Origin of the sequence: Stenotrophomonas sp. GD03958 (genome assembly GCF_029839005.1) — a bacterium.
Taxonomy (GTDB): domain Bacteria; phylum Pseudomonadota; class Gammaproteobacteria; order Xanthomonadales; family Xanthomonadaceae; genus Stenotrophomonas; species Stenotrophomonas hibiscicola.
The window spans coordinates 1-40,747 of record NZ_JAOBZT010000034.1 but is presented as its reverse complement, the minus strand read 5'-3'; the positions used below and the strand labels follow the sequence as shown (position 1 = coordinate 40,747).

Genomic DNA, 40,747 nt, shown 5'->3' with positions numbered 1-40,747 from the left:
GCGAACGCGAGCAGGTCGGCATTGAACTGGTCGGCGTGGGTGATGGTCAGGCCATGCGGCGCACCGGCGTACACCTTCAGCTCGGCATCCTTGATGATCTGCGAGGACAGCTTCGCCGAGGCATCGAACGGCACGATCTGGTCGTCATCGCCGTGTGCCACCAGCGCCGGCACGTCGATCTTCTTCAGGTCTTCGGTGTAGTCCACTTCCGAGAATTCGTGCACGCAGTCGTACTGGCCCTTGACGCCACCGAGCATGCCCTGCAGCCAGAACGCATCACGCATGCCCTGGGTGACGGTATTGCCATCGCGGTTGGCACCGAAGAACGGTGTGGTCAGGTCCTTGAAGAACTGCGAGCGGTCACCGCCCGTGCCCTTGCGGATGCCGTCGAACACCTCCAGCGGCGTGCCGGCCGGGTTGGCATCGGTCTTCAGCATCAGCGGTGGCACCGCGCCGACCAGGACCACCTTGGCCACGCGCTTGCTGCCGTGGCGGCCGACGTAGTGGGCCACTTCGCCGCCGCCGGTGGAATGGCCGACCAGGATCGCTTCCTTCAGGTCCAGCGTCTCGATCACTGCAGCCAGGTCATCGGCGTAGGTGTCCATGTTGTTGCCGTCCCAGGTCTGGCTGGAGCGGCCGTGGCTGCGACGGTCATGGGCGACCACGCGGAAGCCGTTCTGGCCCATGAACAGCATCTGCGGATCCCAGGCATCGGACGACAGCGGCCAGCCGTGGGCGAAGACGATCGGCTGGCCGGTACCCCAATCCTTGTAGAAGATGCGGGCGCCGTCGGCGACGGTGATGAAGTTGCTCATTGTGGTTTCCTTGGCGGAAGGGAGGGACGGCCGCGGCGTGGATGCCGGAGCCTCCGGCAGTACAGCGCAGCGCCAGAGCGGCGACTTGCACGGCTGTGCTGGATTGCCCCTGATGTGACGCATATCGCTCTAGCACGAAGCCGTTCCGGCATTGACGATGGCGGCTGCCCTGTCGAGGAGCCTGCAATGTCGAATGCGTTCTGGAGCCTGTGGGTGTGCCTGCTGCTGACCACGGCGGCGCACGCCCGGACCAACGTCTACAAATGCGTGGACGGGCCGCATCCTGTCTACCAGCAGACGCCGTGCCAAGGGCGTGCGGAATGGCGCTGGGAGGTGCCGCCGGAGCCGCCTTCGACAGGTGCGACCGTGGCCAAGCCAGCGAGCCCGGCCTCAAGCCGCCCGCGTGTGGTACGGCAGGCGCGTGCACGGGCTGCACTGATATCGATCAGCGCGGATCCTGCCGCCTGTGAGCGCGCGCGGCAGCAACGCGCAAAGGTGCTGGCCAATGGCAAGCGCATGGACTTCGTGCAGCGCCGGCAACTGGACGATGCCGTGCATGAGGCGTGTCGCTGAAACGAAATGGTGCTGGAAACGACAACGGCGCCCGCAGGCGCCGTTGGACAGGATGCGAGGTGCTGGACCTCAGCGACCGTCGCTGGCCGTCGCCGGTGCCGGCGAGGGCACGCTGTCCGGCTTGGGCAGGCTCAGCTCCGGGTTGCCCTGTTCGGCCTGCAGGATCTGGATGCGGCGCTGCAGGGCGTCCAGCTGGCTGTTCGTGCTCTGCACGTCGCTGCTCAGGCTGACTGCCTGCTGCTGGGCCTGCTGCAGGGCCGCGCTGACCTGGGCCGACTGCGCCTGCTGCTGTTCCATTTCCTGCTGCAGGGTGCGCAGGCGTTCCTCGTTGTAGGCCACCAGGCGCTCGGTATAGCGCTTGCCGGCTTCCAGGCGGGTGGTGTCGATGTAGACCTGGGCAAGCTGCTCGGACTGTTGCGCGAAGGTGCGGTAGACACGCTCGGCGTTGTCGACGGCGTCAGTCTTGATCACCCGCCAGAAATTCTTCTCCTGGAACAGGGCGACGTAGTAGGTCAGGGTATTGGCGTTGAACAGCAGGCTGGCGCCGTAATTGCCGTTGTAGGTGGTGCGCAGCTCGGTCAGCTGGCGGGCATCCATCAGCTGCTTGAGCTCGTCAACGGTATTGCGCACCATCGGTGCGCTACGCGCGGCCGGCTCTGCGGCAGCTTCGCGGTCGCCACGGGCAGCCATCGCCGCTGGTGCCACCAGCATCATGCTCACGGCCAGCAGTGCCGCGCCGTACGCGCGCCGGGCGAAGACCGCGCCCCCTGAAGTTTCTCGCATGTCTAGACCATCCACGGATGAGTGTGGGTTGAGATGAAAGTGGTTCCCCGCCGGGAGTCTAGCATGTGCGCGGGCGCCGCCAAGGGCGCCCGTCACGGGTCAGTAGACCAGCTGTGCGGCGCTGCACTGGATCGACTGCACGTTGACGTCGGTGCGACCCAGTTCCAGGCCCAGCACGCTGGCCAGCAGGTTGGTCAGCAAGGTGCCGACGCTGTTGAGGACCGGGCGCAAGGCGGACAGGATCGGCTTCAGCAGCGTGCACAGCAGGCCGCTGCAGCTGACCGTGCCATCGGGGTTGGTGACGCCGGCGCCGCCGGTGCCGTCAAGGAACCCGGCCGGCGCGGTCTGTATGTACGAGGCCAGGTTGTTGCGCACGCAGCCGTTGTAGTCGATCAGGTTGCCCAGCAGGCTGTCGCAGCGGTTGATCAGCAGGCCGCCCACCAGCGAGCCGAGCAGTCCATCGAGCACGCCCAGTCCTTGACCGGTGACCGTCACCTTGAACGCATCCCAGACCGGACCGTCCTTGTGGCAGGTGGACAGGTTCAGCAGGCCACAGGCGTAGGGCAGGCCTCCGGGTACGGTCCAGCTGTTGAGCGGGGCCAGTTGCCGGCTGGCGTCGCCATCGCGCAGCAGTGGAATCAACTTGTCCACCTCATACCGGGTGTTCGGCGGGAAGGTGGCCTGCAGGTAACGGTCGGCCAGGGCCTTGGCCGTGTCGTTGGCACTCATGCCCTGCTTGGGTGAACTGAGCATGCCCGACAGCACGCGCAGCAGCTCATTGACAAGGTCGGATACTGCGTTGCCGAGAGCAAGTGGATTGATGCGCGTCGAGCCGGTTTCGCCAGCGGCCAGGGTGAGGTTCTGCGAGCTGGTCAGGGCCGGCAGCGTGATCTTGTCGTTGATCAGGGGTTGTCCGAGCAGTTTCAGCAGCTGTTCGTTGTTCAGCGTCGCGTCGCAGACATTGTTCTTCGAGAAACGCTGCGATGGATCGACGTTGCCGACGCAGGCCCGCAGGACCGACGAATCCACCTGGATGGTGGCTCTGGGTGGATTGGCGCCACACTGGATTCCGGTCAGCGTTCCCATTCCGTTGGCGACATCGACATGCAGCGGCAGGTGCAGGCGCGTGCCCAGCAGGTTCAGAAGTGGCCCCAGTGCGAACAGGTTGTTGCTGTCCACGTCTGCCACCAGCCTTACCTGCGCGTTGTAGGCGCGGCTGCCGACACCGCCGATGGCGATCGATGGCGGCTCGACCACGCCGGCCTGGATCTTGATGCCCAGCAGGTCCAGCCCCTTGACCGCCACGCCGTTGCCATCGTTGGCGATGGAGATCGCAGTGTTGATCAGGTTGAGCACGTTGATCTGTGACTCCAGTGCACTGCCGACCGTGCCGTCGGGCGAGACGACTTCGGCGAACAGGCCGCCGCCGCCGGACTGGCTGCCCAGCACGATGTTGAGCTTGTTGATGTCCAGCTGGGTGGCAACCAGGTCGGACAGGGCGCGCAGCTGCACGCCCACCGTGGAGTCGCGGCCGACCACGGTGGCGGTGGCGTCGACCAGCTGCGCCAGCGAAACCTTGTTGACCGACAGCAGGCGGTTGAAGTCGGCCACGCTGAGGTTGGCGCTGACCGGGATGTTCAACGCCTTGAGCAGGCCCGATGGCGTGATGTTGGCCTGGGCGAGGCCGTCATAGGAGAGCACGGTGGCGTTGGTCACATCCAGGCCGACCAGGCGCAGGGTTGACAGCAGTACCGAGTCGCCATTGGTGCGCAGTAGCTGCGAACCGACCGCGAACACCGCAGTCGGTTCGGAACGTCGGGCCACGGCCTCCACGCTGACGGTGGGCAGGGTGGTGTTCTGCCCGAAGAACGGCAGCACGCTGCGCTGCGCGACGACCTGCACGGCGTTGCGCGGGTTGCTGGCATCGATGGTGGTGACGAAGCGGTTGGCGGTGGTGCGGTTGGCGCTCCAGTTGCCGCAGCGGATCTGCAGGCTCCCTTCGAACGTGTTCTGGGTGAGTGCGCTGTGCCGCGCAGCGCTGTTGTCGCTGTTGTCCGAGGTGCACAGCTCCAGTCGTTGCGCTCCGGCCAGTGCGGCCAGATCAGCAACTTTCTGCGCATCGCGCTTGGCCCAGAGCAGGTAGCCGATCTCGATCAGGCCCAGCATCGCCAGCAACGCCAGCATGACCAGCATCATGGTGATCGACATGCCGCCCCGTGCGCGGCTGAAACTGAACTGGCGTGGGCGTTTCATGGCCTACCTCAGCGTCCGGATGAGGATGATCCCTTGGACTTGGCGACATCGGTCTCAAAAAAGTCCGGGATCTCGTGTTCGAAGCTCTTCATGTAGCGTGCGTAGCTCAGCGTCGCCTGGTCGCCGAGGATCGGCAGGTGCTGCCCGGCCTGCTGTCCGGACGCCTGCAGGCGGAACAGGTTGCGCGCGGTATCACCGATCTGGCTGCGGCCGGGTCGCGCGGTTGCAGCGTTGCCGTCGGTGATGTCCACTGCAGCAGGCGCCGCCTGCGGCACTGGTGCGGGCCGGGCCGCCAGGTCCACGGCGGGCAATGACTCGGACTGCAGCGGCTGCGCAGCCGGCGCTGCCGGTGTGCTGCGGCCAAGCATCTGTCCGGTGAGCGGCTGTTGCTGCGCCTGCACTGCGGCGGCCGGCAGCAGGCAGATCAGAGCGGGCAGCAGGCGTCGGGCCAGGGGCGTCGCGGTCATGGTGTGTTTCCGTTCGGGTGGTCGTTGGCGCTGAAGCGTTCCAGCATCGAGGGCGGCAGGCGCTGTGGATCGCGTTCGTCGCGGCTGTCGCGGCGCGGTTCCGCCGCCAGTCGCGTGACGCCGCGCGGGTTGTTGGTGGCGTCGCTGTCGACAGCGCGCACAGGGGGCGGCACGACCGCCGCAGCAGCCGCTGCGGCCTGGCGCTGCTGCAGGCGGGCCCGGATCTGCGCCGCCTGCTGCTGGATGCTGAGCCGGGTGTCCTTGTTGAGGTTGGCCTGCTGGGCGAGGCGCTCGGCGGTGGCGGTGTCGCCACGCAGCACCGCCCACAGGGCGAGGTTGGCGGTGGCCTTGGCATTGCCTGGGGACAGTTCCAGGGCCTTGGCCAAGGGTTCGCGCGCGCGCTCGAACTGCCCGGCGCGCAGCCTCGCATAGCCCAGATCGCCGAGATAGCTGGTATTCAACGGTTGCAGTTGGGTTGCCCGTGCCAGCGCCTGCTCGCTGCCGGCGTCGTCGTCTCGGCGCGCGGCGATCAGGCCGAGCCCATGCGCGGCTGCGGCGGCCTGGGGGCCGCTGCAAAGCGCGCGGTACAGTGCGATCGCGGCATCGGCCTGGCCGGTCTCTCGCAGCGCATCGGCCTGCAGCAGCCGCAATGCCGGCGGGTCGCCGTAACGCTGGCGGAAGGCGTCGACGTGGGCGAGCGAGGCATACCACGCGCCTTGCTGCTGCATGCGCTCGATCAACTCCAGGTACGCATTGCGGCTGTCCTGCGGTGCCGGTTCGGGCGCAGCCAGGCTGGGCGCGCGCAGGTACTTCGGCGTGGTCGACCCACAACCACTGGTGATGGCGGCGAGGGCAAGCAGCAGGCAGGAGGTGCGCAGGGCAGGCATCAGGGCGATCCCATCTTGGACAGGGTGGTGGCCAGCGCGACCAGCGCCGGCCCGGCGAGCACCAGCATCAACGCTGGCAGCAGGGTCAGCATCATCACCACGGTCATCTTCACCGAGAGCTTGCCGACCTTTTCCTTCAACGTGTTGCGACGCTGCTCGCGCAGGCGGAGGCTGAACTGCCGCAGGGGCTCCTGCACCGCACCGCCATGGGCATGCACCTGCAGGATCAGCTGCATCAGGCTGGTCAGGTCATCGTCGGCATAGACCTCGCTCAGCCGCCGCAGGGACTGCGCGCGCGTGCGGCCATGGGTATAGGCGACATTGGCCTCCTGAAGTTCGCTGCCGAGTACCGGCAATGCATCGCGAAGCTTGTCGCCGAGCGTCTGCAGGCTCTGGTCCATGCTGAAGCCTACGCCCTGCAGCAGGCGCAGCAGGTCGATCAGCAGCGGCAGCTCGGTTTCGACTGCACGCCGGCGCCGCTTCACCCAGGAAGAGAGAACGAATTTGGGCAACAGCAGTCCAGCGGCCAAGGCACCGATGATCACCATGATCCTGGCCAGCCCGGTGACGCTGCTGAAAGTCAGCACCAGTGCCAGCACCAGCACGGCCAGCAGCAGGCGCAGGCCGAGGTAGATGGCCGTACCGCGACGGGTGTTCCACCCGGCCAGATCCAACAGCAGCCGATCTTCATTGGCCAGCAATGCCGTTTCCAGGCGGCCGCCGCTGAGGGCACGACCGAAGCGTTCGAGCCAGCCCAGCGAATCGTGCCGTGCAGGTTCGGTGTCACGGGACGTCTCGCGCGGCTGCAGGGCGGTCTTCAACGTGGCCGTTGTACGCTGCTCACGATGGCTGCGTATCCAGCCGCCGATACCCAGCAGGGCGATGCCGGCAGCCAGCACGAGCAGGGAGAGGGCGAACCAGGCGCTGGCGCTCATCGGTCGTCTCCGGCTGGGCGGGGGTTCATAGCGATTTGGCCAGGCGATACAGCAGGAAGCCGCCGACAAGCTCCATGCCCAGTGCAAGCAGCAGGATCTTGTGGCCAAGCGGATCGTGCAGCACCGGCTGGAAGAAGTCCGGGCTGGCGATCGCCATCAGCACCGCGCAGGCCGGTGGCAGCAGGCCCAGCACCCACGCAGACATGCGTGTCTCGGAGGTCGTCGCCGAAAGCTCCTGCTGCGCCTGTTCCAGGTCGCGCATGAAATCACCCATGCGCTGCAGGATCTGGTCGGAGCGCCCGCCGATGCGCACGCTGACACCGATCACCACCGACAACACCTTCAGCACCTCCATGCGATAGGGTTGCGCGGCCTGCGCGAGTGCACGGTCCAACTCCATGCCGCTGCGCGCAAAGCGCACCGTGGTGTCCAGCAGCCCGCGCAACGGCGTGCTGGTCTGCATCGACGCAACCTGGAACGCGGCCTGCAGGCTGTTGCCCAGTGCAGTCAGCCGCACCAGGTTGTCGAGGAAGTCCGGCAGCTGATGCAGCAGTTGCGCACGCAGCTTCGTGGTCCGCCGCATCACCCACAGCCAGCAGCCAAGCAGGTACAGCAGCAGGGTCAGCGGAAACATCCACGCGGTGCCCAGCCGCGCCATCGCTACCACCGACAGTACCAGCCCCGGTACCAGCAGCATGATGGGGATTTTCCAGCCGATCTGCAGCCCTGCGCGCTGCAGCAGGCCATCCAGCGGCAGCACGCGGCGCCCGGTGCTGGCGGGCCGCGCCGGATCGTTGGCAGCGGTGACGGACGGCCCGGCGGGTGCCCCGCCCGTGGCGCTTCCGCGCGAAAGTTGCTGCTCGGCGTGCCGCATTGAAACCTGGCGTTGTTCACGGCTGCTGGCCGTGCCCCACAGCCAGGCTGCCAGCGCCAGCAGCACCGCGATGATGCTCAACATGCCCAGCAGCGCGCCGGTTCCCATGCTCAGAAGTCTCCGTAGAGCGATTCGCGCAGCTGTTGGCGGAACGGCTCCAGCTTGTGCGAGTGTGGATGGAAGCCCAGCCCGACCCAGCGATCGATCTCTTTGCCGTTGCCGTCGATCTGCAGTTCGTGGCGGAACATTTCCTGGGTGGTGATCAGGTTGTCGCTGACACCGGTGATCTCGGTGATCGATACCAGCACGCGGCGGCCGCTGCCCAGGCGCGAGATCTGCACGATGAAGTCGATGGCACTGGCGATCTGCCGGCGCAGGCTGTCCTCGCTGCCCTGGAAGCCGGCAAATCCAGCAAGCATCTCGATCCGGTACAGGCAGTCGCGTGGTGAATTGGCGTGGATGGTGGCCATCGAACCGTCGTGGCCGGTGTTCATGGCCTGCAGCATTTCCAGCACCTCGGCGCCACGCACCTCGCCCACCACGATGCGATCAGGGCGCATACGCAGGCTGTTGCGGACCAGATCGCGGATGCTCACCGCGCCATGGCCTTCGGCGCCACCGATGCGGCTTTCCAGGCGGACCACATGCGGGTGGTTGAGCGAGAGTTCTGCGGTGTCCTCGACGGTGATCACGCGCTCGTTCGCGGGGACGTAGCTGGCCAGGGCGTTCAGCAGCGAGGTCTTGCCGGAGCTGGTGCCGCCGGATACCAGGATGTTGCAGCGGCCCAGCACCATCGCCTTCAGCAGGGCGTGCATCGGTTCGTCGAAGGTGCCCTTGGCCAGCAGTTCATCGGGAGTGAATGGATCCTTGCGGAACTTGCGGATGGACACCATCGGTCCGTCCACGGCCAGCGGCGAGATGATCGCGTTGAGACGGCCGCCGTTGGGCAAACGCGCATCGACCATCGGGTTGGAGTCATCCAGGCGGCGCCCGAGCGGGGCCAGGATACGTCGCAGGATGCGCAGCAGGTGCGTATCGTCGGTGAATCGCTGGGTGGCCCGCTTGAGCTGGCCACCCTGGGAAACATGCACATCCTTGAAACCGTTGATCAGGATGTCTTCGATGGACGGGTCGTGCAGCAGGTCGTCCAGCGGGCCAAAGCCGGTCAGCTCCTTGACCAGGCCGTCGGCGACCACCTGCATCTCTTCTTCGTTGATCGGGATGCGCCACTCCTGGATGAAGCTCACCGTCTGCACCTGCACCCAGCGGGCGATGGTGTCGGGCGCCCAGGAATCGATGTCGATGCGCTCGTCCTCGATGCTGTTGAGCAGGTGCTCATGCGCTGCCGACAGCACCTTCTGGTACTGCTCGGTCTGCGCGAACGGCTGATGGCCCGGCGTGCTTTCGGGCAGCACCGGCCGGGCAACGGCATGCGGGAAAGGGGTTACCTTGTCTTCCATTGCGATCCACCCAGGGCAAGGGAGAGTCTTTCCCGCAGGCCCTGCGCCTGCACCCGGCAAGCGGCCGGGTCCAGGCGCGAAACCAGTGGGGCGAGGGCACGCAGATAGGGGTCACGCGGCGCATCCTGCAGCAGCAGGTGGCCCTGGCTCGCTGACAGGCGCACGCGTGGGCGCTCGGGAAGCGTGGCCAGCAGGGGCACCTCGAAGCGGCGCGCAATCTGCTCCGGGCTCATTCCGCTGCTGTCATCGTGGCGGTTGATCACCAGCTGCAGCCGCTTCTCGCGTTCGCGTTGCCCGGCAAGGTGCTTCAGTGCCTGATCGAGCGACACCAGCGTGGCGATCGAGGCATCTGTGACCAGCCAGATCTCGTCGGCCTGGTCCAGCAGCAGCGGTGGCAGCTGGCGCACCGGGCAGCCGCCGGCATCACACAGCACGCTGGCGAACACGGTGCGCAGGCGCTGCAGCAGCGCAGCCGGATCGGACGGCGGCACTGCGTCGCTTCCGCTGGCGCGGTCCAGCAGCACCAGCCCGGAATCGTGCCGGGCCATGGCCGTGCGGGCGAGGGTGGCGTCGATGCGGCTGGCGTTGCGCAGCGCGTCTTCGTAATGGAAGCGGCTGTCCAGATTGAGGTACAGCGCAAGGTCACCCGAAGGCTGGGCCAGTTCCATCAGCAGGCCGTCCTGCTGCACTGCCTCGCCCTGTGCCAGCGCACGGGTCTGCTGTGCCAGCACCGAAAGGTGCGCGGCCATCGTACTGGTGCCAACCCCGGCGCGCACGCCCAGCAGGACGATCAGGCGCGCCTTGTGCGCGTGCTGCGCGGCGGCAGCTGGTCGTGGTGACAGGGCACGACGCAGTGCGGCCTCGACACCGGCGTTGTCGCTGTCCAGGTCCAGTACGTCACGCAGGCCCGCCCGCAGTGCGATGACGACACCCTCTACCTGTCCGGCACTGGTGGCACCGACGGCAACCAGTGCCAGGTCCGGTTCTGTCTGTTGCAGTTGCTGCGCCAGCACGCTGGAGGCGGCGGCATGCTCGGGGCGGAAGTCGAGCAGCACAAGGTTCTGCGGCCCGCGGTGCAGGTCCTGTGCGGAGGTCGGGGCGCTGCTGTCCTGCCAGTGCAGGGTGGTGGTCGGCGGCAGTTTGGCCGCCAGCCGGGGCAGCAGTTCGCGATCCATTCCGTACAGGACCAGGTTCATCGGCGGTCCTTGCGGATGCAGCGGCTGGGCAGTGGCGTAGGGCATGGGCGTGGTATCGCAGGCATCATGGAATCAGCGTGAGAAGCCGGGTACCGGGTCCTGGCTGATTGGACCCAGCAGCCAGGCGCCCCATTCGGGCATGTGCGGCTTGGCTTCGCGGTCGCCGGGCAGTGGCAGTTCGGTGTTGCGGGCCAGCGGCTTCACCAGGCGTGGCGTGACGATGATCACCAGCTCCTTGTCCTGGCGCTTGTAGTCGAAGTTGCGGAAGAACGAGCCGATGACCGGCAGGTCACCCAGCAGCGGAATCTTGCCGACGCTGGAAACCACGTTGGAACTGACCAGGCCACCGATCACGAAGCTCTCGCCATCGCCCAGCTCGACCGTGGTGTCGGCGCGGCGGGTGGTGATCGATGGAATGTGCACGCCATTGAGCGCGATGGCGTTGCTGTAGTCCAGGTCGCTGGCTTCCGGCGCGACTTTCAAGGCGATGCGGTTCGGCGCCAGTACCGTCGGTGTCACGGTCAGGCCGATGCCGAAGGGCTTGTAGGTGATCGTGGTGGTGCCCAGCCCCTGCGGCTCCAGGATTGGCAGCTCGCCGCCGGCAAGGAAGCTGGCGCTCTGGCCGGACAATGCGACGAGGGTAGGTTCGGCCAGCACGCGCGCCATGCCATTGTTCTGCAGCAGGTCGACGTCGGCATTCCACAGGCCCTTGGTCGAGCCGAACACCAGGCGGAACGCCGAAGAAATGGGCGATTCGGCTTCGTTGCTGGAGTTGCCTTCCTGCATGCCGGGCAGGATGCCGGTGTTGCCCGGCAGCTGGCCGCCCGGGCGGGCGAATCCGTAGGCGAAGTTGCCATTGCGGTTCTGGAAGCTGATGCCGATCTGCTTCAGAGCGGTCTTGTTGAATTCGACCACCTTGACCTCGACCTGCACGACGCCGCCGCTGCTTACCGTCGATGCGTCGGCAAGCAGTCCGTCCTTGCCCAGGGCCATCGCGGCGGTCTTCTGTTCCTGCATGTGCGACAGCACACTGTCGGTGCTTCCCTGCAGCAGGCCCTGATTGTCCTGCTGGGTGAACACCAGTCCGTTCGCGCCCGCGTCGGCCGCGCCCTGCACCGCGCTTTGTACCCGCACCTGCAGGCGCTGTGGCTCGGCCTGCTTGCGGTGCCAGAGCAGGAGCGTGGTGGTGCCCGGTGCCTTGCCGACCAGCAGTGCCTGGCGCTGGCCGCGCAGCATCACGATATCGGCCACGCCCGGGTCGGCAATGGCCACCCGCTCCAGGTCACCCGGCAGGGGCCAGGGGCGCTGCTCGCGCGTCTGCAGTACCAGGTCGTCGGCGGCCACGCTCGTCGCCGGTGCCAGCAGCACCAGCAGCAGGGCCAGCCAGCGCTGGCGGGGGGAAGGGCGTGGACTGCGGCGACGTTCGGTCATGGATGCGCTCGATGCAGGTCAAAGGGAACCACGGGGGGCGGAGCTGTCACCCCGGATGATTTCGATACCCGATGCGCGCGGGGCGCTGCGCCGGGGTGCGAGTGTCCGTGCCGGGGCATCCTGGGTGCTGCGGGCCGGCGTGTTGCTGCGGCCGGCCAATGCATCACCGTCGATGCCGGCGTAGGCGTGATTCTCCGGCCGTTGCAGCGCAAGCTGCTGTTCCGCATCCAGCCCCCGCAGCGGATCGATCACACCGCGTGCCTGCGGGAACAGCGCCAGATCGGGCTGGCCGGGATCGGCAGGGTTGCGCAGGGCCAGGAACAGTTTGCCCTGCTGCGCACCCAGCAACAGCCGGTTGGCGTCGGCCACCGGTACCGCCAGTACCGCGCTGCGTGCCGGCTGGGTGGTCTCGCTGCCCGTGCTCTGGGTGCTGCTGCTTCCGGTGATGTCGGCGGCGCGTGGATCGTTGCGCGCATCGGCTTCAGTGCTGGCGACAGCGCCAGAGTTGGCCAGGGCGATGTCCTGCTGGCCATAGCTGAGCACGCGCAGGCGCGACAACAGCAGGCGCGTCTGTGCTGCATCGGCCGGCCCGCTGGCGTTGGGTTGGGCGTTGCGCAGGTTGAGGAACACGTCGACAAAATCGCCCGGCACGATGCGGTTGCCGGCGCCCACCAACTCGTCAACCGGTACCGCGAGTGCGCGCTCTCCGGGGCGCAGCTGCAGCGAGAATCCCTGCGCAAGCGCATTGCTGCTGATTGCCGTGCCTTCGGCAATGTCCTGCACCGGCACCTTTCCCACCACGGCGGAAATGCTGGAGGCGGCACCGGCAACCGGGGCGCTGCGCTGCGCCAGGCGCAGTCCATTGGCAGAAATGGGTTCGCCGGCCGGCAGTCGCGCCACCGCCTCCACCACGGTGATTGCCTGGGCTTCGCTCTGCGCGGCCGGGGCAACCGTGGCCGGCGCGGCTTGCCTGCGCCCGATCATCAGGGCGATGACCGCCAGCAGCACGGCCAACCCGATCAGGGCGACGGCGGCGATGCGGGTCAACTTGAGCATGGAACCGTCTCCTGTAGCGATCGTCAGTTGCCGCTGCCGAGGTCGAGTTGCGCGACCGCCACGCTGCGGATGGGAGCCCGCATTACCCACTTGTAGAGCGTGGCGGTGCCGGGCAGGAAGGGATGGCTTGCGTAGTCGTAGCTGACGGTCACGGTCATGCACTGGGCGCTGGCCAGTCCGGCGCAGGGCGCCTGCGCGGAAACCAGGATGGCGTTGCTTCCCCCATTGCTGCAGTCGACGGACTGCCCGGAGAAGTTCAGCAGCCACTGCATCGAGCTGCGCGCCGCAATACACGCCGCGGTACGACGTTCATTGGCGCTGCCATAGCGCAGCGATGCGCGCGCACCCTCGGCCGAAGCGGTTGCCAGCGTCTGCTGGGCCGCCATGATCATCACGCCGGAGAACGTAAACAGCAGCAGTGGCAGCAGGCCCAGCATGAGCATCAAGGCGAACTCGATGCTGGCCGCACCACGTTGCCGGCGCGGGTTGGGGGTGTTCATGGCACACCTCCATACGTAGTGATGAGGATCCAGGCGATGGCCGACACGGCCAGGTAGGCTGCATAGGGAATGCCATGGCGTCCCTGGCGGGCGTTCTGCATGTCGCGCAGCGCCGGGTGTGAATGCCACTGCGAACTGGCCCGGTTCAGCTGGGCTTGCAGGCCGATGGGCAGTACTGGACCCACCCGGCGTGACGCCAGCACCAACGCGGCATGTGCGCCCGCTGCGAGGCTGGCCGCGATCCAGATCGGCAGCAGTGTCTGCCAGCCCAGCATCAATCCCAGCACGGAAAAGAACTTGACATCCCCGGCGCCCATCCAGCGCAACGCATGGAACGGCAGCAATGCGACCAGGCCGAGCGCCGCGCCGGCAACGTGGGAAGCCCACGGCAGGCGCGGCGCGTTGAACTGTCCGGCGATGAGCACGACAACGGTGATCGCGCATGCGGACAGCAGCCAGGCGTTGGGCACCCGCCGGGCGTACAGATCGCTGATCGCGATCCGCAGGCATACGCCGATGGCCAATAAACCCAGCAGTGTCATCGCACACTCCGTCGCCCGTCAGTGGACGCTCAGCAGTTGCTGTCCCTGATCCAATCCAGGAGGCGGCTCAGGCGGGCGTGCTGCCTGAAGCCTTGTTGGCAAGCTTGGTGAGATTCTCAAAGAGCGTGCTGAAGAATGTCTGGATCTGCGTACTGCCCAGTGCGATCAGCACTCCCGCAATCACAGCGGCCAGCAGCCCGTACTCGAGCGCGGTGACACCATCTTCTTCCTTCAGGAACTTGCGGATCGATGCGTTCATGACGATTGTCTCCCTCTACCTGTCTGCTACAGGACACCTGTTGGGCGGTGGCCCGGCTCCGCCGGGATCGTCCGTGGACCTCCGCACGTCCTGGCGGAGGAGGCAAGGCGGGATGGACCCGCTGTGCTCAAGCAGGGTGATCGCTTCCAGGCGGGACGCCGTTCGCACAACCGCGACCGCGCGGCGCGGGGCCGGTGGTCGACGTGTCGAGCGATACGTGCATGGTCATGCTGTCCCCCTGGGTGCGGTCATTATCAAAGACCGGATCACCGTGTTATCGACTTTGCCTGAATGGCGGCCGGCTGCAACCGGAACCTATATGCAAATTCGGCAGAATCCCTTCGGTCCTTAATTTTTCACGCGGGTTCTGTGACGGAAATCCGTTCGCTCGCACAACGATTCATCGACGTGCAGATAATGTGATTTTGGGTTCAGTCGAATGCGAGAACTGTGCCAATCACGTCAGCATGATTTTCACGTCTGTATCCATCCTATTCAACGCGGGCAGATGTTTACCCCGCTGAATTATCGGGCATACTCGTATTCAAGTACTCGCGTTTCTTTTGGGGTGCGCACTTTGCTGGCGCGCATCCCGGCGATGGAAGAGATTCCATGAGAGGTGCGCGCCCTGTCAGGCAGTGGGGGCCGTATCGCACGACGGATAATCGGGGGACGACACTGTCATGGTCGATGGTGGGGTAGGAGACAGCGACGACAGCGGCCTGCGGTCGATCGACCTGGCGACGCTGAGCGGCGTGCTTCGTGTATGTGATGTTGAACTGCTTCTGCTCGATGGCAATGGGCCGCGGGCAGCCTTCGCTTCACGCGTGCACGAGGAGGCGTTGTTCTGCAGCATCAGCTGTGGATTCCATTGCCGTGGCCGCTTCATGCTGCCGCCGGACTGGGCGATGCTCGGCTATCTGCACGCCACCGATGAGACGCTGAGCTGGTGCCACGGTGTACCGCTTGCGGCGGGTATGGCGTTGACCGTGATGCCGGAGGGCATCAGCGAGTTCACCCTGAGCCCGGGCACGCACATGACGCTGATGCTGGTGCCGGCGGCGCGCGTGCAGCGCAAGCTGACCGAACTGAGCCTGCGCAGCACGCCACCGGCTGGGCAGGCACTCTCGTTGTTCAGCCTGGCCAACGAAGCAGCGCCGTTGGCGCGCCATTATCAGCAGCTGCACCTGCAGCTGGGGCAGGGTTCCGGCCTGCAGCCGGAAGAAGCCGAGCGGCTGCTGCATGAGCATGTGCAGGCACTGCTGGGCGCGGGTACCGCCGACCGCCCGGGCTGCAGCCGTGCGCGGCGCACACATTATCTGATTGCTCAGCGTGCCGAGAATTTCATGCGGCTCAACCTGCGCCGCAACATCTACATGAATGAAATCTGCGATGCCGCTGGCGTCAGCGAGCGCGGCCTGCGTTATGCATTCGAGGACCTGTTCGGCACTTCGCCGAACCGGTACCTCTCCATGCTGCGCCTGTGTGCCGCCTGCCGGAGCCTGTCGATGGCCGATTCCAGCCGCCGCTCGGTGAAGGCCATCGCGCTCAGCTGCGGGCTTTGGGACCTCTCGCGCTTCGCTGACAATTATCGCAAGGTATTCGGCGAACTGCCGCGCGATACCCTGATGCGCGCGCCCGCGCAGATCGGCCAGCCGGCCTGAGCCAAGGTCCCGCAAGGGTTTCCACGGCATTTGTGCCGGAATTGCGCATCCGTTTGCCGATCATGCTGCCGCTTCTGCATAGACGGCTGCCGGATCCGGCCGTGGATTTGCCGGAATGCGCGATTGCCGTGCCGGATTGAAGTGCGCCACCGCCGTTGCAAACGCTGAAATGTCAGTCACCTGCCTAACGGCAAGTCCACTGACATTCCAGTTGTTCGCCTACGGGGGAAATGCTCATGAACCGCATCTACCGGCGTGTATGGAACCGCCAGCTCAATGCTCTGGTTGTAGCCTCGGAACTGGCCACCGGCGACAGCGGCGGCAGCGCCGCCCGCGATCCGCGCAGTGCACTGCTGATGCCGACTGCCCTGGCCCTTGCCCTGTTGTGTGCGCTGGCCAGCGGGCATGCAGGCGCAACCGAATCCAATCAGTCGCTGCGCGACCTGCAGGCGCTCGCAGCCAAGTACGCGCAGCCGATGCCGGTCAAGGTCGACGCGGAAGTGGCGCTGGCTGCCGCATCGCGCCAGGCGCAGAGCAGTCCGGCGATCAGCGCTGACGCGCGTGTCGGCCTGCAGCTGAGTACGAACTCGCTGCCGATCGTACGCGACGTGCTGCCGGCCACCGTGCAGGTGAAGCTGGCGGCGAGCGCTGCGCCGAAGCAGGTCGCGGTTCCTGCGCTGGCCGCCGATGTCCGCGCCAATGCCGGGTTGGGACACGCAGCGTCCAGTGTGGCGAAGATTGATGCCTCGCTGGCGGCCAACGTTGTGCCGTCCGCGCACGCGCCGCTCGGTGTGGCTGCGGATGCCCAGGCGAAGGCCGGCGTTGGCATCGCCGGTGCGCAGGTGGCCTCGATCGATACCGGTGCCAAGGCGGCCGCCGCTGTTGCTGGCGCACCGGCTGGCTCGCGGTCCGGCCTCAAGGCGTCCGTTGACGGCAAGGTGGATTCGCAGCTGAAGCTGGCGGGCCACCAGATCGACGGCCAGGGGCAGGTCAAGGCGACGGCGGCGGTCACGCTGCCGGCCAAGGAGGAGCTGCCGGGCGAGACTCATGATCGTGCGATCACCGCGGCCTTCGATACCGGTGTTGCCGGCAACGTGCGCGTGCAGGCGCCGCGTGGCCACGAAGTCGTGGCCGACCGCAATCTGAAGCTGGCCGGCCAAGCGACCGTGGCGGCGCAGAACAGCGCGCTGGGCGTCGATGGCCTGGTGGGCGGTGTTGTCGGCGCGGCAGGCGGCGCCATAGGTGGCGTGCTTGATGGCACCGTAGGCAACACGGTTGGTGCGGTCGGCGGCGCCTTGCACGGCACGGTTGGAACGGTGGGCGAAGCACTGGGCAGCACGCTCGAAGGCACCGTTGGAACTGTCGGTAGCGCGGTGGGTGGTGCAGTGAACGGCGCCGTTGGTACGGTTGGCGCAGTTGGCGGCACCGTGGGTGGTGCGCTCAACGGCACGGTCGATTCGGTCGGCAGCACCGTCGGCGGCGCGCTCAACGGTGCGGTTGGCACGGTCGGTGCAGTTGGCGGCGCCGTGGGTGGTGCACTCAACGGGACGGTCGCTTCGGTCGGCAGCACCGTCGGCGGCGCGCTCAACGGTGCGGTTGGCACGGTTGGCGCAGTCGGCGGCACCGTGGGTGGTGCACTCAACGGCACGGTCGGTTCGGTTGGCGGTGCCGTGGGCGGCACGCTCAACAATACGGTGGGTGCAGTAGGCAGCACCGTCAGCGGTGTACTCAACGGCGTAACAGGTGGCAGCACCGGCGGCCTGGGGGGCCTGCTGGGCGATACACTCGGCAATGTCGGCGGCGCCGTCGGTAACCTGCTCAATGGCAACCTCAACGGCACCATCGGCAATCTCGGCAGTGCCGTAGGCGGCCTGGTCGGTGGCACGCTCGGCGGCCTCGGCCTGACCAAGCCCTCGGCGATCCCGCCGACCAGCCCGAAGGCGCCGGCTCCGGCCGACCCGAACGCTGGCCTGATCATCGGCACCGGCGGCCTGGTCGGTAATGTCGGGCAGCTGATCGGCCCGACCACCACCAGCCTGTTCGGCGGCAACGGCTACCTGAGCAACGGCAACCTCAAGCTCAGCAACGCCAACGTGATGCAGACCTACTCGACGGTCAATGTGCTGGGACTGCCGGTGGTCAACCTGTCGCCGGTCGGCAGCACCCTCAATGGCCTCGGCGGCGCTGTCACCGGCGGCAGCTCGCACCTGACCCTGATCGGTGGCGTCACCTCCGACAGCTACATCTACAACATCAACAACGGCAATCCGGGCGGCCTGCTGGGCCTGTTGCTGCCGAAGGATTCGCCGGCCTGGGCCGCCAAGTGCCTGGACATCGCCCTGGCCGACATCTCCTGCTGGGCCGTCAACGCCGCGCAGGACTACCAGGTGCTGATGGGCGACGGCGCCTTCGCCAACGGCTCGAAGGAAGTGGTGATCGGTGCCAATGCACGGCACGAACTGCCCAGGGTCGATGCCAACGTTGCCTTCCCGGGCGATGGCGTGAACGATCCCACCAACCCGACCGGCGTCCCGACCGCAGACTACGCTGCGCGCATGGGCCATTCGGTGATCGTCGGTGACAGTGCCGTCGGTACCGCCAACGGCCAGACCCTGCTGGGTGCTGAAGCCACCTCCAACCAGGCGAACTCGGTCGCACTGGGCTACCGTTCGGCTGCACTGCGCGGCGCGCAGGCCAGCTACAGCGCTTATGGCCTCACTGCACCGCAGGTCTCGGCCGGCGAAGTATCGGTGGGCACCGCCGGTGGCGGCGAGCGCCAGATCACCAACGTGGCTGCCGGCAGCGTCAACACCGATGCGGTCAATGTGGCCCAGTTGAAGGGCGCCATCAGCCTGATCGATGATGTGGCGGCAGCTGCGGTGACCTACGACCTGGACGGTGCCGGCAACCCGAACTACCGTCGGGTGACGCTTGGCGCGGGCACTGGCACCACCACCATCGGCAACCTGGCCGGCGGCGCGGTCACCGCGGGCAGCCTGGAAGCAGTCAACGGTGGCCAACTGGCTGCGACCAACGCCGCCATCGCCAGCTTCTTCGGTGGCCGCGCTGCGTTCGATCCGGCCAGCGGTGCCTTCACTGCGCCGCTGTTCGAGATCAGCACGATCTCCACCACCGGCGCCATCGCCCAGGGCCTGTACACCAACGCCACCGATGCCTTCGCGGCGGTGGATGGTTCGCTGGTCAACCTCAACACGCAGATCACCGATATCCGCAACGGCGGTACCAAGTACCTGCGGGTGAACTCGACCGGTACCGAGGCCGTGGCCAGCGGCGCCGATTCGATCGCGGTCGGCACCAATGCGCGGGCGACGGCAGCCAACAGCATCGCAGTGGGGGCGGGAAGCCTTGCCGATCGTGCCAACACGGTTTCCATCGGTGCCGCTGGCGCAGAGCGTCAGGTCACCAACGTGGCGGCCGGTACCGCGGCCACCGATGCGGTCAACGTGGGACAGCTGCAGGCCTCGGAGCAGGGGGCACTGCGCTATGACCTCAACGCCGATGGCAGCGTCAACTATGCCAGCGCCACGCTGGGCCAGGCCGGCACCGCCACCACGCTGCGCAATCTCGGCCCGGGCCAGGTCAGCGCCACCAGCAGCGAGGCCATCAACGGGGCCCAGCTGTTCGCCGCCAACCAGGCCGTGGCCACCCACCTCGGCGGTGGTGCTGCGGTCAGCGCCAGCGGCGTGCTGACCGCACCGACGTACTCGATCAACAACGTCGCCGCCAACGGCACCGTGACCAAGGGCAGCTACAACGACGTCGGCACCGCCTTCGATGCGGTCAGCAACTCGCTGGCCAACGTTGCCGACCAGACCGGCGAGATCGACAAGCTGGCCGTGAAGTACGATGTCGACGGCAGTGGCAACGTGCTCAACAGCGTGACGCTGACGGGCACCGGCACCGGCGCGGTGAAGATCACCAATGTCGCCGCCGGCAGCATCCTGGCCGGCAGCAGCGACGCCATCACCGGCGACCAGCTGTTCAGCACCCACAGCACCATCGCCAACTACTTCGGCGGCACCACTGCCTACAACGGCACCACCAACGCGTGGACCGCGCCGACGTTCAGCATCTCCAGCATCGCCACCGATGGCACCTTTACCAGCGGCGATTACAACAACGTCACCGCCGCCTTCACTGCCGTCGATGGCTCGTTGAAGGTCCTCAACCAGCGCATCACCAACGGTGGCGGTGGCAGTGCCTACCTGGCGGTGAACTCGACGGCGGCCGCAGCCACCGCGGCCGGTGCGGAAGCGGTGGCGGTCGGCCCGCAGGCCAGTGCAGCCGGTGCCAACAGCGTGGCGGTCGGCAACGGTGCCAGCAGCAGCGCCGGCAACAGCGTGGCACTGGGTGCCGGTTCGGTGGCCAGCGTTGGCGCACAGAGCGGCTATACCGGCGCCTACGGCCAGACCGGTGCCAGCAACTCGGCCGGTGAGGTCTCGGTCGGCAGCAGCGGCAGCGAGCGCAAGATCACCCACGTTGCCGACGGCTCGGACACCTACGACGCGACCAATGTCGGCCAGCTGAAGAACGGCGTGAATTACGCCATCGACGAGTCGAAGAAGTACACCGACCAGAAGATCCAGAACATCACCAACGTGGCGGGCAGCTTCCGCGCCAACAACACCAACAACCTGGCCGATCCGTCCGCCAGCGGCGCCAACTCGGCCGCGGGTGGTGCAGGCTCCACTGCCGCCGGTGCCAACTCGACCGCGCTCGGCAATGGTTCACAGGCGCAGGCCGACAACTCGGTGGCATTGGGTGCGGGTTCGGTGGCGAACCGGGCCAACACGGTCTCGGTGGGTGCCAGCGGCGCCGAACGCCAGGTGGTCAACGTGGCTGACGGCTCGCAGGCCACCGACGCGGTCAACGTGCGCCAGCTGCAGGCCTCGCAGCAGGGCACCATCCGCTACGACACCACGGTGAACGGTGCGACCAACTACAACAGCGTCACGCTGGGATCCACCGGCAGCGGCCCGACCACGGTGCGCAACGTCGCCGCCGGCACCGCCGGTACCGACGCGGTCAACGTGGACCAGCTGAAGTCGGGCATGGCGCAGACCCTGGATTGGTCGAAGGCGTACACCGACGAGCGCATGGGCGGCTTCGAGCGCGACCTGCGCAAGACCGACAACCGCGCCTCGGCCGGTATCGCTTCGGCGATGGCCACCGCAGCGCTGCCGCAGCCCAGCGAAGCGGGCCGCAGCATGGCCTCGGTCGCCGCTGGCAGCTACAACGGCGAGTCGGGCGTGGCGATCGGTATCTCCGGTGTCTCTGAAGGTGGTCGCTGGATCTACAAGTTCAGCGGCTCCACCAACAGCCGTGGCGAGGCCGGTGTGGCCGTCGGTGCCGGCATCCAGTGGTGATCCCCGCGGCCGGGCCGCACGCGCGGCCCGGCATCGCGGAAACGTCCAAAGGGGGGAATGACATGAAACAGCATCGCATCGCCCGCACCGGCCAGATGGCCGCTACGCTGGGCCTGATCCTGGGGATGGGCCTGCTGGCCGCCTGCCGCAGCCATGCGCCAGCCACCGACGGTCCTGCCGAAGCCACCGCCGTGCAGTTCCCGGAGGCCTCCAGGGCCTCGTTGAAGGAAGGCATCTATCCGGACGTCGCCGACCTGCGCCGCTTCGCGCCGGGCATGAGCAAGCGGCAGTTGTACACGCTGCTGGGCACGCCGCATTTCAATGAAGGCATGTGGGGCGTGCGCGAGTGGAACTACCTGTTCAACTTCCGCACCGCGCAGGGCGCGGAGTATTTCACGTGCCAGTTCCAGGTGCGCTTCGACAGCAAGGGCATCGCCCAGGCGGGCTACTGGAAGCCGGAATCGTGCGCGGCGGTGATCGAACCGCCACGGCCACCGGCGCCGCCTGCACCGGCACCGCTGCCGGAGCAACCCCTGCGGCTGTCGGCCGACGCGCTGTTCGGATTCGACAGCGCGGTACTCAGCGCCGAGGGCCAGCAGGCGGTGCAGGGCATCCTGGCGCAGGTGCGTGAAGCCGCACAGGTGCAGTCGATCCGGGTGACCGGCTACACCGACCGTATCGGCAGTGCCAGCTACAACCAGACCCTGTCGCAGCGCCGCGCCGAGGCCGTGCGCAGCGCGCTGGTGCAGGGCGGCGTGCCTGCAGCCAGCATCAGCGCCGAAGGACGCGGCGCGGCCGAGCCGATCGTGCAGTGCGAGCAGCGCAATCGGCGCGAGCTGATCGCCTGCCTGGCGCCAAACCGTCGCGTGCAGATCGCCGGAGTGGCACAGCCGCGCTGAAATCCCCTCACCGGGGCCAGGCCCCGATCCCGAGTCCCCCCTGACCGCCGGCAGGCGTGGCAACGTCTCCCCCGTCGTCCACGCCTGCCTGCGGCTCAGGTTTTCTAACGGTGCACGCGATGAACGCTCAATTCCTGCCTCTTTCCATGAAGACGGAAACCACACTCAGCGTGTACGGCCAGCTCGGCAACCATGCCGTGGTACGCATTCCCGGGCGGCGCCTGCCAGGCCTGATCCTGCAGGCCGATACCGTGGCCGGGTTCCTTGCCCAGCTGCAGGAGGCCCAGGCCTGCCTGCGCAGCGGCCGCGCGCAGCGTACCGATGCGGAGCTGGACATGCTGATCGACGTGCTGCAGCAGTGGTATGCGTTGATCGAATCTCGTCTGGCCGACGCCGGCGAGGCGCTGTAGGGAAAAAGGGGACGGAGGGGATTAAGTCGTTCCCGGCACACTCGGGGCAAGAGCGACTTAATCCCCTCCGTCCCCTTTTCCTAGGCGCGGGCGCGGACCAGCCAGCAGGCGGCATCCACGCGTACGCGGTCGCCTTCGACGAACGGGGTGAATGCCGCTACCGCCTTGTTCCGGAGCGAGGTGGCCCGGTCTTCGGGCAGATTGCGCAGCGCCAGGCCCAACGGGCCCAGCTGGCCGACATAGGTCGGCAGGTCTTCGCGGGCGAGCGAGCAGGGCAGGTCTACCGCAACAACCTCCACGTCATTCCAGCCGGCGGCCTGCAGCAGGTGCTGCACGCGCTCGCCATCGGCAAAGGCGAACTGGCCCGGTGCGCCGGGCGCGCGGGGCGGAAGATCCAGTGCGTCGCCGATGGCGCGCTCGGCCGTTGTCATGAACGGGTTCTCCGCTGCGCTGCGCCAGGCGATGAAACGCAGGCCGGCACCCGGTCGCGCGGCACGGTGCAGGTTGGCGAAGGCGGCCTGGCTGTCTTCGAAGAACATCACACCCAGCCGCGATTGGATCCAGTCGAAGTGCGCGGTGGGCAGCGGATGCTGCTGTGCGTCGGCGACGATGAAGTCTGCGTCCAGTCCTGCCGCCTCGGCGCGTTGACGGGCCAGCGCCAGCATCGGCGCGGAGATGTCCAGGCCGGTGCAGTGCGCCGACGGGCGTGCTGCGGCTGATGCCAGCAGGCTGGCACCGGTCCCGCAGCCTACATCCAGCAGTTGCGTGACGGTGTCGGGCAGTTCGTCGACCAGCAGGTCGGCCAGGGGTTGGAACAGGCCGTCGAGGATGGCCTGCTGCGCAACCCAGATCTGACCGCCGGGGCCGTTCCACAGCGCGTTCTGATCAACGGGGGATGTACTGGTCATGGTCTTGCCTTGCGGGGAAGTCGCCCATAGGTTGGCGCTTGAAGGTCACTTGAGGTCAAGCCCGTGCGCGAACTGGATATTGGCGAGGTGGTCAAGCGCAGCGGCGTGCCGGCCTCGACCCTGCGCTACTACGAACAACTTGGGCTGCTGCAGGCACTGGGCCGTCGCGGCCTGCACCGGCAGTACGACGAGCATGTGCTGGAACGGCTGGCACTGATCGGCCTGGCCCAGGCGGCCGGGCTGTCGCTGCAGCAGATCGGCGCATCGCTGCCGCCGCAGCGCGGATGCCTTACGCTGGATCGTGAGGCCCTGCTGGCGCAGGCTGATGTGCTGCAGCGGCAGATCATCCAGCTGCAACGGGTACGCCGGCACCTGCAACGTGCGGCGGCCTGCCCGCAGGCAGAGGATGCCCGGAAGTGCGGCTCGTTCCGGAAGCTGCTGCGGGCACAGCAGCGCATGGCGGGTGGGTGAGAGAAGCGTATCCATGCATGGCGTGAATCTACTTCACCACGACCTCGGCAGATCCACGCCCTGCGTGGATGAATCAATCGCGGGTGCTGACTTCCCACGTGGCATGCAGCACCCCCGGCACGTGCTCCATCCGTGCCAGCACCACGTCCAGCTCATCGGCACTCACGGCAGTACTGACCAGCACCGCGATCACATCGGTTGGTGCATCGGCATGTTCGACCACCTGCACATCGCCGACCGGGTACTGCGCTGCTTCCAGCGCATCGACCAACCGCTCACGCACCCGTGGTACGGCTTCGGCATCCACGCTCAGGCGCACCTCGTAGGTGGCTTCCGTGGCGGCTTCGTTGATCGGGATGCGGTTGATCGCATTCACCAGCGGCCGCAGCAGCGTGTTGCCGGCGATGATCAGCACGGTCAGCAGCACACCTTCGGCCAGCATGTCCGCGCCGGTGCAGCTGCCCACCGCCGCCGAGCACCACAGGGTGGCGGCGGTGTTCAGGCCGCGCACGTTCATGCCTTCCTTCATGATCACGCCGGCGCCGAGGAAGCCGACCCCGGAGACGACGTAGGAGATCACCCGCACCGCCTCGGCGCTGCCGGCGATGCGCATGCCCAGGTCGACGAAGGCAGCGGCGCCAACTGCCACCAGCACATTCGTGCGCAGGCCGGCCGTGCGTTGCCGGTACTGGCGCTCGGCGCCGATCAGCGTGCCCAGCACGAAGGCGGCCAGCAGGCTGACCACGGTGTCGGCGAAGGGACCGGCCTGGAAGGTCTCAATGAAGCGCATGGCCGGAGTCTACCCGGTTGAGGTGACAGTAGATCCACGCCATGCGTGGATTTCCAGCGGTCCACGCCACGCGTGGTTAGTTAGCGTGCCAGAAACGACTTAATCCCCTCCGTCCCCTTTTTGCGGGGTCAGTCGGTGTCCTCGACGCGCTCGCCCATCAGTTCGCGCTGGCGCTTGTCCAGTTCCTCGGCGTAGCGCTTGCGGACGAAGGCTTCAGAGACCACGCCCAGGACCTGGCCGTCGGCGCCGACCACCGCCAGTTCATCGGCCTGGGTCTGGTCGAAGCGCTGCATCACGCTGACCACGTCCGCGGCCGGTGACAGTGACACGTCACGGTTCTCGGCCAGCTCGCCGATCATGGTCTCCGGCTTCACGCCGTCGCCGTAGACGCGCGGAATCTGCACGATGCCTGCGTAATGGCCTTCGCTGTCGATCAGGATCACCCGGCTGCCCGAGCCAAGCGGGAAGCGCTGGCGGAACGCGGCGGCATCGAGATCGGCCGGAGTAGTGGCCACGCCCTTGCGCATCAGCCGGCCGGCGTTGAGGTTCTGCACCCAGCCCACGTCGCGGGCGCTCTTGATGGTCTCGCCGCGCAGGTGCATGCGCCAGGTCGAGAACGAGTAGCCGAACCACTGCCGCACCAGCGTGCTGGACACCAGTACCGCGCTCATCACCACGCTGGTCAGCAGGAAATCGTGCGTGCCTTCCAGCACCAGCATGGCCATGGTCATCGGCGCGCCAACGACGGCAGCAGCTAGCGCGGCCATGCCGGCCAGCGCGGCCGAGGTGGCGTCGATCACCGGAACGCCGGTGGCCATGCCCAGCAGTCCGGCGAACAGCGCGCCGACCAGGGTGCCCATGAACAGCGAGGCGAAGAACAGGCCGCCACGGAAGCCGAAGCCCAGCGAGATGCCCGAGGCCAGGCACTTCAGGGTCAGCAGGCCGCCGATCCAGATCAGCGGCAGGTGCGTGGTCAGGTCCAGGTGCAGCGCGCCATGGCCGGACGACAGCACCTGCGGACTGGCCAGGGCGAGCGGGATCAGCAGCAGGCCACCCACCACCGGGCGGCCCCACAGCGGCAACGGGCTGCGCTTGACCCTCCCCTCAATGGACGCGATCAGGCGCATGATGACAATGCCGACCATCGCGCAGCAGCAGCCCAGCAGGCCGTAAATGGCGTAGTCGGCGGCGCGTACGTCTATGGTCGAAGCGGCGGGCAGCAGGTAAGCCTCGATGCCGGCCTGATCGGCCACGAACGCACCGGCCAGTGCGGCCACGGCCACCGGCGCCAGTGCGGCCGGCGTGTAGGCGCCGATGACGATCTCGAAGGCATAGAACGCACCGGCCAGCGGCGCACCGAAGGCGGCAGCAATGGCACCGGCAGCGCCGGCGCCGACCAGGATGCGTACATCGTTGCGGCGCAGGCGCATCACCCGGCCAAGCTGCGAACCGCTGCCGGCGCCCATCTGCGTGTACGACGCCTCCAGCCCCACAGATGCGCCGCAGCCATTGGACAGCAGGGTCTGGGTCAGCACGATCAGGTTGTCGCGCATCGACATGCGCCCGCCATGCAGGGCATTGGCTTCGACCGCATCGAGCAGGGGCCGCTTGAGCCGGGTCGCGGCCAGGCTGACCAGGCCGACCAGCAGGCCACCCAGCGGCAGCACCAGCAATGCGGTCCAGGTCAGCGAGGGCAGGGAGCTCAGGCGCATGCCGTCGTCCAGCCCGTACAGGGTGCCCTGCAGCCAGCGTGCGATGCCGGACTGCAGCAGGGTCAGGTAGCCGGCGATCAGGCCGACCAGCAGGGCAAGCGCGATGAACCACAGGTCGCTGCCGCGCAGGCGCAGGCGCAGGCCCTGGAAGGCCAGATGCAGGCGCGATGGCGAAACAGGCAGTGACATGGTGGCGGCATGATACGCCGCCACCGTGGTCGCCGCCGTCACTGCATCGGGCGGTTACCGCGTCAGAAGCGGTAGCGGCCCTGCATGTAGAAGGTGCGCGGCGCGGCCACCATGCGGCCGGCGTTGCCATCGACGTTGCGGGTGTACCAGCGCTTGTCGGCCAGGTTGTTCACGCCCAGCGCAATCTCGCTGTCACCCAGGCCCGGCACCTGCCAGGCCACCTGCGCGTTCCACAGGCGCACGCCCGGCACGCGGCCCACGCGCGCATCGGCGGTTTCTTCCCAGGTGTTGGCGGCATCGGAGAACTGGCCGCTCTGGTGGGTGCTGGAGACATTGAAGGTCCAGTCGGCCAGCGCGTAGCGGGCGCCGACGCTGTCGGTGTCGCGCGAGTAGAACGGCACGTCCAGGCCACGGTTCTCGCCGGACTGCTGGATCGCCTGGGTCCAGGTGTAGTTGGCGTACAGTTCCAACCCGGCCAGTGCGCTGTCTTCGCTGAAGTGGTACTCCAGCGCGCTCTCCACGCCCTTGTGGTCGGTGGCGCCGATGTTCTGGAAGGTCGGCGGGGTGATCCCCGGCACCTGCAGGATCTGGTTGTCGAAGCGCATCTTGAACACGGTTACTTCCGCACGCAGTGCGCCGTCCTGCCAGCGCGCGCCCAGCTCGGCGGTCTTTGCCACTTCCGGGTTCAGCGGATTGCGGGCGGTCTGCGAGTTGAGCTGGATGTTCTGCACCGGCCCGAACGAGGTGGTGTAGTTGCCGAACACGGTCAGCTGCGGCGCCAGCAGGTAGGCGATGTTGAGCGAGGGCAGGGCCTTGTCGTTGCGGCTGCGGAAGGTCGCCGTGCCACCGGCCTGGCGGCGGTCCATGTCGATCCATTCCATGCGCACGCCCGGGGTGATCCGCCACTGGCCGATCGCAATGCGATCGTCGATGTAGAACGCGTGGGCGTCGGTGGCGTTGTCGAAGCGGTTGGTGGCGCTGGCCACGCCGGTGCGGCGGGTGACGGTGTAGCTGCGGTCGTTGCCACGTTCGCGCAGGAAACGGTAGCCGGCGGTGATGTCGTGCACCGTGCTGCCCCAATGCAGGCGCTGGGTATAGCGCGGCTCGATGCCGAGCACGCGGTAGTCACGCGGCTGCACGGTCAGCTGGGTGTTGGCGGCGTTGATCAGAGAGCTGGCGCGGGTGCTCTCGTTGTAATAGGCCAGTACCTCGAACTCGCTGTTGGCCGACAGGGTGTTGGTGTAGCCCAGGTCGATGCCGGTGCGATGGCCCTTCCAGAAATCGGTCGGCCGGGTGTTCTGGAACGGATCGGCCTCGTACTGCGCACGGGTCAGGCCGCCCGGGGTCAGTGAACGCACGTCGTAGTAGGACAGCTTGGCGCGCAGCTCCTGCTGTTCGTCGATCGCGTAAGCGAACTTCAGCGCGAGGTCGTTGAAGCGGTCATCGCTGCCCTGGCGCCAGCCACGCCCGTCCTGGCCGGAGTACAGCAGGGCCGCGCCGAGGCCGTTGCCGCCGGTGCCGCCGAGGAAGGCGTTGTACTGGGTGCTGTCACCGCCGCCATGGTCGTAGGCGGTGTAGCGCGCGCCCGCTTCGCCGTGCAGGCCGGCCTCGGTGGGAATGGCGCGGGTGCTGAAGTTGATGATGCCGCCCACGTTCTGTGGGCCGTAGCGCACCGCGCCGCCGCCGCGCACCACGTCGATCGATTCGATGTTGGACAGGCTGGTCGGTGCGAACGACAGCTGTGGCTGGCCATACGGCGCCACCGCCAGCGGAACGCCGTCCAGCAGTACGGTCGAGCGCGGCGAGTAGCGCCCGGTCAGTCCGCGCACGCCGATGTTGAGCGAGACCGAGCTGCCGGCCGTGCCGGAGTTGTCGGTGACCTGCACGCCGGGGATGCGGCGCATGGCATCGCCGATGCTGGCCGCGCCGCTGGCCTCGATGCGCTGGCGGTCGACCACGGTGCGTGCACCGGCAAAGCGCTTGACGCTGTCGTGCAGGCCGGTGCCCAGCCAGCTGCCGGAAACCTGGATGCTGTCCAGCGTGGTGGCGCCGTCCTGGGCGAAGGCACGGGTGGTAGGGAGCAGGCACAGGGCGAGGGCGGCGGCCAGCGGCAGGCGGGCCGGTTGCAGGGCGAGGATGGGCATCGGTGCAGGCTGTGGAAGGTAGTAAATGAGAATTATTGCTGATTCCATTCGCTATTGGAATGCGCCTCCGGTTCATGCCGATGCCCCGGTGATAGAGTGGGCGATTGCTTACTGACTCGCTGAGATCTGCCATGTCCCAAGCCGCTTTCCACCCCGTCGGAACCCCTGGCCAGCCGTGGGGAGCGGCGGAAAGGGAGGTGTGGCGTGGCCGCCAGCAGCGCCTGCGTCGCTATGACGAGGAGGTGCTGCCCCGCATCGAGGCGCTGGCTTCGCGCTTCGACAAGGTGGCCTATGGCCAGCTCGACTACGCTGGCGAGACCTACACTCTGTTCGCCCTGCGCAGCCGCGATTGGAACCCGGCGCTGCCGGCTGCCCTGGTTACCGGTGGCGTGCACGGTTATGAGACCAGCGGCGTGATGGGCGCGCTGGAATTCCTCGAAAAGCACGCCGCCGACTACGCCGGCAAGGCCAATCTGCTGGTGGCACCGTGCGTGAATCCGTGGGGCTTCGAGCGCATCAACCGCTGGAATTTCGATGCGATCGATCCGAACCGCAACTTCCGCGCCGACGGCCCGGCCCGCGAATCGACCGCTGTCATCGAACTGATCGCGCCGTACAAGGGCCAGTTCGTGCTGCACATCGACCTGCACGAAACCACAGACAGCGACGAGAGCGAGTTCCGCCCGGCGCTGGCGGCGCGTGACGGCAAGCCGTTCGAGCCGGGTCTGATTCCCGATGGTTTCTATCTGGTGGACGACAGCGAGAACCCGCAGCCGGCCTTCCAGCAGGCGGTCATCGCCGCCGTGGAGAAGGTCACCCATATCGCCCCCGCCGATGACAAAGGCGAGATCATCGGTTCGCCGGTGGTGGCCCAGGGCGTGATCGAGTATCCGCTGGTGAAGCTCGGACTGTGCGCGGGCATCACCGGTGCGAAGTTCACCACCACCACCGAGGTCTACCCGGACAGCCCACGGGCGACCCCGCAGCAGTGCAACGACGCACAGGTGGCGGCGGTGTGCGCGGCGCTGGATTACGCGCTCGCCCATCGTTGACCGGTAGTGCCGGCCGCTGGCCGGCAACCACGCGACAACAGGATTGCCGGCCAGCGGCCGGCGCTACCTCACCCCAACGCGTCGGCCCACCACAGCGCCGCTGGCCCCGGCGGCGTGTCGCGGCGCCACAGCAGGTCGCTGTGGATGCGCCGCGGCCACCCGGGCAGGGTCAGTTCCACCAGTTGCCCGCGGTCGTAGCGCTGCACCAATGCGCGGGGCAGCTCGGCCCAGCCTATGCCATCCTCGGCCATCTCCATCACCATCAGGTAGTCGGTGGCGGTCCACGCCAGCCCGGTAACCGCCCGCGCATGGTCGACCTCCGCGCTCAATCGCACCTGCCGGTACCGTGCCAGCTGGGAAGCTGCGCGACGGCCGGCGTCGGCCAGGGCATGGTCGCGTGCTACGTACACCGACAGTTCGCTGTGATGGGCCAACGGCCGTGCCACCAGACCATCCGGGTAGCTTTCCTGGCGCGGCAGCAGGCCCAGCGCGGCGCGACCACTGCCGACCAGTTCCAGCACGTCTTCGCCTTCGGCATCCAGCCATTCCAGTTCGATCTCGGGGAACGCTTCGGCAAAGCGCTGCAACACGCGCTGCTCCGGATCGAGCTGATACACGTCGGAGAACACCACGGTCAGCCGCGCTTCGACCGGGGCGGCCAGCCGCACGCTCAACTGCTGCAGGCGGGTATCGGCGGCGAGGATTTCCTGGGCATGGGCGAGCACCTGGCGCCCGGCTTCGGTCAGCTGCGGGTAGCGTCCACTGCGGTCGAACAGGCTGACGCCCAAGTCCGCCTCCAGGTGGGCAATGGCGGTACTGACCGTTGACTGGGTCTTGCGCAGGCGGCGCGCCGCCGCCGAGAACGAGCCCAGCGCGGCGGCTTCCACGAAGGCCTGCAGGGATTCGGGGGAATAGGGCATTGATCCATCGCTCCTGTCGATGGGATCCATTTTGATACCACCGTAAAAGGCGATGATACTCGCCGCCGTCGCCCCTGTCTGCGGGGCGTTCCGGACCCTCCACGCATGCCGTGGACCCATTGAAGAGGCGGCGCGGTCCCCGCCCTGCAAGGAGCTTCACATGTCTCGTACTGTTCCCGCCCGTGGCGCGCTGGTCGCCTGGGCCTGCCTGACCGTGGCGATCGTCGCCGAAGTGGTCGGCACCTCGTTCATGGCGCACGCCGCCCGCGATGGCGGCTGGACCGGTTATCTGATCATGGCCGGTGCGCTGGCGCTGTCCTACTTCTTCCTGGCGCAGTCGGTGCGCCGCATTGCCGTGGGCGTGGCCTACGCGGTGTGGGAAGGCCTTGGCCTGACCCTGCTGACCGTGGTCGGCCTCACTGTGTTCGGCGAGAGCCTGTCGCTGCAGCAGCTGGCCGGCCTGATGCTGGCCGTGGCCGGCATCGTCTGCGTCACCCTCGGGGAGGCGCACTGATGAGTACCCTGGCCCTGTTTTTCGTGATCTGCTCGGCGCTGATCGACGTCGCCGCCAACATGATGGTGGCCAAGTCGGAAGGCTTCCGCCGCTGGCGCTGGGGTGTCGGCGCGATCGTCATGGTCTGGATCGCCTTCGCCCTGCTGGGCCAGGCCGTACGCTACATGGATCTGGCCACGGCCTATGCGATGTGGGGAGCGATCGGCGTGATCGGCACCGCCAGCTGCGGCCGCCTTTTGTTCGGCAACCGCCTGCGGCCGATCGGCTGGGTTGGCATCGCCCTGGTCACGGCGGCGGTACTGCTGCTCAGCACCGCCAAGTAGCAGCACGCCTTGTCGCGAGCTGGGCGGCGATTGTGCAGCGATTTGCGAAGTCGCCCCTGCTCATCGACACTGCGGTTTTCCACATGGAGTGCCCGCATGTTCAGCCACATCACCGTAGGAACGAACGACATGGAGGCCGCGCGTCGCTTCTACGACGCCCTGTTCGCCGCGATGGGGGCACGTGCGGGCGTATTCGACGAGAAAGGACGGCTGCTGTACTTCAAGGATGGGCGGATGTTCGGTGTAACCGCGCCGATCGATGGGCAGCCAGCGTGCCATGCCAACGGTGGCACCATCGGTTTCAGTCTGGGCAGTGCAGAGGCCGTGCGTGCCTGGCAGGAAGCTGGCGTGGCTCACGGTGGTACCGCCATCGAAGATCCCCCCGGCGTCCGCAACATGTCCGGTAGGCAGGTGTTCCTGGCCTATCTGCGTGACCCGGATGGCAACAAGCTGTGTGCGGTGCATGTGATGTCGTGATTGGACAGGACGCGCGTGGCCGCGATGCACGCGGTCCGCGCGCGGCTGCGCTCGCAGGCACGCTCCGGCGCGCGCGTGATAACACGGAATGGTGGGCCGGGCCTGTGACCACAGGCCGCAACTTCATGCTCTGTCCACTGCGGTTCAGCCAGAATCGGTCGGCTAACCCTTTGATCTACCGGAGAACGCCGCCCCATGGATGTACTGGAGCCGCAACAATCCCCGGTGCGCACCCTTCGGCCTGTGTTCGCCTTCGCGGCGATCGTTGTCGTGGCGTTCGCGCTGTTCGTCAGCCTGTTCCCGCTGGGGGCAGGCCGCCTTCTGCTGAAGGCACAGGACTGGGCCGCACTCAACGTCGGCTGGTACTACCTGCTGGCGATGACCCTGTACCTGGTGTTCGTGGTCGGCGTGGCGCTGTCCAAGTACGGTGGCATCAAGCTCGGTGCCGACCATGACGAACCGGAGTTCAGTTACCTCTCCTGGGCCGGCATGCTGTTCGCGGCGGGCATCAGCATCACGCTGTTCTTCTTCTGCGTTTCCGAACCGCTGACCCACTACCTGCAGCCGCCGCAGGGCGATCCGGCCGCGGGCGAGGCCGGTGCGCGCCAGGCCATGCAGCTGCTGTTCCTGCATTGGGGCCTGCATGGCTGGGGTGTGTTCGCGCTGGCGGCGATGGCGATGGCCTACTTTGCCTACCGCCACAACCTGCCGCTGGCGCTGCGCTCGGCGCTGTACCCGCTGATTGGCAAGCGCATCAACGGCCCGATCGGCTACACCGTAGATGCGCTGGGCATCGTCGCCACCGTATTCGGCATCGGTGCCGACATGGGCTTCGGCGTGCTGCACCTCAATGCCGGCCTCTCGCACCTGTTCGACATTCCGCACTCCAACCTGGTGCAGATCATCCTGGTGGTCAGCATGATGGGCGCGGCGGTGGCCGTGGCCGTGTCCGGCGTCGAGAAAGGCGTGCGCTGGATGGCCAACATCAACATGCTGCTGGCGATCGCGCTGGTGCTGTTCATGCTGTTTGCTGGGCCGACGCAGTACCTGTTCAGCACCTTGATGCAGAACCTGGGCGACTACCTGGGCAGCGTGGTCGGCAAGAGTTTCGATGTGTATGCCTATGGCGGGCGCCCCGAATGGCTGGGTGGCTGGACGGTGTTCTACTGGGCGTGGTGGATCGGCTGGGCACCGTTCGTGGGCTTGTTCATCGCACGTATCTCACGCGGCCGCACCATCCGCGAATTCGTGTTCGGCGTGCTGCTGATCCCGCTCGGCTTCACCTTGGCGTGGCTGTCGATCTTCGGCAACAGCGCGCTGGACCAGGTGCTGCACCACGGGCAGCAGCAACTGGCGCAGCTGGCGGTGGATGACCCGCCAACAGTGCTTTATGCACTGCTGGATGGCTACCCTTGGAGCCGCACGGTGATCGCGGTGACAGTGTTGGTCAGCTTCATCTTCTTCGTGACGTCGGCTGATTCGGGTGCGGTGGTGTTGTCCACGTTGTCGTCGCATGGTGGATCATCCGAAGACGATGGTCCACGCTGGCTGCGCGTGTTCTGGGGCACAGTGATCGCGGTGCTGACCGCAGGGTTGTTGCTGGCCGGCAGCATCGATGCATTGAAATCGGCGGTGGTGCTGGCGTCGTTGCCGTTCTCGGCGATCCTGTTGCTGATGATGTGGGGTCTGACCCGCGCGTTCAGTGACGAGGCGCACCGCAAGCGCGCGCTGCAGTACCGGCCGTCGCCGTTGATCGGAGACGATCGCCATCATCAGGGCTGGCGCCAGCGCCTGAGCCAGGCCATGCATTTCCCGGTGCGCGACCAGGTCTACCGCTTCATGGATGACACGGTGAAGCCGGCGATGGAGGCGGTGGCCGAGCAGCTGCGCGGGCAGGGTTGGGATGTATCCACCCGCTTCGAGGCCGGCGACATGGAGTTGACGGTGAACCACGGCGAGCAGCAGGACTTCCTGTACCGGGTGATCCTGAGTGGCTACCTGACCCCGTCGTTCGCCGCGCAGCAGCTGCGCAACCAGCGTTACTACCGCGCCGAGGTGCACCTGTTCGAAGGCAGCCAGGATTACGACCTGGTGGGCTACAGCCGCAAGCAGATCATCAACGACATCATCAGCCAGTACGAACGTCACCTGCAGTTCCTGCACCTGAGCCGGTGATGCACATTGATGGTAGTGCCGGCCGCTGGCCGGCAACGCGAACGGGGCGGCGCATCACCGCCGCCCCGTTGGTGCATCAGAACCGGTAACGAGCGCCCAGCGAGACGAACTGCCCGCGCAGGTTGTACTGGCTGATGTCGAAGCCGTTGGAGCCACCGGCCGGGTCGAACGGCGGGTCCTTGTCGGTCAGGTTCAGCACCGACAGCGACAGCGTGGTGTTGGCAATGCCTTCGTACGCCACGTACAGGTCCAGCTGGTGGTACGGCTTGACGCGGTCGCTCAGGCCCGGGTTGCTGGTCGCCGTCGCCACGCGCTGGTCGTAGCCGCTCACGTACTGCAGGCTCAGCGTGCTGCTCCAGTCACCGACCGCCCAGTTCAGCGACGTGGTGCCGCGGGTGCGCGGCAGCGCGCCGTGGCGGTTGTTGCCGGCCCCGTCATAGGGCGACTGGCCGGCCACCAGCGGCTGCTTGAAGCTGAGCAGGTGGGTCCAGCTGCCGGCCACGGTGAAGTTGCCCCAGCCGTCGGTACGGAAGGTGCGGCTGGCGTCCAGATCCAGCCCCGAAGTGGTCAACTCCCCTTGGTTGGCGTACTGGTTGGTGATGAACTGGATGCGTCCCTGCGCATCACGTTGCACGCGGCCCGGGAACAGGGTCGGGTTGTCGACGATGAACTGCGCGCTGTCCGGCTTGACCAGGTTGTCCTGCTCGATGCGGTACCAGTCCAGGCCGATGCTGGTATCGCCATCCGGCGACCACACCGCACCCAGGTTGAAGTTGCGCGAGCGTTCTGCCTTCAGGTCCGGATTGCCGGTGCGGATGTTGGTCACACCACGGCTGCCGCCGGGCTGCAGCGGATCCAGTGAATCGATCACCGAGCCGTAGCTGACGGTCTGGCCGGGCGCGATCTCCGGCAACGAGGGCGCGCGGAACCCGCGCGAGAACGAGCCACGCAGCAGCAGGCTGTCCAACGGCTGCCATCGCAGCGCCACCTTCGGCGAGAACGCTTTGCCGAAGTCGTTGTAGTGGTCCCCACGGCCGGCCACCTGCAGTTCCAGCGTGCGGTGCAGAGGTACGCTCAGTTCGGCATAGGCGGCGCTGACCTGGCGTTCGCCGTTGACCACGTTGATCGCCGGGCGCAGTTCGGTGCCCGACAGCACCTGTGCACTGGTACGCGCATCCAGCGACTCCTTGCGGAACTCGGCGCCCCAGGCGAAGCCGACCGCACCGGCCGGCAGCTCCCACAGCGAGGTCGAGGCCTTCACGTTCAAGGAGTGCAGCCTGTACCAGCCCGGGCGCTTGGTCTGCAGGCGCAGTGCATCCAGCGCGCCCGGCGTGCTGGACGGGTTGAGGAAGTTGTAGCTGCCATCGCGCAGGATCTGCTCGAACGCATAGCGATTGACGAAGTTATCGACGTACTCGCGCTGCGCACTCTGCGAGGTCAGCGCTGCCACTTCCCAGTCCCAGCGTTCGCCGCTGCCGCGCACGCCCGCCAGGGCACGGTAGAACACCTGCGTGTTGTCCTTCAGGCGCGGGCCCAGATCGAAGAAGGTGTACTCGAACGGCAGCGGCGTGCTGCCCGGATTGTTGGGATGGCCGACCGGCAGCACCGCCGGCACGTCGATCAGCGTGCCGCTGGCCGGGTTGTAGGCGCGCAGGCCGGGGCCGACGGTCAGCGGCGCGCTGAAGATCTGGTCGGCCTTGTTGTGGCTGTACAGCACATCGGCGAAGGCCTCCACGCTGTCATTGAAGCGGTAGGTCGCGCTCAACGAGGCCTGCAGGCGCTCGGCGCCGGGCTGCAGGGTCTTGAATGGTTGTGCATTGAAGGCGCAGGCCTGGCCGGGCAGGGTGCTGCCGAAATCACTGTAGGGACGCAGTTGGCTGCCATCCGGGCAGTTGGCGAACGGTTGCGGCGCGCGTGGGTTGGACAGCCAATTGCCACCGGCGGTGGACCAGCCGGCCAGGCGTCCGCCGGGCTTGTCGCGGAAATCGCCACTGCGGGTATAGGCGCGCTGGTCGGCGTCGAGGCGATCACGCTTGAGCAGGTCCAGCCCGAACAGCACGTTCCAGCCCTGCTGTTCGAGGTCGCCGAAGCCGGCCAGCAGGTTGGCCTTGCGTTCGTCCAGGCTGCCCTGTGTGGCGGTACCGAAACCGCCGCCCACTTCCACGCCCTGGAAGTTCCTGCGCAGGATGATGTTGATGACACCGGCGATGGCGTCGGAGCCATACACCGCCGAGGCGCCGTCCTTCAGCACTTCGATGCGTTCCACCGCGCTGATCGGCAGCGCGTTGAGGTCGACGAAGGTGTCCTGGGTATTGAGCGCGAAGCCGAAGTTGGACACGCGGTAGCCGTTGACCAGCACCAGCGTGTTCTTCGGCGACAGGCCACGCAGGCCGATCGAGGCGGAGCCGGCGGCGAAGCTGCCGGTGTACTGCTCGTCGAAACTGTTGCCGGCATTGGCCGACAGGTTGCGCAGCACGTCGGTGAGGGTGGAGCGGCCGGTCTGCTCGATCTGTTCGCGGCTGACGATCTGCACCGGGTTCGGCCCGGCGGTGTCGCTGCGTTTGATGTTGGAGCCGGTCACCAGCACGGTGCCGAGGGTGGTGCTGTCCTTGCCGGCATCGGCGGTTTCAGCGGCGCCGGCAGCGCCGACGGTGAGGCCCAGCGCGATCGCGCCGGCAAGCAGGTTCAGGGTGGTGCGGTACATGGAAGCGACAACGCCGAACGGGGGAGGAGCCGTCAGTACCGCATGCAGGTACATGCGCCTTCCAATGACGAAAGCGCATTCAGTTATATATCACAGGTTCTTAACGAACGGTGCGAGGAGTGCAGAGCATTGGTGCGCACGCTGCTGTAGAGCCGAGCCTACGCTCGGCTCCGCGCACTGACCGGAAGCAGCCGAGCGTGGCTCGGCTCTACAGAACGCAATGCCAGCCCATCAAGGCCGCAGCAGCACCTTGCCGTTACGGCCCGAACCGGCACCGGCCTTCGCCGCCTGAGCAATGTCGTCCAGCGCGAAGATCTTCTCCACCGGCAGGGTCAGTTCGCCGCTCGCCGCACGCTTCAGCAACTCGCCAACCAGCCGGCGCTTGTCCTCCACCGCCATCGCCTGGCTGACCTTGCTGCCCCAGAAGCCCTTCACCGTGGCCTCCTTGTAGATCAGGCCGCCGGCAGGAATGTGCATCGGCTCGCCACTCATCACCCCGAACGACACCAGCGTGCCGTGGTGGCCGAGCAGGTCGACCAGATCGCCACTGGCGTCGCCGCCGATGGAATCCACTGCGGCCGTGGCCTGTGCTTCGCCAGTGGCTGCGCGCACGCGTTCCTTCCATCCGTCCAACGAGGTGTCGAACACATGATCGACGCCCAGCGCCCGCAACTGCGCGACCGCATCGGCATTGCGCACCAGGTTGGCCACATGCACGCCACGCGCCTTCGCCAACATCGCCAGCGACTTGCCGACCGCGCCGTTGGCGGTGTTCTGCACGATCCACTGGCCCGGCTCGACGTGCAGGAATTCCAGCAGCATCAGTGCGCTCAGCGGCATCGCGATCAACTGTGCGGCCATCTCGTCCGGAATCGCCTCCGGCATCGGAATCACCATGCGTGCCGGTGCAATGAACGCTTCGGCCCAGGTACCGTGCACCGATGCGGCGGCGACGCGTTGGCCGATCTGCAGGCCGTCGACGCCGTCGCCCAGTGCGTCGACCACGCCCAATGCTTCGCTGCCGCCAATCGCCGGCAGCGTCGGCTTGTAGCCATACAGCCCGCGCACGGTCAGCAGGTCGTGATTGTGGATCGAGGCCAGCACAGTGCGGATGCGCACCTCGCCGGGGCCGGGCTCGGGCAGGGCGGCATCGGCAGTGGCTAGGACGTCGGCCGGGTTGCCGAAGGAGGAGTACTGGGCAGCGCGCATGAGCGAGGTTCCGGAGAAAGTGATGTTGTACCGAACTGGGGACGCAGGGCATGTCGACAAGGCGTCGCCGCTGCAACACGGCATCCTGCGACTGATCGTCGCGGCATGTGTTGATTACCGCATCTTGTGTTGACGAGTTCGGATATCCCCACTATGTTGTGGCCGTCACTCCCGGTCAGCCGCCGCCGCCGGACATGCAGCAAACGTCCCGCGGCCCGCCCCTGAAGGCTTGCCGTGTCGACGCGGCCGCCACCGTGCGGACGCAGGTCGCCCCCCACGGCCCGGATACCGGCCGCAGGCGCAGGCAAATGCCGACGACCTACGTTTCCGTACCCTGGCAATCCACCCGTTCGCCCCGTGCGCCGGTATCGCGTCCAGGGCCGCCATGGCATCGAGCGCCAATGCGCGTGCGAGCCTGGAGTTTCACCACCATGACCGACAGTACCTCCCGCGTGGCCGATCCGGCCGGCGCTGGCGACGCCTTGCGCGCCGGTGGCGAGCGCGTACCGACCTGGATCACCAAGGAGGCCGGCAACCGCCGCCTGCCGTTCGACGCCGAGCGCCTGCAGCGCAGCATCGATGCCGTGCATGCCGAGTTCCCGCAGCTGGATGTGAGCGACTATCGCCGCGTTGTGCAGGCAATGGTCGAGCGCAAGCCCAGCCTCAGCGCCGATGACCTGGTCGATCTGTTGATCCGAGAGGCCGAATCGCGCGTGGACCTGGTCGCGCCCGAGTGGGAACAGTTCGCTGCGCGCATCTACCTGCGCCGCCTGTACAAGCGTGCCAGCCGCAACCGCTTCTACGATGTCAGCCTGAAGTACGGCTCCTACGTAGGCCTGCAGGAAAGCCTGGCTGACCGCGGCATCTACAGCAACGACATCCTGCGCTGCTATTCGAAGGAAGAGCTGCAGCAGGCCGGTGAGATGATCGATCCGGAACGCGACCGCCTGTTCGCCTACAACGGCCTGTACCTGCTGGCCACGCGCTATCTGGCCAGCGACCGCAGCCGCGAGGTCTATGAACTGCCGCAGGAGCGCTGGCTGACCATCGCGCTGTACTTGATGCAGGAGGAAAAGCCGCGCGAACGCCGCATGCAGCTGGTCGGCGAGGCGTACTGGGCGCTGTCCAACCTGTACATGACGGTGGCTACGCCGACCTTGGCCAACGCCGGCAAGGTGGGCGGCCAGCTGTCCAGCTGCTTCATCGACACGGTGGACGACAGCCTGCAGGGCATTTATGACTCCAATACCGACATCGCGCGCGTGTCCAAGCACGGCGGCGGCGTGGGTGCCTATCTGGGCTATGTGCGCAGCAGCGGCGCGCCGATACGGGGCGTGGCCAATTCCTCCGGCGGCGTGGTGCCGTGGATCAAGCAGCTCAACAACACCGCGGTGTCGGTCGACCAGCTTGGCCAGCGCAAGGGCGCGGTGGCGGTGTACCTGGACATCTGGCACCGCGATATCGAGGCCTTCCTGGATCTGCGCCTGAACAACGGCGACCAGCGCCTGCGCGCGCACGATGTGTTCACCTCGGTCTGCGTGCCCGACCTGTTCATGGAAGCGGTCGAGCGCCGCGCCGACTGGTACCTGTTCGACCCACACGAGGTGAAGCAGGCCAAGGGCTGGTACCTGCAGGACTTCTACGACGAGAAGCGCGGTTCGGGCAGCTTCCGCGACCGCTATGCCGAGCTGGTGGCCGATGAACGCATCAGCCGCCGCACGGTGAAGGCCATCGATCTGTTCAAGCGGATCATGCTCAGCCAGCTGGAGACCGGCAACCCGTTCCTGTTCTACCGCGACGAGGTCAATCGCCGGAACCCGAACAAGCACGCGGGCATGATCTATTCCAGCAACCTGTGCACCGAGATCCTGCAGAACATGAGCCCGACGCGGATGATCCAGGAGATCGTCAGCGGCGACCAGATCGTCACCACACGCCGCGCCGGTGACTTCGTGGTCTGCAACCTGTCCTCGATCAATCTCGGCCGGGCAATCAGTGCGCCGGATGACCTGCTGGCCACCGATGTGCTGGAGCGCCTGATCCCGATCCAGGTGCGCATGCTCGACAACGTGATCGACCTCAATGCGTTGCCGGCGCCGCAGGCCACGATCACCAACCGCAAGTACCGCGCCATCGGCCTGGGCACGTTCGGTTGGCACCACCTGCTGGCGCAGCAGGCGATCCAGTGGGAATCTCCGGATGCCGAAGTATTGGCCGACCATCTCTACGAACGCATCAACTTCCTGACCATCCAGGCCAGCGCGCAACTGGCGCAGGAGAAGGGCAGCTACCCGATGTTCGCCGGCAGCGACTGGCACAACGGACGCTATTTCAGTGGCCGCGGCTACAGCGGCGCGGCCTGGGACAGCCTGGCCTGCGAGGTCGCCACGCACGGCCTGCGCAACGGCTGGCTGCTGGCCGTCGCGCCGAACATGAGCACCGCGCAGATTGCCGGTTCCACCGCATCGATCGACCCGATCTACAGCGCGTTCTACTACGAGGAAAAAAAGGACTTCCGGCGGCCGGTGGCAGCGCCGGGGTTGTCGCTGGAAACCTGGCCGTACTACGAGAAGGGGGCGTACAAGGTCGACCAGTTCGCCAGCGTGCGCCAGAACGCGCGTCGCCAGCGCCATGTCGACCAGTCGATCAGCTTCAACCTGTACGTGCCCAGCACGATCCGCGCCAGCACCCTGCTGGAGCTGCACCTGAGCGCCTGGCGCGAAGGCCTGAAGACCACGTACTACGTGCGCTCCAACGACATCGACATC

The 40,747-nt window shown here is 66.9% G+C and carries 33 protein-coding genes; 12 read left to right on the top strand and 21 right to left on the bottom strand.

The window, feature by feature from the left end; genetic code table 11:
• Positions 1-815, bottom strand: an 815-nt coding sequence (locus N5C25_RS11730; RefSeq protein WP_279936982.1) for an alpha/beta hydrolase, incomplete at its 3' end; no start/stop codon positions are given.
• A gap of 186 nt (positions 816-1,001) precedes the next feature.
• Here N5C25_RS11730 and N5C25_RS11725 point away from each other — a divergent pair.
• Positions 1,002-1,388: a hypothetical protein gene (locus N5C25_RS11725; RefSeq protein ID WP_058982756.1), complete on the top strand. Its 387-nt coding sequence runs from the start codon at positions 1,002-1,004 to the stop codon at positions 1,386-1,388.
• 69 nt (positions 1,389-1,457) lie between these two features.
• Here N5C25_RS11725 and N5C25_RS11720 read toward each other — a convergent pair whose 3' ends face one another.
• The 13 genes from N5C25_RS11720 to N5C25_RS11660 all read right to left on the bottom strand — a co-directional run bounded on the left by N5C25_RS11720 (position 1,458) and on the right by N5C25_RS11660 (position 14,031).
• Entirely contained in the window at positions 1,458-2,171 is a 714-nt protein-coding gene (locus tag N5C25_RS11720; protein WP_279936981.1) for a DUF2968 domain-containing protein, read from the bottom strand.
• A 99-nt stretch (positions 2,172-2,270) separates the two neighbouring features.
• The gene (locus N5C25_RS11715) at positions 2,271-4,424 is read right to left on the bottom strand and encodes a TadG family pilus assembly protein (protein ID WP_279936980.1); all 2,154 of its coding nucleotides are present in this window, start codon (positions 4,422-4,424) and stop codon (positions 2,271-2,273) included.
• A gap of 8 nt (positions 4,425-4,432) precedes the next feature.
• Entirely contained in the window at positions 4,433-4,891 is a 459-nt protein-coding gene (locus tag N5C25_RS11710) for a DUF3613 domain-containing protein (protein ID WP_019659966.1), read from the bottom strand.
• Positions 4,888-5,778, bottom strand: a complete 891-nt coding sequence (locus N5C25_RS11705) for a Flp pilus assembly protein TadD (RefSeq protein WP_279936979.1) — start codon at positions 5,776-5,778, stop codon at positions 4,888-4,890. Before N5C25_RS11705 ends, N5C25_RS11710 begins: the two co-directional genes overlap by 4 nt.
• Positions 5,778-6,713: a type II secretion system F family protein gene (locus tag N5C25_RS11700; RefSeq protein WP_019659964.1), complete on the bottom strand. Its 936-nt coding sequence runs from the start codon at positions 6,711-6,713 to the stop codon at positions 5,778-5,780. The genes N5C25_RS11705 and N5C25_RS11700 overlap by 1 nt, the downstream gene beginning before the upstream one ends.
• A 25-nt stretch (positions 6,714-6,738) precedes the next feature.
• A complete protein-coding gene (locus tag N5C25_RS11695; protein ID WP_279936978.1) occupies positions 6,739-7,695 on the bottom strand; it encodes a type II secretion system F family protein in 957 nt (318 codons plus the stop codon).
• Positions 7,696-7,697: 2 nt separating this feature from the next.
• Positions 7,698-9,047: a CpaF family protein gene (locus tag N5C25_RS11690; RefSeq protein ID WP_058982321.1), complete on the bottom strand. Its 1,350-nt coding sequence runs from the start codon at positions 9,045-9,047 to the stop codon at positions 7,698-7,700.
• Positions 9,032-10,288, bottom strand: coding sequence for a fimbrial protein (locus tag N5C25_RS11685; RefSeq protein WP_345781920.1), 1,257 nt, complete (start codon positions 10,286-10,288; stop codon positions 9,032-9,034). Before N5C25_RS11685 ends, N5C25_RS11690 begins: the two co-directional genes overlap by 16 nt.
• Positions 10,289-10,315: 27 nt before the next feature.
• Positions 10,316-11,674, bottom strand: coding sequence for a type II and III secretion system protein family protein (locus tag N5C25_RS11680; protein WP_279936976.1), 1,359 nt, complete (start codon positions 11,672-11,674; stop codon positions 10,316-10,318).
• 18 nt (positions 11,675-11,692) lie between these two features.
• Positions 11,693-12,730, bottom strand: a complete 1,038-nt coding sequence (cpaB, locus tag N5C25_RS11675) for a Flp pilus assembly protein CpaB (protein WP_262213885.1) — start codon at positions 12,728-12,730, stop codon at positions 11,693-11,695.
• A gap of 23 nt (positions 12,731-12,753) precedes the next feature.
• A complete protein-coding gene (locus N5C25_RS11670; RefSeq protein WP_058982316.1) occupies positions 12,754-13,230 on the bottom strand; it encodes a TadE/TadG family type IV pilus assembly protein in 477 nt (158 codons plus the stop codon).
• A complete protein-coding gene (locus tag N5C25_RS11665) occupies positions 13,227-13,772 on the bottom strand; it encodes an A24 family peptidase (RefSeq protein WP_058982314.1) in 546 nt (181 codons plus the stop codon). Before N5C25_RS11665 ends, N5C25_RS11670 begins: the two co-directional genes overlap by 4 nt.
• A gap of 67 nt (positions 13,773-13,839) precedes the next feature.
• Positions 13,840-14,031 carry a Flp family type IVb pilin gene (locus N5C25_RS11660; RefSeq protein WP_021204284.1) on the bottom strand — a complete coding sequence of 64 codons (192 nt, stop codon included), beginning with the start codon at positions 14,029-14,031 and terminating at the stop codon, positions 13,840-13,842.
• Positions 14,032-14,714: 683 nt separating this feature from the next.
• Between N5C25_RS11660 and N5C25_RS11655 the strand changes: the two genes are divergently transcribed.
• From N5C25_RS11655 to N5C25_RS11640, 4 genes are all read left to right on the top strand, one after another.
• Positions 14,715-15,695 carry an AraC family transcriptional regulator gene (locus tag N5C25_RS11655; RefSeq protein WP_021204283.1) on the top strand — a complete coding sequence of 327 codons (981 nt, stop codon included), beginning with the start codon at positions 14,715-14,717 and terminating at the stop codon, positions 15,693-15,695.
• 236 nt (positions 15,696-15,931) lie between these two features.
• A complete protein-coding gene (locus tag N5C25_RS11650) occupies positions 15,932-21,082 on the top strand; it encodes a YadA-like family protein (protein WP_279936975.1) in 5,151 nt (1,716 codons plus the stop codon).
• A 62-nt stretch (positions 21,083-21,144) separates the two neighbouring features.
• Positions 21,145-21,981, top strand: coding sequence for an OmpA family protein (locus N5C25_RS11645; RefSeq protein WP_279936974.1), 837 nt, complete (start codon positions 21,145-21,147; stop codon positions 21,979-21,981).
• A 146-nt stretch (positions 21,982-22,127) separates the two neighbouring features.
• The gene (locus tag N5C25_RS11640; protein WP_006450485.1) at positions 22,128-22,391 is read left to right on the top strand and encodes a hypothetical protein; all 264 of its coding nucleotides are present in this window, start codon (positions 22,128-22,130) and stop codon (positions 22,389-22,391) included.
• An 80-nt stretch (positions 22,392-22,471) separates the two neighbouring features.
• Here N5C25_RS11640 and N5C25_RS11635 read toward each other — a convergent pair whose 3' ends face one another.
• On the bottom strand, positions 22,472-23,299 hold the full coding sequence (locus tag N5C25_RS11635; protein WP_279936973.1) for a class I SAM-dependent methyltransferase: 828 nt from the start codon (positions 23,297-23,299) through the stop codon (positions 22,472-22,474).
• Between the two features lie 63 nt (positions 23,300-23,362).
• Between N5C25_RS11635 and N5C25_RS11630 the strand changes: the two genes are divergently transcribed.
• Positions 23,363-23,770 (top strand): MerR family transcriptional regulator, encoded by a 408-nt coding sequence (locus tag N5C25_RS11630; RefSeq protein WP_279936972.1) that lies wholly within the window; start codon positions 23,363-23,365, stop codon positions 23,768-23,770.
• Between the two features lie 73 nt (positions 23,771-23,843).
• Here the strand turns inward: N5C25_RS11630 and N5C25_RS11625 are convergent, their stop codons facing one another.
• The 3 genes from N5C25_RS11625 to N5C25_RS11615 form a co-directional block, all read right to left on the bottom strand.
• Entirely contained in the window at positions 23,844-24,560 is a 717-nt protein-coding gene (locus N5C25_RS11625) for an MgtC/SapB family protein (RefSeq protein ID WP_005409984.1), read from the bottom strand.
• 128 nt (positions 24,561-24,688) lie between these two features.
• On the bottom strand, positions 24,689-26,461 hold the full coding sequence (locus N5C25_RS11620; protein ID WP_279936971.1) for a chloride channel protein: 1,773 nt from the start codon (positions 26,459-26,461) through the stop codon (positions 24,689-24,691).
• A 62-nt stretch (positions 26,462-26,523) separates the two neighbouring features.
• The gene (locus N5C25_RS11615) at positions 26,524-28,605 is read right to left on the bottom strand and encodes a TonB-dependent siderophore receptor (protein ID WP_279936970.1); all 2,082 of its coding nucleotides are present in this window, start codon (positions 28,603-28,605) and stop codon (positions 26,524-26,526) included.
• Positions 28,606-28,736: 131 nt separating this feature from the next.
• Here N5C25_RS11615 and N5C25_RS11610 point away from each other — a divergent pair, with 131 nt between their 5' ends.
• Positions 28,737-29,657: a M14 family metallocarboxypeptidase gene (locus tag N5C25_RS11610; RefSeq protein WP_279936969.1), complete on the top strand. Its 921-nt coding sequence runs from the start codon at positions 28,737-28,739 to the stop codon at positions 29,655-29,657.
• A 68-nt stretch (positions 29,658-29,725) separates the two neighbouring features.
• Here the strand turns inward: N5C25_RS11610 and N5C25_RS11605 are convergent, their stop codons facing one another.
• On the bottom strand, positions 29,726-30,577 hold the full coding sequence (locus N5C25_RS11605; RefSeq protein ID WP_021204275.1) for a LysR family transcriptional regulator: 852 nt from the start codon (positions 30,575-30,577) through the stop codon (positions 29,726-29,728).
• A gap of 160 nt (positions 30,578-30,737) precedes the next feature.
• Here N5C25_RS11605 and N5C25_RS11600 point away from each other — a divergent pair, with 160 nt between their 5' ends.
• From N5C25_RS11600 to betT, 4 genes are all read left to right on the top strand, one after another.
• Positions 30,738-31,091: an SMR family transporter gene (locus N5C25_RS11600; RefSeq protein WP_134735563.1), complete on the top strand. Its 354-nt coding sequence runs from the start codon at positions 30,738-30,740 to the stop codon at positions 31,089-31,091.
• On the top strand, positions 31,091-31,414 hold the full coding sequence (locus N5C25_RS11595) for an SMR family transporter (RefSeq protein ID WP_262213875.1): 324 nt from the start codon (positions 31,091-31,093) through the stop codon (positions 31,412-31,414). Before N5C25_RS11600 ends, N5C25_RS11595 begins: the two co-directional genes overlap by 1 nt.
• 96 nt (positions 31,415-31,510) lie before the next feature.
• On the top strand, positions 31,511-31,891 hold the full coding sequence (locus N5C25_RS11590; protein WP_058982339.1) for a VOC family protein: 381 nt from the start codon (positions 31,511-31,513) through the stop codon (positions 31,889-31,891).
• A 195-nt stretch (positions 31,892-32,086) separates the two neighbouring features.
• Positions 32,087-34,066 carry a choline BCCT transporter BetT gene (gene betT / locus N5C25_RS11585; RefSeq protein ID WP_262213863.1) on the top strand — a complete coding sequence of 660 codons (1,980 nt, stop codon included), beginning with the start codon at positions 32,087-32,089 and terminating at the stop codon, positions 34,064-34,066.
• A 76-nt stretch (positions 34,067-34,142) separates the two neighbouring features.
• Here betT and N5C25_RS11580 read toward each other — a convergent pair whose 3' ends face one another.
• Both N5C25_RS11580 and N5C25_RS11575 read right to left on the bottom strand, forming a co-directional pair.
• Positions 34,143-36,824, bottom strand: a complete 2,682-nt coding sequence (locus N5C25_RS11580; protein ID WP_279936968.1) for a TonB-dependent receptor — start codon at positions 36,822-36,824, stop codon at positions 34,143-34,145.
• Between the two features lie 177 nt (positions 36,825-37,001).
• Positions 37,002-37,979, bottom strand: coding sequence for a zinc-binding dehydrogenase (locus N5C25_RS11575; protein ID WP_279936967.1), 978 nt, complete (start codon positions 37,977-37,979; stop codon positions 37,002-37,004).
• A 431-nt stretch (positions 37,980-38,410) separates the two neighbouring features.
• Here N5C25_RS11575 and N5C25_RS11570 point away from each other — a divergent pair.
• A partial coding sequence (locus N5C25_RS11570; protein WP_279936966.1) for a ribonucleoside-diphosphate reductase subunit alpha occupies positions 38,411-40,747 on the top strand: 2,337 nt, incomplete at its 3' end.

Coding starts and splice junctions, on each gene's coding strand:
- N5C25_RS11725 (WP_058982756.1), top strand. CDS start 1,002: ATGTCGAATGCGTTCTGGAGCCTGTGGGTGTGCCTGCTGCTGACCACG.
- N5C25_RS11710 (WP_019659966.1), bottom strand. CDS start 4,891: ATGACCGCGACGCCCCTGGCCCGACGCCTGCTGCCCGCTCTGATCTGC.
- N5C25_RS11665 (WP_058982314.1), bottom strand. CDS start 13,772: ATGACACTGCTGGGTTTATTGGCCATCGGCGTATGCCTGCGGATCGCG.
- N5C25_RS11625 (WP_005409984.1), bottom strand. CDS start 24,560: ATGCGCTTCATTGAGACCTTCCAGGCCGGTCCCTTCGCCGACACCGTG.
- N5C25_RS11615 (WP_279936970.1), bottom strand. CDS start 28,605: ATGCCCATCCTCGCCCTGCAACCGGCCCGCCTGCCGCTGGCCGCCGCC.
- N5C25_RS11595 (WP_262213875.1), top strand. CDS start 31,091: ATGAGTACCCTGGCCCTGTTTTTCGTGATCTGCTCGGCGCTGATCGAC.
- N5C25_RS11720 (WP_279936981.1), bottom strand. CDS start 2,171: ATGCGAGAAACTTCAGGGGGCGCGGTCTTCGCCCGGCGCGCGTACGGC.
- N5C25_RS11610 (WP_279936969.1), top strand. CDS start 28,737: ATGTCCCAAGCCGCTTTCCACCCCGTCGGAACCCCTGGCCAGCCGTGG.
- N5C25_RS11605 (WP_021204275.1), bottom strand. CDS start 30,577: ATGCCCTATTCCCCCGAATCCCTGCAGGCCTTCGTGGAAGCCGCCGCG.
- N5C25_RS11655 (WP_021204283.1), top strand. CDS start 14,715: ATGGTCGATGGTGGGGTAGGAGACAGCGACGACAGCGGCCTGCGGTCG.
- N5C25_RS11705 (WP_279936979.1), bottom strand. CDS start 5,778: ATGCCTGCCCTGCGCACCTCCTGCCTGCTGCTTGCCCTCGCCGCCATC.
- N5C25_RS11635 (WP_279936973.1), bottom strand. CDS start 23,299: ATGACCAGTACATCCCCCGTTGATCAGAACGCGCTGTGGAACGGCCCC.
- N5C25_RS11695 (WP_279936978.1), bottom strand. CDS start 7,695: ATGGGAACCGGCGCGCTGCTGGGCATGTTGAGCATCATCGCGGTGCTG.
- N5C25_RS11670 (WP_058982316.1), bottom strand. CDS start 13,230: ATGAACACCCCCAACCCGCGCCGGCAACGTGGTGCGGCCAGCATCGAG.
- N5C25_RS11690 (WP_058982321.1), bottom strand. CDS start 9,047: ATGGAAGACAAGGTAACCCCTTTCCCGCATGCCGTTGCCCGGCCGGTG.
- cpaB (WP_262213885.1), bottom strand. CDS start 12,730: ATGCTCAAGTTGACCCGCATCGCCGCCGTCGCCCTGATCGGGTTGGCC.
- betT (WP_262213863.1), top strand. CDS start 32,087: ATGGATGTACTGGAGCCGCAACAATCCCCGGTGCGCACCCTTCGGCCT.
- N5C25_RS11660 (WP_021204284.1), bottom strand. CDS start 14,031: ATGAACGCATCGATCCGCAAGTTCCTGAAGGAAGAAGATGGTGTCACC.
- N5C25_RS11580 (WP_279936968.1), bottom strand. CDS start 36,824: ATGTACCTGCATGCGGTACTGACGGCTCCTCCCCCGTTCGGCGTTGTC.
- N5C25_RS11645 (WP_279936974.1), top strand. CDS start 21,145: ATGAAACAGCATCGCATCGCCCGCACCGGCCAGATGGCCGCTACGCTG.
- N5C25_RS11700 (WP_019659964.1), bottom strand. CDS start 6,713: ATGAGCGCCAGCGCCTGGTTCGCCCTCTCCCTGCTCGTGCTGGCTGCC.
- N5C25_RS11680 (WP_279936976.1), bottom strand. CDS start 11,674: ATGACCGAACGTCGCCGCAGTCCACGCCCTTCCCCCCGCCAGCGCTGG.
- N5C25_RS11640 (WP_006450485.1), top strand. CDS start 22,128: ATGAAGACGGAAACCACACTCAGCGTGTACGGCCAGCTCGGCAACCAT.
- N5C25_RS11685 (WP_345781920.1), bottom strand. CDS start 10,288: ATGCCCTACGCCACTGCCCAGCCGCTGCATCCGCAAGGACCGCCGATG.
- N5C25_RS11650 (WP_279936975.1), top strand. CDS start 15,932: ATGAACCGCATCTACCGGCGTGTATGGAACCGCCAGCTCAATGCTCTG.
- N5C25_RS11600 (WP_134735563.1), top strand. CDS start 30,738: ATGTCTCGTACTGTTCCCGCCCGTGGCGCGCTGGTCGCCTGGGCCTGC.
- N5C25_RS11590 (WP_058982339.1), top strand. CDS start 31,511: ATGTTCAGCCACATCACCGTAGGAACGAACGACATGGAGGCCGCGCGT.
- N5C25_RS11620 (WP_279936971.1), bottom strand. CDS start 26,461: ATGTCACTGCCTGTTTCGCCATCGCGCCTGCATCTGGCCTTCCAGGGC.
- N5C25_RS11715 (WP_279936980.1), bottom strand. CDS start 4,424: ATGAAACGCCCACGCCAGTTCAGTTTCAGCCGCGCACGGGGCGGCATG.
- N5C25_RS11575 (WP_279936967.1), bottom strand. CDS start 37,979: ATGCGCGCTGCCCAGTACTCCTCCTTCGGCAACCCGGCCGACGTCCTA.